The following is a 55975-nucleotide window of genomic DNA, read 5'->3' on the forward strand; positions in this document are numbered from 1 at the left end:
AGCGGGTCATCGGCGGCTACTTCCTCGACATCACGCCGAACCGCGAGGCGCTCGGGCGCTACGGTCTGATGGTCGGCGACGTGCAGGACGTCATCGCCACGGCGCTCGGTGGACAGAGCGTGACCAACACCGTCGAGGGCCGCGAGCGCTACACCGTCAACGTGCGCTATCCCCGCGCCTTCCGCTCGAATCCCCAGGCCATCGCGGACGAGGTGCAGGTGCCGCTTCCGGCCGGGGGCACGGTGCCGCTGCGCGAAGTCGCCAAGGTCGAGCTCACCCGCGGGCCGACCTCGATCCGGACGGAGAACGGCCAGCTCGCGGTCTACATCTTCGTCGACATCGCGGGGCGCGACCTCGGCGGCTACGTCGCCGATGCACGTGCCGCGGTCGACAGCGAGGTCAGGCTGCCCCCTGGCACAACGCTGCAGTGGAGCGGGCAGTACGAGTACCTGGAGCGCGCCGAGGCGCGGATGCGCATCGTAGTGCCGCTGACGCTGCTGGTCGTGTTCCTGCTGCTCTACCTCAACTTCCGCCGCCTCACCGAGACGCTGATCGTCATGCTGTCGCTGCCGTTCGCGCTCGTCGGCGGCGTCTGGCTGATGTGGTGGATGGGCTTCAACATGTCGGTGGCGGTGGCGGTCGGCTTCATCGCGCTCGCCGGGGTCGCCGCGGAGACCGGCGTGATCATGCTGGTCTATCTCGACCACGCCCTCGACGAGGTCCGTGCCCAGTGCGGGCGCGAGGGACGCCCGCTCACGAGCGAGGACCTGCGTCGCGCCATCATGGTCGGGGCGGTCGAGCGGGTGCGCCCGAAGATGATGACCGTGACTGCCATCATGGCGGGCCTCATCCCGATCCTGTGGAGCACGGGCGCCGGCTCCGAGGTCATGCAGCGCATCGCCGTGCCGATGATCGGCGGGATGGTCTCCTCGACCGTGCTGACCCTCGTCGTGATTCCGGCCGTCTACGCCCTGGTGAAAGGGCGCGGACTGCCGCAGGCCGCTGCGGAGGCCGGGGAGAGCGCCCTCATGCCTCTGGCAGCCGAGTGAGAGCGAACGGAGATGAGGATGAGGAGCGATACGATACCATCTCGGCGTGCCGTGCTTGCGGGCCTGGCGGTCGGGCTAACGCTCGGACGGGCTGCCCTGGCGAAGGGTCTGCCCACGGTCGCCGTGACCAAGGATCCGAGTTGCGGCTGCTGCGGGAAGTGGGTCGCCCACATGCGCGAGGCGGGCTTCGCCGTGACGGTCACCGAGGCGCCGGTGAACCCGCTCAAGATCCGTCTCGGGGTGCCTCGCGAGCTTGCCTCCTGCCATACCGCTCAGGTCGGCGGCTATGTGGTCGAGGGGCACGTCCCGGCCGGCGCGATCAAGCGCCTGCTCGCGGAGAGGCCCGAGGGCACGGGATTGGCGGTCCCGGGCATGCCGCTCGGCTCGCCCGGCATGGAGGTTGGGGGCATGGAGCCCGACACATACGAGGTCGTCCTATTCGGGAAGGATGGGCGGTCGCCGTTCGCGCGGTACCGGGGCGGGCAGCCGGCCTGAGGCGGCGGGTTCAGCGTTCAGGCATCGCCGCCGGCGGGGCTGCCTTCGCGCCGACTTGGACGCGGCCTTCGGACGGCCGACGAGGACCGCCCGCGCCCGGCGGCCACGGCCCGGGACTGTGACGAGGAGGGACGGAGTGGGACGCTTCTTGATGCTGGTCGCCCTCGCGGTCGCGGCGGCGGCGCCGGCCCTGACCTTGCGGCTAACCGGCCTTCGGGTGGGGCCCATCGGCGAGACGGCGGCCTTCGGGGCCGCCATCCTCGCGGCCGGCTTCCTGCTGTCCTGGGGGGCGGAAGCCGCCGAGCGGCACGTCTCGCAGGGGCTGATCATCGCCATCGTCGCCCTCGTGACCGTGCTGCCCGAATATGCGGTCGACCTCTACTACGCCTACCAGGCCGGCAAGGCGGGGCCGGGGTCCCAGTACGTGCACTACGCCGCCGCCAACATGACGGGGGCCAACCGGCTGCTCGTCGGCTTGGCCTGGCCGCTTCTGGTCGCCATCCATTGGGCGCGGGGCGGCGGCCGTGCGGTGGAGTTGACCCGAGCCAACGCGGTCGAGGTCGCCTTCCTGCTCCTGGCAAGCCTGTACGCCTTCGTCATCGTGCTCAAGGACGGCATCGGACCGCTCGATTTCGCGATCCTGGCGGCGTTCTTCGGCGCCTACGTCTGGCGCACCCGCGGCGCGCCTGAGCACGAGGATGAGGACGAGGGCGAGGAGCCCGGCCCTGCCGCCGCCCTGAACGCGTTGCCCGTGGCTAGGCAGTGGGCCGCGATGGCGGCTCTGACGCTGGTCGCCTGCGGCATCATCCTGGTCTCGGCCGAGCCGTTCGCCGAGGCGCTGGTCGGAGCCGGCCGGGTTCTCGGCCTTGATGAGTTCCTCCTCATCCAGTGGCTCGCGCCGCTGGCGAGCGAGGCCCCGGCCATGACCGTCGCGGTCCTGTTCGTGCTGGCGGGCCGGGCCGCCAGCGGGCTCGGCGCCTTGGTCAGCGACAAGATCAGCCAGTGGACGCTGCTGGTCGGCATGCTGCCGCTCGCGATGAGCGTCGGCGCGGGCTCGCTGACGAACCTGCCGCTCGACGCCCGCCAAGCGGAGGAGTTCTTCCTGACCGCCGCGCAATCGCTGTTCGCGTTAGGCCTGCTGCTGCGGCTACGTCTCGGCCTCGTCTCGGCATTCGCCCTGGCAAGCCTCTTCGGCCTGCAGGTGGGGCTGGCCTTCGCCTACCGGGACGACGCGGCACGCACGGTGGCGACGCTGACCGCGCTCGCCTGGGTCTATCTCGGGCTCGCCGCCACCCTGTTCCTCGTGAACCGTCGCCGCCTCGTCGAACTCCTGCGCGTCGCCCTCCTGCCGCCCGCGAAGGCCGCGCCGGGCCGGCCGGAGCGACCGGATTGAACGCTCGGCCGCTCGGGCCTACCGGGGTGGATGGTCGGGCGGAGCGGGGCGGAGCGCCGTCGTGACCTCCTCGAACCGGGCGTTCGCGTCGGACCGGCTCTGGACGAAATCGAACACCTCGCGCATCGCCGGCGCAATCTCCCTGTAGGCCGCCAGCGCGGCGACGAGCGCGCCGAGCGAGAGCCGCTCCTGCACGACCAGGTAGCCGCCGATCGCGAAGAAGAAGAACGGCGTCAGGTTGGAGGTGTAGTTATACAGGCCTTTGAGACGGCCCTTGAGATCATTGATCTCGATGCGCACGCGCTCAAGGTCCTCGGCCAAGCGCATCTGCCGCGACCCGGTCGGCGTTCGTGCGGCCCGGTCGCGAGGCGGCGTGGCCCCCCGACCGTCCGGCGCCGCGGTCAGGAGACCTCCTAGGGCCCGCGTCGCGTGCACCCGTTCGCGCACCTTCGCGTTCAGGCGCCGCTGCAGGCGCGGCAGCAGCGTGAGCTGGACCGGCAGCATCATCAGCGCCGCCAGCGCGAGGGCGGCGTTCTGGAGGAGCAGGAAGACGATGCTGGTCGCGAGCGTGCCACCCTGCACGAGCGGCACGACAACGAGGCTCCCGCCGAAGTAGCCGATCGGCTCGACTTCCTGCATGGCCACGGCCGCCAGCGTGGCCCGTCGCTCGGGCGAGGGCTCGTCGCGCGCGCGACGGAGGATGGCGAGGCGCAGGCGGCGCACGAGACGCTCGTTGACGCGCCCGCGCGACCGGTTGACCGCATACTTTGCGAGCCCGCCGAGCGTGAGCACGGCCAGGTAGCTCCCGCACAGGGCGAACAGCAGCTCCACCTGGCTTAGGGTGAAGCCGAGGACGACCATCTCCGGATGCCCGTCCCCATCCGCGTCGGTGATGGCGCGGTTGATGATGTGCTTGGGGATTTCGAGGAGGAGCCACGCCGCGGGCAGCGTCAGCAGCGAGAGCAGCACGAGACGCAGCTGGAAGCGCAGCGTCGCACGGACGACGAAATGCTCCAGGCACCAGCCATCGAGGCCCTGATGGGCGCCGCCCGACGTCGGCGGCACCGATCCGGTCCGGGGCTCGCGCGACGGAACGGCAACCGGGTGGACCCGTCGACGTCCTTCCGACCCCATCCATCGCAGGCCGAGCCGGACCATCAGCCATCCTGTCCAGGCCGGCGCGACCACGAAGGCGAGCAGGGCCAGGAGGTCGAACCACCAGTGGCTGTGGGGGTAATCGACCCCCGCGATCCGGTGGGCCAAGGCATGAATCAGGGAGGGCGTGACCAAGAAGGGCTCCGACGTCGTGTCCGGCCCTCTCTCGTGAGGGCCTTGGGGCTTCCCGCCGCTCCGCGTCGGCAGGCTCGGAAGCCGGGTTGGGGCAGGGCGGCCGAGCCGCGGGCGGGCGGCCCCGGGTGGCGGCCGCGTTGAGGCCGCCCGGATGGTGCGGCGTCCCGCGGGCCGGGCGTCAGCGACCGTCGGGCGTGCGCAGGCCCGCCCAGAGATCCTCGACCTGGTCGTAGTGGGCCTTGGCGCCGTAGGGGACCACGGGCAGCTCCGCGAGGCGCGCGGTAAGGCGGCCGAGCGCTTGGACCACGCCGTAGGAGAACACGACGCGGTCGCGCTGCGCCACGACCAGGCCCACCCGGGCGTTGAGCAGTTCCTGCTGGGCGTTCAGGACGTCGAGGGTGGTGCGCTGGCCGGCGCGCGCCTCGTCCCGCACGCCGGCCAGCGCCACCTCGTTGGCCTGGACCTGGGCCTGCGAGGCGGCGACCTGCGCTTTCGAGGCCTCAAGCTGTGCCCAGGCGGCGACGATGCCGGCGCGGACGGCGTCGCGCACCTGCTCCGCCTCGATGCGCGCCTGCCCGGCCTGCTCCTTGGCCTGCCGGACCTGCGCGTAGACCTGCCCGCCCTCGTAGACGGGGATCGTCACCTGCCCGACGAGCCCGGCCGCGAGGACATCGTCCCCCGGCTCCTCCTCGTCGCGGCGCCTTTGGACGACGCCCGAGGCGCCGGCCCGAGGGTAGAGCCGCCCCTCGAAGACCTTCGCCTGCGCCTCCGCGGCATCGACCGCGTGGAGCGCGGCGAGGATCCGTGGATGTTCGGCCAGCCCTATGCCGAGCGCGAGGTCGAGACGTGGCGGGACCAGGTGGTCGAGCGGGCGCCCGGGGGCAAGCCGGCGCGGGTCCACGCCGATGACTTGGCGGAAGACGCCGGTGCGGGCACGGAGCTGCGCCTCCGCCGCGCTCAGCTGCGAGCGGGCTCCGGCCAAACGGGCGTCAGCCTGCGCGGCATCCGTCCGGGTCAACTCGCCGAGCCGGAAGCGCAGGGTCGTCTGGCGGCGCTGCTCCTCCAGAACCGCGATGTTGTTGCGGTTGAGCTCCACGGTCGCGGTGTCGCGCAGGACATCCATGTAGGCCTGCGCCGCGTTGAACAGGATCGTGTTCTCGGTGGAGCGCAAGGCCTCGCGCTGGCCGAGCACGTTCGATTCCGCGCGACGGGTGTCGTTGTCCGTCTGGAAGCCGTTGAACAGGGTCTGTTCGACGGTCAGCCCCAGGCCGCGCGGGAACGAGGTTCGCGCCAGGCGCTCGCCGCCTGCGGTCCCCTGCACGTTCTGTACCCCGATGTCCGCGTCCGCGGCCACGGTCGGGCGGTAGCCGGCCCGCGCCAGCGCGACCTCCTCGTCCGTCGCTCGCAAGCCCGCCCGCGTCGCGTTCAGCTCCGGGTTCGCACGGTAGGCGCGCCCCAGCGAGCCCTCCAGCGTCTCGGCCCGTAGGCTACCGACCGAGCTCGCCGCGAAGGTCGCGAGCGCCACAGCGAGGGAGCGCCGGCTGAGCCGACGCGGCCCGAGCCTCGCTTGGGGCGGGCAGACCGCTTTCGGGGTGTCCGACGGCAGTGGGCGCCCTCGCACCGAGGAGCCCGAGACGTCCGACGAGCGTGATCGGGCTGGCCGGAGGCCATCGGCTCCCGGGTCGACGGTCGGCAGTGCCGGGTTGGTCAAGGGGGGACTGGGAACGCGCATCGCTCCACCCGATCTCGTAGGCGGTTCCGACCTGCGGCTCCGTCACGGCGACGGGCCGCGCGCTCACGCGAGGCAAGCGCACTCAACATCCGGGTCACGGGACTGGGCTTTTCGACCCGGGGCGCCGCCGCGGTCGCGGCAGCCGAGCGGTCAGGCGCGTGGCGGCTCGTTGGGCGGGGCGGCCGTCAGGGACCGGAAACCGTCGCCGAACAGCGGGAATTCCAGAGCCCGCGCGACGCGAGCGGGCACCGCGAGGCCGTCGTCGGGCCTAAGGGCCGCATGACAGGGGCAGTAGCCGTTGCACCGGGTCGGTCCGGGGCGCTCTCGGTCCGAGGGGTCATCCGCAGCCGACACGGTCGAACCCGGCTCGAAGAGGGACAACGTGCCGGGCCCTTTCCAATGGTCGGGTCCGACCCGGGGCGATGTCAGGGCCGGGTCCACGAGGGCGATGATCAGGACGAAGGCGAGCAGACACGCCAATGCACGGCGCCAGGCGCCGTAGGTGCGCCGGTCCCGAAGCCGCCGAAGCCCGATCACGGACGCGGCCATGAACCGAGGCGTTCCGGTCACCGTCGGGCAAGCCAGGGTGGACGGTGCCGACCGCCCGCCCGGTGCAGGCTGCCGGCTCGGGATCGATCCCCCGCTATCGAGCAGGCGAGCCCTGACCGTCCGACCCTGCACGTGGCTCCTCTCGGCACGGGGATTCATCCCGACCTCGTCACTTCGCCCGGCCCGCCGTGCCGTACCGGAACGCTGCAAGGCCGACGCCGGCATGCTCATCGTCCCGGCGGCACCGAACGAGCTTCCGCCTTCGAGCGATCCGCTCCCGCGCATGCCATTCGAGCCTTCCGCGAAAATCACGGCCGGGGCGCCCGGTTTCGGCGCGTTGAATGACCCGCTGCAGGTCACCCGCGCATTCGTCGCCTGGAATTCGCGTCTCAGCAGGCGTGTGGTGATGCTGCCGTCCAGGTGCTCGCCGAACGGGAGTTGAAGCGTGAACGGCACGGCCGCGAAGCCGGGAAGGTCGGGAAAGCGTGCGCAGCCGCCCGTCGCGGCGGCCAGGGCGAGTACCGCCACGTGCCGTGCCCGCCATGTACCCACCGGCCTCGCGGGGAGCAGGCTGGCGGCTCTTCGGCCCACTCCCCAGGGGCTGACGCTCCTCGACCTCGGAGGATGACGAGCCGTCCCGGCCCCCGCGAGACAGGGAGCCCCTCGAACCCGATCCACGCTCCGCGGCGAGTTTCTCCCGGGGAACGCAGCCGCGCAGGATCGGGCGATCGCAGGGCGATGAGCTCAGGAGGCGGCACAATCCCGCCGTGGTCGACCTTTCCGCCTCCGGTTCGTCCAGGAACGTCGGTTGGACGAGGGCCATGGCCTACTCCGCCGCCTGCCGGAGCGCCGGCGGACGCTCCACCTCGGAGCGCTGCCGGGACGCCTCCCTCCCGCCGAAGCGGGCGAAGAGGGCCGGGAGGACCACGAGCGTCAGGAGGGTGGCGCTGATCAGGCCGCCGATCACCACGGTGGCGAGCGGCCGCTGCACCTCGGCACCGGTCTCGGTCGCGAGCGCCATCGGCACGAACCCCAGGGAGGCGACGAGCGCCGTCATCGCCACGGGCCGGAGCCGGGTCATGGCTCCCTCCAAGATGGCTTCCCGCTTCGGGCGTCCCTCGGCCATGAGCTGCTTGATGAAGGTCAGCATCACGAGGCCGTTCAGGACCGCCACGCCCGAGAGGGCGATGAAGCCGACCGCGGCCGGTACCGACAGCGGCATGCCGCGCAGCCACAGAGCCGCGATGCCGCCGGTCAGCGCCAGGGGCACGGCGCTGAACACCAGGAGCGCGTCCCGGGCGCTTCCCAGGGCCGAGTAGAGCAGCAGGAAGATCAGGAAGAAGCAGACCGGCACCACCACGGTCAGGCGTCGGCGGGCCGAGGCGAGGTTCTCGAACTGCCCGCCCCAGGTCACGTAGTAGCCCGGCGGTAGTTGTACCTGGCTGGCCACCCTGGCCTGGGCCTCGGCGACGAGCGAGCCGATGTCGCGTCCGCGGACGTTGGCGGTGACGACGACCCGGCGCCGGCCGTTCTCGCGGCTGACCTGGTTCGGTCCCTCAGTCACGGTGAAGCTCGCCACCTGCTTCAGGAGCACGGAGGCGGCCCGGCCGTTCGGCCCGGGGGGCAGGGACACCGGGATGTTCTCTAGGGCCTCGCGGTCCTCGCGGACCTTGTCGGTCAGGCGCACCACGATGGGGAAGCGCCGGTCGCCCTCGAAGACGACGCCCGCATCCTTGCCGCCGATGGCCGCGCCGATGACCTCCTGGATTGCCCCGGTGCTCAGCCCCAGGCGTGCGGCCTCGGTCTTGTCGATCTTGATCTCAAGGATCGGGAGGCCGGCGGTCTGCTCGACCTTGACGTCCTCCGCGCCGTGCGTGGCCCGCAGGATCTCGGCGACCCGGTTCGCGGCCTGCGTCATCGCCCCGAATTCGTCGCCGAACACCTTCACGGCGAGGTCGCCCCGGGTCCCGGCCAGCAGTTCGTTGAAGCGCAACTGGATCGGCTGTGAGAACTCGTAGACGTTGCCGGCGAGCGCGCCGACGGCCTTCTCGATCTGCTCCTGCAACTCGGCCTTGGGCAGCTCCGGATCCGGCCATTCCGCCTGCGGCTTGAGGATTACAAAGGTATCGGAGGAGTTCTGCGGCATCGGGTCGGTGGCGACCTCGGCGGTGCCGGTCTTCGAGAACACGTAGGCGACCTGCGGGAATTTTGAGACGGCCTGCTCGACCTTGAGCTGCATTGCCTGCGACTGGCTCAGCGAGGTCGAGGGGATGCGCAGCGCGTTCAGCGCGATGCTCTTCTCGTCCAGGGTCGGGATGAACTCGGTCCCGAGCCTCGCGGCGAGCAAGCCGGCGCCCACCAGCAGCAGCAGGGCGGCGCCGATGAAGGCGAACGGTGCCCGGACCGCTACGGCGAGGACCGGCCGATACGCCGCCTTCAGCGCCCGGATGATGAGGTTGTCCTTCTCCGTGACGCGGCCGGTGATCATGATGGCGATCAGGGCCGGCACGAAGGTCAGCGACAGCACGAAGGCCGCGGCCAGCGCGATGATGACGGTCAGCGCCATCGGCTCGAACATCTTGCCCTCGACGCCCGTGAAGGTCAGGAGCGGGACGTAGACCAGGATGATGATCGCCTGACCGTAGAGGGACGGCTTGATCATCTCCTCGGCCGAGGCGCGAACGGTCTGGAGACGCTCCTCGGTGTCGAGGGGGCGCCCGAGCGCGTGCTGCCGCTCGGCGAGGTGGCGAAGCGCGTTCTCGGTGATGATCACCGCCCCGTCGACGATGAGCCCGAAATCCAGCGCCCCGAGGCTCATCAGGTTGGCCGAGATCCGAGCCTCGACCATGCCGGTCACGGTCATCAGCATGGCGACCGGGATGACCAGCGCCGTGATCAGCGCCGCCCGGATGTTGCCGAGCAGCAGGAACAGGATGACGATGACGAGACCCGCGCCCTCCGCGAGGTTCCTGCCCACCGTGCGGATCGTGGCCTCGACCAGCAGCGTCCGGTCGAGCACCGTCTGGACCTCGACGCCCGGCGGCAGGGAACGCCGGATCTGGGCCATGCGGGAATCGACGGCGGCCGCTACCGTGCGGCTGTTCTCCCCGATCAGCATCAAGGCGGTCCCGACAACCGCCTCCCGCCCGTTCTCGCTGCCCGAGCCGGTGCGCAGGTCGCGGCCGATGCGCACCTCGGCGATATCCTTGATCCGAACCGGCACGCCGCCGCGGGTCGTGACGACGACGTTGCCGATCTCGTCCATGCTCTCCAGGCGGCCCGAGGACCTGACGACGTAGCCCTCGCCGTTGTCCTCCAGGTATCGGGCGCCCTGGTTGGCGTTGTTGGCCTGGAGCGCCCGGGCGACGTCCGCGAAGGACAGGTCGAGGGCGGTGAGCTTCGTCGGGTCCGGCTGGACGTGGTACTGCTTCTCGAACCCGCCGATCCCGTCGACGCCGGCGACCCCCGGGACGGTCCTCACCTGGGGCCGGATGACCCAGTCCTGGACGGTCCTCAGGTAGGCCGCCCGTTCGAGATCGTTCGTCAGCCGTTGGCCCTCAGGGGTCAGGTAGGTGCCGTCGGGCTGCCAGCCCGGCTTGCCGGGGGCCGCAACCTTGCGTTCCGCGGGCTCGGCGTACCGGACCGTCCACATGTAGATCTCACCCAGGCCCGTGGTGATGGGCCCCATATGCGGTTCGACCTCGGAGGGCAGCGCCTCGCGGGCCTCGCTGAGGCGCTCCACCACCTGCTGGCGAGCGAAGTAGACGTCGACCTTGTCGCTGAAGACCGCCGTGACCTGCGAGAAGCCGTTGCGCGAGAGGGATCGGGTGTAATCGAGCCCCTTGATCCCGGCGAGCGCGGTCTCGACCGGGTAGGTCACCTGCCGCTCGATGTCGAAGGGCGAGAGCGCGGGCGCGACCGTGTTGATCTGCACCTGGTTGTTGGTGATGTCGGGCACCGCATCGATGGGCAGCCTCGTCAACGCGTAGCCGCCGAAACCCGCGGCGAGCAGCGACAGGAGCAGCACCAGCCAGCGCTGGCGGACCGAGACGTCGAGGATGCGGCTGATCATGGTCGGCGTGCCCCTCAGTCGTTGTCGCCGGCTTCGGCCTTGCCGAGCTCGGCCTTCAGCAGGAAGGAGTTGCCGACCGCGATCTCCTCGCCGGCCTTGAGGCCCGCCGTGACCTCGTAGGCCTCGTCGTCGGAGTGCCCGAGCTCGACCTCGCGCTTCTCGAAACCCGCCTCGGTGCGCACGAAGACCACGCGCTTGCCCTCGAAGGTCTGCAGAGCGGCCTTGGGGATGCGCACGGCGACCGCGTCCCGGGCGATCTCCACCTCGGCGGTGACGAAGGTGCCGGGCCGCCAGGTGAGGTCCGGATTGGGCAGGGCGACGATGACCCGGGCCGAGCGCGTCTCCTGGTTGAGGAGCGGGCTGACGAAGACAACCTTGCCCTCCGCGTGGCGGCCGCCCGCCTGACCCGAGGCGATCGCGACGCGCGCGCCATCCCGAACCTTGACCAGATCAAGGGTCGATACGGAGAGCTCGATCCACACGGACGAGAGGTCGGCCACCGTGTAGAGGTCGGCGGGATCGCTCTCGCCGCCGACCTTGGTGCCCACGTCCACCTTGCGCTCGACGATGCGTCCGGACAGGGACGAGCGCAGCTCGAACAGGCGCAGGCTCGACCGGTTCGGGGTGGCCTCGTCGCGCTTCTGGGCAGCCGCGACCTCGGTGGCGTTCAGCCCCAACGCGGACAGCTTCTGGCGGGCGAGGTCGACGCGAAGCTGGTTTTCCAGGAACGTCGCACGGGCGTTCTGGAACGCGGCCTCGGACGCGGCCTGGGACGCGAGCAGCTTTTGCTGGCGCTCGTAATTGATCTTCTGCAGTTCGGCTTGGACCAGGGCGGTGAGGTACTCGCTCTTGGCGTCGGCGACCTCACGGCTATCGAGGACCGCGACGATCTCGTCCTTCTGGACGGCGTCGCCGAGGCGCTTGCGTAACTCGGCCACGGTGCCGACCACCCGAGCCGGGACGCGGGCGACCCGGTCGGTGTCGGGCGTGATGGTGCCGGACACCAGCAGGTGCCTGGCGAGCGTGCCGCCCTCGACCTTCAGGACCTTAATGTCCTGCCCGGTGACCTGCTCGGGCCGCATCCTGACAATGCCTTCCCGGGCATGCGCCTCGCCGGCACCGTTCGGCTCCAGCGGTGCCGGCTCCGGCCCATGGGCGTCAGCGTCCTCGTGAGGCTTCTCGTCGGTCGCCGGCGCGGAGGCCATGCCAGGGGTTGCTTGCAGGAACGGGATGTTCCGGGCGCCCACGGCGTCAAGGATTTCGTGGATGCGTGAGGACACGCCGGGAACGGCACCGCCGATGGCGATGCCGGCGACCAAGAAGGCCGCGGACAGGAGAATGCGCATTGAAGCCGGACTCGACCGGGACGCCACGCGTCGCCCGGATTGCGGGCGAGCGTCGGCTCCGAGATTTCACGTGTGGGGTTTCCGGGTGCCCAGCGTTCGGCTGGGCGGACGCGCCGCTTGGGGCGCGCTCACCTCAAGCGCGAGGCGGCCTCGACAGGCGATCGGACCATACGGGCGCCAGCGGTCCAGCCACCGCGGACGCGATGCGGCGGCCAGTGTCGGGACGTGTCACGAAGGCGCCGCCCTCAGTCCGTATGACCGGGTGGCAGCCACAATGCACGTGGCAGGCGGGGCCGAGGTCGGTGGATCCCGAGGCGGGATGCTCTGCGTCGACGGTCAGTACCGGAGCGTCCGCGACCGATGCATGCCGACCCGGGGTGCCGGTCATGTCGGCGGCGAGGCCAAGATCGGGTGCCGCGAGCACCAGCGCCAGCACGAACGCGAGCAGGCGCGCGGCGGTTGTCCACCAGCCGCGCGTCGCGCCGACGCCCCAATGCCACCGCCCTACGGTCATGCCGCTCTTATGCGCGAGAGGAGGGGCCCTGCACAAGTCGCATTTCCCGCGGTCAGGGCTTCGGCCGCCAAGGGCTTCGTTCCGGCGTGGTCAGTGCTTCTCGCTCAGGCACTCTCCGTGATTAGCCAGCACCTCGATGACCCTGCACTCGCGGACTTGGCCGCCGGTGCACTGGTCGAGCATCGCTTGGACCTCTGCCCTGAGACCCGTCAGCCGCTCGATCCGGTCGTCGATGTCGGCGAGGTGACGCCGGGCGACGACGTCTGCCTCCGCGCAGGGCCGCTCGGGATGGGCGGCGAGATCGAGCAACGTCCGGATGGCGTCGACCTCGAACCCGAGTTCCCGCGCGTGTCGGATGAAGCGCAGGCGCCTGACCGTATCCTCGTCGTAGGTCCGGCGATTGGTTTGCGTCCGTTCCGGCGCGGGCAGCAATCCGATGGATTCATAGAACCGGATGGTCGGGACCTTGACCCCGGTCCGCTCCGACAGCACGCCGATGGCGAATGGTCGCATCGAATCACCTTGAAGACCTCTAGCTACTAGAGGCTTGTCTTATTGCCATTGAGAAAGGAAGCGCCCGTTGAGGCAGAACTAAAGGCAGCGCAGCAAGTCACACAATCGGGCGAACGGGCGGCAGAGGGCTCACGCGGGCAAAGGCATACTTCATCAGTCGGCCCACGGACGCGTCTGCGGGAACGCGGCCTGCGCGCGGCCCGTCAGGACCGCATCCGCGACTTCGAACCCGTGCCGCGCGATCCGGTCGAACATGTCCACCGACGGGGCCTTGAGGTCGGTCGGGTGGTTCAAGGCGAGGCGGCTCTCATAATCCGGGAGGAACCGGTCATACTCTTGTGGCTCGCGGAGCCGGTTGAGCTTCACGTCAATATCGCGAACCGAGTTTCCCATCTTGAGTAGCACGCCTCGGATGGTGCCGCTTTCGAAGTCGCGAGCGATCATGCGCGACCTCAAAGCCCGGATCTGGTCGCTGGTCACATCGAAGAGGCGGGGAGACCACAATTCCCCTCTCAACAATGAGCCGACTGGCCCTCGACCCGGCGGCATAAGAGGTCCGGACGCGTCACTGCAGATGATGAAGTCACAGCCCCTCAGGGGCTCGCCCGGCTTGTAGAGGGCTTCGAGACCAAGGTTCTCGTACGCGCCCCCGTCCCAGAGGCGGACGCGTGAGGCTGACAGTGCCGTCCTGCCAAGCGGCTGTCGGGTCGCGGGATCGGTCCTGTGCCAGCCATCCTTCGGAAGCACGAAGGTGAGGGCGCCGATGCCGTAGGGAACGGCGGCCGAGGCCGCCGCAGCCTTGGCGATACCGAAGGGCGGATTGTAGTGCCGCCCGAACTGCCAATCTCCCATCTCCCGCTTGCTGAACCGCCAATTCTTGCCGGTCTCAATAGACGTCGTATTGATCCACCAATTCGGCTCGTCCGGCAGATCGGTAAGCCTCCCGACGATTTTCCATTTTTCCTCTAGGAAATCGGCAAGCAGACCCGCGCGATCCGAGAGGACACGGACATTATGGCGCAGAACCCCGCGCCATCCGATGGCACGGAAGCTGAGGAGGTCCCGTGACGTGATCAGATCTCGGAGAAGGGGGTAAACTTCGGAGCGATATTGCTCGGATCGCGGCCAGCTCATGCCGGAGTGCGCGAACACCGCGGCAGTGACAAGGCTTCCGCCGGAGACCGTCGAGAGGCTCGACACCTGCTCCAGCAACCTATCGTGGGCTAGGCGACGGAGAACACCCAAGTGGAAGACGGCCGCGCGGATACCGCCTCCCGAGAGGGTCAGGCCAACCCGCAAGGGAGGTAGACCGGATATGATGTTCACGAGAGGGTTGCCGCGAATGTGATGATGGTGACCGGCGGCTCGGCGCGGAGGCTCGCCGCGTGGATGCGAATGCCCTCGTCGCCGGCGATGGCCATGATCCCCGGCACGCCGTTCGCGTCGAAGAACATCGCCAGCTCTGTCATCTGCGCAACGTCCACGCGGCTTGCGCTCGTCGGCGCACCGGCGGGGTGCGAGTGCCATTCTCCCACGTAGGTGAGCTGGCCCGCGGTCTCAGCGCCGCTGCCCGCGATTGCCTCGCGAAGGCCGGCGATGCCCCGTTCAAAGCTCGTTGGCGTCGCACTGCTGTCAAACGGAGCATCAAGCGCGGCGCAGATGTGGAGGCTGCGAGCTTCCATGTCGGCGACCCCGAGCAGAACGCCGCCGGTCTCACAAGGAAGCGCGCGCTGGCGACGTCCTGTTAGCTCGGCGATGACCGTGTGCGCGAAGGACAAGCTCCAGTCCTCAAGACGGAAGCGCTCCCACTGGTCGGCCGGTGCGCGGGTGCGAACGAGGCCGCCCTGGTCGAGTCGCCAGACAGACACGGCCCCATCCGCCACACCGACGGCGTCCTTTATCCCTATTGCGATGGCGGCCGACAGCATGGCCACGCGGGTCTCGGGCATGCGGTTCGTCGCTTGGCGGCACGCCCCCGAATATGCGATGCGGCCCTCGTTCATTCGCAGGTGGCCTCGAAGCGCGGGATCCTGGAGGATCATCGCGTAATGTTGTGCTTCGAGGTCGCGCAAGGTGCTCCGGCGATCCTCCGGTTCGACGAGCAGCACGGCATCAGTCCCGTCTGGGTTGAAGAAGAACGACATCCGGCGCAGCCGAGATGGTTCCTCGTCGGCAAGCCGCCGCGCGACCGTGATCGATGCGGAGGCATCGAGCAGAAGGTCGCAGGCGGCGAATGCCGCCCGCAGGCCCTCGGCAGCCTCACCGGGGTTGAGGGCGTCGGCGATGACGGGCGTCGCGTCACCGTCCCTCAGCAGTCTGCTGATGCTCGACGCAAGTGCGCGGGCTTTAAACATGCCCACCGCGCCGGGGGGGAGGACGTGACGCGGCACGTTGTGCGGCAAGTAATGGTCGTCATCGACGATCGTCCAAGAGAAGAAGCCCTCCCGCGCGAGGAAGGCCGAGACGTGCGATCCAACGGCGCCGGCGCCGATCATGACGACCTTCCGCGCATCGATCCTGTCCGTGCCGGAGACCAGGGCAGCCAACTCACGGTCGTGCCCGATATGCATCTCGCCGGAGATCAGCACGTCGTCCGAAGCGGTCGGCCGGCCGAACAGGACGCGACCGTAAGCGCCGTCAGGGGTCCTTTCGAGGCAGCCGACGTTTCGGCCGATCTCCGCGACAGTCGCTAACGAGAAGAACCCGCGCAGATCTATACCCGCTGTCGTCGTCCCTCCCTCATCCTGCATCGGGAAGGCCACGATGACGCCGAGCCTCGCTTCGAGCGCTTCACTGCGCGGTCCGCTCCCGGTCGCCGTAACGTCCTGTTCGAGAGCGGCGTTGATGCGGGACTGGATCGCAGCGAGCAGGTCGATCCCCTGAGCCGAAAGAAGGTCGGTCAACTCCCGAAGGGTCTGTGGCGGAAACCGAATTTGACCCTGCTCCTGTGGTGGCATTGATAGCGCCAGCACGAGCATGGGCATTTGCGCGCTGCCCTTCGGCACGTTTCCGGAGGTCGCGAGCAGCACCTCCCGGCGTGCCTCGTCCTCGACCCGGTAGAGCGTGATCGCGACCGGCTCGCTGGACATCCGTGAGAGCGCATCCCGAGGGAGGATGACGACCGGTCCCAGTGTGGCGAAAAGGGGATATGGAGCGCGGTCGTTGCCGTGGAGCTCCCCGCGGGCGGTCTTTGCGAGCCACCGCTGGATGCGGATGAGAAAATCCGTTGGCGTCCAACTCAGGCGCGCCTCGTGCCAAGGCCGGTCGTCGATGCACAGGTAGACGGGCAGATCGAGCGAGATGGCGGTCGAATGGGGAACCGGCGGGAAATTCCCCCTGAGGGAGAACACCCCTGGGAGGCCATCGCTCTTGAACTGGAACGCCAACGGCTCGACAGCTTTCAGCGGATGGACGAAATCCTGCGGACGGTCGACATGAACGCGGACGATCAGCGTCTCGTCACCTTTCGTGCCGCGACGCGTCTCGACGAGGCGGTAGCCTTGCGTGTTTCCATCAATCACAAGGCGCAAGACCGACCGCGCCCGCGCGTGTGCAAGCTCGTCCGGATCGCACGGCGCCCCGAAGAGAGCGTCGAGCGCCGCCCCAAGCATCAGCCGGCCCTCGCGGGGGCCGCGGCGGCGTAGTCGCTCGGCAGCGACGCGATGGCGACGAACGACGCACCGGCGGAGGTGATGGAGACCTGACACGGCTTCGGATTGCGCCGCGGCGAGTGTTCCATGGTGACCTCAAATTGCCCGTCCTTTAGGTCGGCCACGTCCTCATAATAGGCGGCGGCCTGGCGGTGGGGTGGCTGCACGTTTAGGTCGCGCAACGACCCCTTCCCGGGAATGATCTCGCTTGTGGAGACCAAGATAGCGCAGTCCTCGGCTTGGTCCTCGTACAGCCAGCGCACGTCCTCGATGGGTGTCGTCTTGTCTGCGCCTTTATCGTGGTGATTGATCGACTTGTAGCTGCAGTGGTGCGGGATTTTGAAAACGTGCCAACGGAGCCGGTCCTCGTTCCGGTGGCGCTTGGAGGTCTGCACGATGTGACTGATGGTGTCAGCGTTCACGTCAGACGCGAAGAGCACTTTGGTGTCTCTGAAGGCTTCCCGGAACGTGGCCTGGAAGACCACGGCATCTTCGTTGCGTTCCTCGATCTCGCGATCGTTGAGCCGCCAAGCCATCGGGTTGTGAATGAAGAGCTCGACGCCTCCGGCGGCATTCAGGTCATCGAAGCCGGGCACGAGTTGGCCGGCGTCGGTGATGAGGTGTAAGCGATCCTCCAGACGAATGCCGTTGTCCTCGCAGAAGGACCGTAGGCGTCCGGGTCGGGAGAAGACCCGCACGCCGGAGCCCTTGATGAAGCGGTGGCGGGCCTCCTGGCGGATGATCCTTGCATCACCTTCGCACCCTTCCTCGGTGAGAGCCGCCGCCGGCACCCAAAGCGAGTTCATCTTGATGCGGCCATTGCCCTGACGGCTCAACGATCGCTCAAAATGGAAGAAGTCACCGGCGCCGCGGGTGTGATCGTCGTCGAGATGGGTGAAAAGGACGACGTCGAAGTAGTCCCGCCCAGCAGCCCGAAGATCGTTGCGTAGCGAGGTCGAGAGATCGATGCGCGGGTCCGCCGCGTCGCCGTTGCAGCGCATCTCAGCGTAGTCGACGAGCAGCTTGCGCCCGTCCTTCAAGTCGATGCGGGTCGAGTCCGCGTTGTCCAGTGGGTGAAAGGTCAAGGTCACTGTCATAGGCAGTATCCACGAGCAGGTCAGCTCGCCGCTACGGCCAAGCTGATTCACGGTTTGTTCGATGCGCCCATCAGCTCCACTCGCGCGGCACCCATTGCTAGCCACTGAAGAGACGTATTGGGTGCAGCTTCGCCCGGCGCGACGGGTCCAAAACCGAGGCGGAAGGTTGGCGGCGGCACCGCCAACCTAGGTCGTTTCAGGAAAGATCGCGGGAGGCGAAACTCGACTACGGAAAAACTTCGCCCGCCGTTTCACTCAGCATTCCAGCCCGCTTCGTTGGGCAGGCTGGAAGCACATCAAAGAAGTTAGCTTCTGATTGAGGTAGTCGAAGCTCAATCGAGGCGAACTTCGCCCTCATTTACATAGAGGTTTGATTACTGTGTTATGAACAACCGGTCGTCGAACCGCAGGTGTCGCACTTCAGGCATGTCCCGTTGCGGACGAGGGTGAAGTTCGCACATTCGGGGCAGGCTTCGCCGACGTAGCCCTTCATCTTGGCCTCGGCCCGGCGGTCCTCCACCGAGCGCGTCGGCGCGGCGAAGGGCAGGGTCTCGATCAACGCTTGTTCCAGGGGCTCGGCCTTGAGAGCCGTCGCCCCGCGGACCGCGTGGACGGTGCCGCCTGCCGGGGTGCTCTGCCCTGTCGAGGCTGAGGCCACGCCCAGGGTGGCGCCGGCCGGGCCGCCCTGGATCACGGTTAGCCGGTCGGCCGAACCGCGGAGCAGGCCGCGGGAGACGATCGAGGCTGCGGAGGTCGACTTCGGCCCCTCGCGGGTGGTGTCACCTGCCTCGCCTCCGCCAAGCACCGTGTTGCCGATCTCGTTGGGGTTGACGTGGGCGAGGTCGGTGCGGCCGAGATACGAGATCGCCAGCTCCCGGAATACGTAGTCCAGCAGCGAGGTCGCGTTCTTGATCGCGTCGTTGCCCTGCACGAAGCCCGACGGCTCGAAGCGCGTGAAGGTGAAGGCCTCCACGAACTCCTCCAGCGGCACGCCGTACTGAAGGCCCAGCGAGATCGCGATGGCGAAGTTGTTCATCAGGCTTCGGAAGGCGGCGCCTTCCTTGTGCATGTCGATGAAGATCTCGCCGAGACGACCGTCATCGTACTCGCCGGTGCGCAGGTATACCTTGTGTCCGCCGACCACGGCCTTTTGTGTGTAGCCCTTGCGCCGGCCGGGCAGCTTCTCCCGGGAGCGGATCCGCTCCACGCGCTCGATCACCCGCTCGACGATCCGCTCCGCCGCCGCCGCGGCCTTGGCCGCCGCCGGGGCCTGGACCAGGGCCTCGACCACCTCGTCGGCATCCTCGTCCTCGTCGGCGATGAGGGCCGAGTTCAGGGGCTGAGACAGCTTCGAGCCGTCGCGGTAGAGGGCGTTCGCCTTGAGGGCGAGGCGCCAGGACAGCAGGTAGGCCGCCTTGCAATCCTCGACCGTGGCGTCGTTGGGCATGTTGATCGTCTTGGAGATCGCCCCCGAGATGAACGGCTGGGCCGCCGCCATCATGTGGATGTGGCTCTCCACCGACAGGTAGCGCTTGCCGATCCGCCCGCAGGGGTTGGCGCAATCGAAGACCGCGTAGTGCTCGGGCTTCAGGAAGGGCGCGCCCTCCAGCGTCATGGCTCCGCAGACATGGGTGTTGGCGGCTTCCAGATCCTTCCGGCTGAAGCCGAGGAACGGCAGCAGTTCGAAGGTCGGGTCGGCGAGCTTCTCCGCCGGGACCTTGAGGGTCTCGGTGAGGAAGTCGTCGCCCAGGGTCCACCGGTTGAACACAAACTTGATGTCGAAGGCCGACTTGAGGCCCTTCTCCACGGCGGCGATCTTCTCGTCCGTGAAGCCCTTGGCGCGCAGGCTCGCCGGGTTCACCGCCGGGGCCTGACCCATGGAACCGTGGCCCACGGCATAGGCCTCGATCTCGGCGATCTCGCTCTCCCGGTAGCCCAGCGCCCGCAGGGCATCCGGCACGGCGCGGTTGATGATCTTGAAGTAGCCGCCGCCCGCAAGCTTCTTGAACTTCACCAGGGCAAAGTCCGGCTCGATGCCGGTGGTGTCGCAATCCATCACGAGGCCGATCGTGCCGGTGGGTGCGATCACCGTCGCCTGGGCGTTGCGGTAGCCGTGCTCCTCGCCGAGCGCCAGCGCCCGGTCCCAGGCGGTCCGGGCGTGCCGGCCCAGGTCGTCCTGAGGGATGTTGGCGTGGTCCAGGGGCACCGGGGCCATGTTGAGGAACTCGTAGCCCTCCGCCTCGCCGTAGGCCGCCCGGCGGTGGTTGCGGATCACCCGCAGCATCGCGTCGGCGTTCTCGTCATAGGCCGGGAAGGCGCCCAGTTCCGCGGCCATCTCGGCCGAGGTGGCATAGGCGACGCCGGTCATGATCGCGGTCAGCGCGCCGGCCATCGCCCGGCCGGCATCCGAGTCGTAGGGCAGGCCCATCGTCATCAGCAGGCCGCCGATGTTGGCGTAGCCGAGCCCGAGGGTGCGGTAGCGGTAGGACAGCTCCGCGATCTCCCGCGAGGGGAACTGAGCCATCAGCACCGAGATCTCGAGCACCACCGTCCAGAGGCGGTTGACGTGCTCGTAGCCCTCGACGTCGAAGCGCTTCGCTGCGCGGTCATAGAGGGTCAGCAGGTTCGTGGAGGCGAGGTTGCAGGCCGTGTCGTCCAGGAACATGTACTCGGAGCACGGGTTCGACGCCCGGATCCGCCCGCCCGCCGGGCAGGTATGCCAATCGTTCATCGTCGTGTTGAAGTGCAGGCCCGGATCCGCCGAGGCCCAGGCGGCCTCGCCGATCTTCTCCCACAGCTCCCGGGCCTTCAGGGTCTTCGTCACCTTGCCGGTCACCCGGGCGGTCAGGTTCCAGTCGCCATCGGCCTCGACGGCGCGGAGGAAGTTGTCGGTGAGCGAGACCGAGTTGTTGGAGTTCTGGCCGGCGACCGTGAGGTAGGCCTCCGAATCCCAGTCGGTGTCGTAGACGGGGAACTCGATCTTGGTGAAGCCCTGCTTGGCGAACTGCACGACGCGCTTGATGTAGGCGTCCGGCACCATCGCCTTGCGGGCGGCCTTGATCTCCCGCTTCAGGGCCGGGTTGCGCTCGGCATCGAAGCAGGCGTCGCCCTCGGCCTCGCACTGGGTGCAGGCCTTCATGACGGCGGTGAGGTGCTTCGAGACGACCTTGGAACCGGTCACCAGGGCGGCGACCTTCTGCTCCTCCTTCACCTTCCAGTCGATGAAGGATTCGATATCCGGGTGGTCGATGTCGACGATCACCATCTTCGCGGCGCGCCGGGTGGTACCGCCGGACTTGATCGCCCCCGCTGCCCGGTCACCGATCTTGAGGAACGACATCAGGCCGGAGGACTTGCCGCCGCCGCCGAGCTTCTCGTTCTCCGAGCGGAGCAGGGAGAAGTTCGAGCCTGTGCCGGAGCCGTACTTGAACAGACGGGCCTCGCGGACCCACAGGTCCATGATGCCGCCCTCGTTCACGAGGTCGTCCTGCACGGACTGGATGAAGCAGGCATGCGGCTGCGGGTGCTCGTAGGCGCTGCTCGACCGCGTCAGTTCACCCGTGCGGTAGTCGCAGTAGAAGTGCCCCTGGCCGGGTCCATCGATGCCATAGGCCCAGTGCAGGCCGGTGTTGAACCATTGCGGCGAGTTCGGCGCCACCATCTGGCGCGCGAGCATCACGCGCAACTCGTCCATGAATGCGGACGCGTCCTCCTCCGACGTGAAGTAGCCGCCCTTCCAGCCCCAGTAGGTCCAGCAGCCGGCGAGCCGGTCGAACACTTGTGTCGCCGAATTCTCGGAGCCGAAGCGCTCCTCCTCCGGGAGTTCGGCGAGTGCCGCATCGTCCGGCACGGAGCGCCACAGGAAGGAGGGGACGTCGTTCTCTTCCACCTTCTTCAGGCGGGCCGGAACACCGGCCTTGCGAAAATACTTCTGTGCCAGGACGTCACTCGCGACCTGGCTCCAGCTCTCCGGCACATCGATGCCATCGAGGCGGAACACCACCGAGCCATCCGGATTGCGAATCTCGCTCAGCGCCTTGCGGAACGTGATGTCCGCGTAGGGCGACTGGCCGGCCGTGGTGTAGCGTCGCTCGAACCGCATGAGTCACACCTCTCCCAGCGGGGCACACAGCCCCGATCCCGCCGAACGCGGGGTTGGCCCCTCACACGGGGGCAGCGAACCCGGCCCTGTCCGCCCTGGACATGGTCCGGTCCCGCGACGACGATTTCAGAAGCGGAGGACGCCCTTGAACGCTGCTACGAGGGGGGCGCCACCATGTCCGAAGATTACCGTCGACAGGCCGTTTCCGTCAACAAGTGGTGTGCGGGCATAAGGTTTCCCGCTACATGTTGTGGTGTGCAGGAAAAGCCTGTGGATATCCGCATCGGAGCGCTTAAGTGCCCTTCCGGCGTCGAGGATTTCCATCGGGAAAATTTTACGTCCACATGGCCCCTCGGAGGCCGAGTCCCGAAAGGAGACGGCCTGCGTGTCCTTCCTGCGACAGGTGGGCTCGCGGCGGCGCGGCACTGGACTCGCGGGCCCGGTCTGCCCATAACCGCGTCCGACGCGCCCGCGGCGCGATCGTGAGCGGATCGGGTGATGGCACTCAAGGATACCCTGCTGCGCATCTTCACGTGGTGGAACGGCCAGACCGTCTCGGTCGCCGTCGACACCGCGCGCTCGGGAATCTTCGTCGGCGAGGACGAGCTCGGCAACAAGTACTACAAGGCGCAGGGCGCGCTGATCGACCGTTCGGTGGGCAGTGAGCGCCGCTGGGTGGTCTACAACGGCTACGCCGACGCCTCGAAGGTGCCCCCCGGCTGGCGCGGCTGGCTCTGCCACAACGTCGATGTGGCGCCGAGCGAAGAGCAGTACGTGCCGCGCCCGTGGCAGAAGCCCCATGTCGAGAACCAGACCGGCACGGCCAACGCCTACCGGCCGCAGGGCTCCCAGCTGTCCTGGGGCTCACGTCCGGCGGCGACCGGCGACTACGCGCCCTGGTCGCCGGAATAGGGTTGGGCCAGCCGCCGAAAGCGCGGCATGGCGCCCTTTTGCCGCCACCGTTGCGGTGTTGAACCGGGGGCAACCCGCTTGCCGCCAGACCGCCGAGAGGCAAACGCCTTGAGCCGCACCACTTCCCGCGCCGTCCGGGCGCTCTGCTTTGGCGCCGCGATTCTCGCGGCCGTGCCGGCTCTGGCCGACAAGATCAAGAACCCCACGGCGGTGTTCTCCGGCCTCGACAAGATCACCGGGCGCATCGTCTCGTTCGAGGTCGCGGTGGATGAGACCGTCCAGTTCGGCGCCCTGCAACTGACCCCCAGGGTCTGCTACTCGCGTCCGCCGACGGAGCCGGCCAAGACGACTGCCTTCCTTGAGGTGGACGAGGTCACCCTCGACAACAAGTACCGGCGGATCTTCACGGGCTGGATGTTCGCGTCGAGCCCTGGCCTGCACGCCATCGAGCACCCGATCTACGACGTGTGGCTAGTGGATTGTAAGGGAGGCAGCGACGTCATCGCCGAGGCGAAGGAGCAGGAGGATGTTCCCGCCCTCGCCGCCAAGCCCGAGAAGACCAAGCGCAAGGACGCCACCAAGACCGCCCAGCAGGTGAACTCCGCTGGGCAGGTGGATGTGGAAGCGCCGCGCGGCGTACCGGTCCAGCCCCGTCAGAAACCCTCGCGAAAGTTCTTCCCGTCGAACGAAGGCCCGGCCCCGGCTCCGCCGCCTCCGCCGCAGCCGCAATCGATCTTCGACGCGATCTTCCGGTAGCAGACATCCGGCGACCCGGGCGGACCGGCTAGGACTCCCACGCCCGACCTCATCCTGAGGTGCCCGCCTCAGGCGGGCCTCGAAGGATGTCTCCAACGCACGGTGATCCCTGGAGCCCTCCTTCGAGGCCGCCGCTTTGCGGCGGCACCTCAGGATGCGGCCTTCGGGACGGCTTCGCCGCACCTCAGGATGAGAGGGAGGGTGGGATCGCCCTTGGCTTCCGCGGTCAGACTTTCGCAAGTCCGGACCCGACTGCGAGTCTCACCCCTCCGCCCCTGCGAGAGCGAGCAGCGCCTGCTCTCCCGTCACGCTCCCGTCCCCCGGCCAGATTTCCCACTCCGCCTCTCCCTCCAGGGCGGCGGCCAGCCGGCGCTTGTAGGCATGGCGGGGGATCTCCTCCGCCCCGAACTGGGCGAGATGGTCCGTGACGAATTGCGTGTCGGCGAGGCGGTAGCCACCGGTCCGCAGGCGGGCCATCAGGTGAACGAGGGCGACCTTGGACGCATCGCGTTCAAGATGGAACATGCTCTCGCCGAAGAAAGCCGCCCCAAGGGACACACCGTAGAGCCCGCCGACGAGCCGCCGCGGCTCGCGGGCGTAGACTTCCACCGTGTGGACATAGCCGCGGTCGAACAGGGCGCCGTAGAGGTCGCGAATCCGGCCGTTAATCCAGGTGCGTTCGCTGTCCCGGCGGGGGCCGGCGCAGCCCTCGATCACCCCGTCGAAATCCGTGTCGGTGCGGACCTCGAACAGGTCCGACCGCACGGTCCGGGCAAGCCGCCGGGGTATACGAAAACCGTCGAGCGGAAGGATTCCCCTTGCGCGGGGCTCGACCCAGTAGAGTGTCGGGTCGTCCGCATCCTCGGCCATCGGGAAGATCCCGGCGGCGTAGGCTTTCAGAAGGATCTCGGGCGTGATGTCGATACGGGCACCGTCATGCATGTCGGAAATGTCGCCCGGCGGCGGCAGAAACGCCAGAGGGCGAGGAACCGCACGCCGTCAGGTCTTGAGGCCGCCCGACGCCAAGGCAGTTTCCAGCCAGTGAATGTCGTACATGCCGTTCTGAACGTCCTGATTGCGAACCAGGGCGCGGAACAGGGGCAGGGTGGTATCGACGCCGTCGATGACGAACTCGTCGAGAGCCCGGCGAAGGCGCATCAGGCATTCGTTGCGCGTACGGCCGTGAACGATGAGCTTCCCGATCAGAGAATCGTAGTTCGGCGGGATGCGGTAACCCTGGAACGCTGCGGAATCGACACGCACGCCGAGGCCGCCGGGCGGGTGATAATAGGTGATCAGGCCGGGCGAGGGCCGGAAGGTCTCCGGATCCTCCGCATTGATGCGGCATTCGATGGCGTGGCCCTCGACGCGGATGTCGCTCTGCGACACCGACAAGGGCGCACCCGCCGCGACCCGGATCTGCTCGATGACGAGGTCGATGCCGGTGATCATCTCGGTGACCGGATGTTCGACCTGGATCCGGGTGTTCATCTCGATGAAGTAGAAGCGCCCCTCCTCGTAGAGGAACTCCACGGTCCCGGCGCCGAGATAGCCGAGTTCCTTCATGGCGTTGGCGCAGATGCCGCCGATCTCGGCTCTCATCGCCTCGTTGAGGGCGGGGGAGCCGCCTTCTTCCCAGACCTTCTGGTGACGGCGCTGGAGGGAGCAATCCCGCTCGGCGAGGTGCACCGCGCCGCCCTGGCCATCGCCCAGCACCTGCACCTCGATGTGCCGCGGCTTTTCCAGATACTTTTCCAGATACACGGCGTCGTCGCCGAAGGCGGCCTTGGCCTCGGACCGGGCCATGCCGATGGCCTGATCCAGATCGGCCTCCGTCCGGGCCACCTTCATGCCCCGGCCACCGCCGCCGGACGCCGCCTTGACCAGGACCGGATAGCCGATCTCCGCCGCGACGCGCTTGGCTTCGTCGCCGGTTTCGACCCCGCCCTCGGAACCCGGAACGCAGGGGATGCCGAGGCGCAAAGCCGTGCGCTTCGCCTCGATTTTGTCGCCCATGATCCGGATGTGTTCGGCCTTGGGGCCGATGAAGCCGATCTGATGGTGGGCCAATACCTCCGCGAAGCGGGCATTCTCGGAGAGGAAGCCGTAACCGGGGTGCACCGCGTCGGCCCCGGTGATCTCGCAGGCGGCGATGATCGAGGGGATGTTGAGGTAGCTGTCCCGGGCCGCGGGCGGCCCGATGCACACGCTCTCGTCGGCAAGCCGCACATGCATCGCGTCCGCATCGGCGGTGGAATGCACGGCGACCGTGGCGATCCCGAGCTCTTTCGCCGCCCGCAGGATCCGGAGTGCGATCTCGCCGCGGTTGGCGATCAGGATCTTATCGAACATGGCGGCAGCTTCTTCGGGCGACGGAGCGTCAGGCGATGACGAGGAGCGCTTCGCCGAATTCGACGGGCTGGCCATCCTCGACGAAGATCGCCGTGACGGTACCGGCCCGCGGGGCGACGATCTCGTTGAAGGTCTTCATCGCCTCGATGAGCAGGAGCTTGTCGCCTACCTCCACCCGCGACCCGATGTCGATGAAGGCTTTCGCCTCCGGCGACGGGCGAAGGTAGGCGGTGCCGACCATGGGCGAGGGGACGGTGCCGGGCTCGGTCCTGGCCGGCTCGGCCGGGGCCAAGGCCGCGGGAAGCTGCATGGGAGCGTGCGCCGCTGCCATGACGGGGGCGGGTGCCGCGACCTGAACGGACACGGGTTCGATGCGGCGCACCACGCGGATGCGAAGGTCGCCCTTCTCCACCTCGATCTCCGACAATCCGGTCTCGGTGACGAGGTGGGCGAGCTCGCGGACAAGCTCGGGATCGATGGAGTCGTGCTTGGGCATCCGGCCTTCTTCGTCTGGCATCGTTCGTCCGGCGGGCGGGGGCTAAGCTCGACCGGGCGCCGGGAGCAACCGCGGTTCGTCGCGGGCGCTCGCGGTCTTAAACGAAGGCGCCATGCCGCGACAAGGCCGCGATGCGACAGCTTGTTCCGTCAGGCTCAGCAGGAGGCGTGTCCGCACTGCCGAACGTCGCCGATGGTCTTGCGCATGGGCTCAAGTCCCACGGCGCCGGGAATCACCTCGTCGCCCACGATGAAGGCCGGCGTGCCCGACAGGCCCAGACGGTCGCCCAGGCCGCGGTTCTCGGCGATCGCCGCCTTCACCTCGGGGGACGCCATGTCCTTCTGCAGCTTGGCGGTGTCGACACCCATCGACTTGGCCACTTCGATGGCCTTGGCGCCGTTCACCCGGCCCTTCGACTCAAGCAGCTTCTGATGAAATTCGAACAGCTTGTCGCCCTTCAGCTGCTGAGCGACCGCCATCGCCACCTGGCTCGCTTCCAGCGATTCCGGGCCGAGTACCGGGAAGTCCTTGATCACGACCCGCAGCTTCGGATCCGACTTGATCAGGGCCTGCACGTCGCCCAACGCCTTACGGCAATAGCCGCAGTTGTAGTCGAAGAACTCGACCAGGGTGATGTCCCCCGCCGCGTTACCGCCGACCACGTCATGCTTGCCGTTGACGAGGAGATCGCGAGCCTCCTTCAGCGCTGATGCCTGAGCAAGGCGCTGGGTCTCGACCTGACGCTTCTCGGCCTCGGCCAGGGCGTCCTGAAGGACCTCCGGGTTCTTGATCAGGTAGTCCTTGATAATTCCCTCGATGGCCGAACGCTGTGCGTCGGTGAAGGGCGCGGACGCGGTCTGTGCAAGCGCCGGCGCGGCTACGCCCAGGCTAAGGACGAGCGCAAGGGTGGTGAGGGAACGGGGGAAAGGCATGGATCCTCGCGGAACGCGGGCGTCTGACAAGCCAGGGGCTATCCAGCAGGGGTTTGGCGTTTTCGCGGCGCGCGGTCAAATAGCCTCTCCGCGCCACTCCGGCGCCCGAAGCCGATGAGACCCATGCCGTTCCCCTCCCGCCGGGCATCGACCGTCGCGCCATTCATGGTGATGGACGTGATGAGTGCCGCCGCCGCCAGGGAACGGTCGGGCCTCGACGTGGTGCATATGGAGGTCGGTCAGCCCTCGGCCGGGGCGCCGAGGCCGGTGATCGAGGCGACGCGGCAGGCACTGACGCTCGGCCGCGTGCCCTACACGGAAGCCCTCGGGCTCCCGGCCCTGCGGGAGCGCATCGCCAGGGATTACCGTGACCGGTACGGTGTGTCGGTGGCGCCCGAGCGCGTCGTGGTGACCACGGGTTCCTCGGCGGGGTTCCTGCTCTCGTTCATGGCCCTGTTCGATGCCGGCGACCGGGTCGGCGTGCCGCAGCCGGGCTACCCGGCCTACCGCAACATCCTGAACTCTCTCGGCGTCGAACCAGTCCCCATGGTCCTGCGCGACGAGGATCGGTACGCGCCGACCGCGGATCTGATCGCAGCCGTCCACGGCACGCAAGCTCTCGATGGCGTGCTGGTGATGAGCCCGGCCAATCCGTCCGGGACGGTCATCGTGCCGGACGCCCTCGCCGCCCTCTGCGCGAAGGTGCGCGCCCTTGGATTGCCGCTGATCTCCGACGAGATCTACCACGGCCTCACCTATGGCGCCCCGGCCGCGACGGCCCTTCAGTTCGAGCCCGACGCGGTCATTATCAACTCGTTCTCAAAATACCATTGCATGACCGGATGGCGCATCGGCTGGATGGTGGTGCCAGAGGGTCTGGTGCGCGCGGTCGAGCGGCTCGCGCAGAACCTCTACATCTCCGCGCCTTACCTCTCGCAGGTCGGCGCCCTGGCAGCCTTCGACGCCACTGAGGAGCTCGAAGTCGTCCGCGCGGGGTATGCCCGCAACAGGGCGATCCTCCTCGACGCCTTTCCCGGCCTCGGCCTCGGCAAGGTGCACCCGGCTGACGGGGCGTTCTACATCTACGCCGACGTGTCTAACCTCACGGCGGACGCGGCGGCTTTCTGCAGGCGGATGCTCGACGAGACCGGTATCGCGGCGACGCCCGGTCTCGATTTCGATCCGGAGGCGGGCGGCCACCACATCCGCTTCTCCTTCGCCGGCTCGGAGGCAGATTGCCGCGATACGGTGGCCCGGCTCAGGACCTGGCTGGGCTAACTGCCCTCAGCCCGCCGGAACCAGCGCCACGACCGCTTCGTGCAACTCTGAAAAGTGCTCGATCACCCGGTCCGGCGCGAGATCGGCGACGGGGGTGTCGGTGTAGCCGAAGGTCACCGCCACCACCGGGATGCCGGCCGCCTTCGCGGTGTCGATGTCGGTGCGAGAATCACCCACCATCACCGCCCGCGCCGGATCACCGCCCGCCTGGGCGATGGTCCCCGTGAGGTGCCGGGGATCGGGCTTCGCCTGCGGGAACGTGTCCCGGCCGCAGATCGCCGCGAAGCGGTCGGCGATGCCGAGCAAGTTCAGGAGCTTGACCGACTGGCCCTCGTACTTGTTCGTGCAGACGGCGAGACGGAAGCCTGATTGCTCCAGGCGGTCCAAGGCCTCGACGACGCCGTCGAACAGGTGGCTCGAATCGGCGAGGTGCTCGCCGTAATGCGCGATGAACGCGTCGAACAGGCGCTCGTGCTCGGCGTCGCCGATGGAGCGTCCCTCGGCCTCGAAGCCCCGCCGGATGAGGGCCTTCGCGCCGGCACCGATCAACTCGCGGGCCTGTGACAGGGGAAGCTCCGCGAGACCTTCCCGCCTCAACAGGACATTGAGGGTCCCAATCAGGTCGCCCGCCGTCTCGGCGAGGGTGCCGTCGAGATCGAAGACGGCGATGGGCGGGGCGGCCATGTAGACTCCAGGTGGGATGACGACGGATGGGGTAACGGAGCCTCGCTATCCGTCGCTCCACCGGTGGGCAAGGGGCCGCCCGTGCCTAAGACTTGCCTGAAACCTCCGCGACACCGGCACTCTCCTTCAACGGAAGTCCCATGCGCCCGATCCTGCCAACGCTCCTCGTCTGCGCCACGCTGCACGCCTTGCCCGCGTTTGCGACGTCCTACGAATTCGTCCCCGCACCCCAGACCGATCTGAACCGCATGTACCGGATCGACAAGGTGACCGGCGAGGTCATTTCCTGCCAATACGGGCTTCAGGAATCGGGCGGCGGCATCGGGCAGACCGTGTGCTTCGGCGCGGGCGAGGGGGCCGGCCCTCAGGCACCGTCGGAATACGGCCTCGTTGCGAGCCGCCATGCCCGTGAGGCGGGCGTCTTCCGGGTTAACTACCGCACCGGTGAGATGAGCATCTGCTTCGTGCTCGTGAAGAAGGAGCAGGTGGTTTGCACCCAGCAAGCCAAGCCGGGGGCCGACGGCACCGAGGGCTCTCCCATCGCCGGCACCGCGACCACGCGGCCCGGACCGGGGGCCACGCCCTCCCAAGGCGGTCGTCCTTGACGGGGAAGAAGCCCGATGGCCGTTCCGGTCCGGCATTCGGCATGGTAGGGGCGCGGCGGACGTCCTTCGCAGCCCAACGGACCATGTATCCTTCACACCATCATCAGACCGACGGGAAGTGTTCGCGATGAGCGGATTGGATCTCCGCCGGGCCGCTGCTGCCAGGGCCCTCGACCTCGTCGAGCCGGGCATGCGGCTGGGGCTCGGCACGGGCTCCACCGCCGCCGCCTTCGTCGATCTCCTCGGCGAGCGGGTCCGGGGCGGCCTCGACGTCGTCGGCGTTCCAACCTCCGAGGCGACACGACGACAGGCAGAGGGCCTCGGCATCCGCCTCACCACCCTCGATTCGCTGCCCCATCTCGACCTGACGATCGACGGGGCGGACGAGGTGGACGACCGTCTCCGTCTCATCAAGGGCGGCGGCGCGGCTCTGCTGCGGGAGAAGATCGTCGCCTGCGCCAGCGACCGCATGGTGGTGATTGCCGATGCGGCCAAGCGCGTCGCCAGGCTCGGGGCCTTCCCCCTCCCGATCGAGGTCAACCTGTTCGGCCTCGCCGCCACCCAGATCGCCATCGACGAGGCCATCGCCGAATCGGGCTGCACCGGCCCCGCCACCCTGCGGCTGGCACCGGACGGCAACCCGGTGATGACGGATGGGGGGCATGTGATCCTCGACGCCCGGCTCGGATCGATCCCAGATCCCGAGCGGCTCGGCGCCGCCCTCTGGTCCGTGCCCGGCGTCGTCGAGCACGGCCTCTTTCTCGGTATCGCCACCGCCGCGATCCTCGCTGCCGACGTCGGCGGACGGGCCGAGGTCACCGTGCTCGGCCGTCTCGCGTGAAACGCATCTCCAACCGACAGGACCTCCGAATGTCCCGCCTCCTCGCCGCTGTGCTCGGCCTCGCGCTCGCGGTTCCCTGCCTTCCGGCCCTCGCACAGGCGAGGAAGCCCGCCCCATCGACACCGGCGGCCAACACGAACACCGGCCCGACCTATTCGGCCAATCACCTCGCCCTCGCGCGGGAGGTCATGTTGAGTTCGGGCATCGCCCGCTCCTTCGACGCCATCATCCCGTCCTTCGCCGACCAGATCCGCAAGCAGGCCGTGACCCGTCCGGAAATTCAGAAGGATCTCGATCAGGTGCTGGTCGCCCTCCAGCCGGAGATGGAACTCCAGAAGCAGCGGATGATCGACATCGCCGCGAAGACCTACGCGGCGAAGTTCTCCGAGGCCGAACTGACCGACATCGCCAACTTCTTCCGCTCGCCGGCCGGCAAGCGCTACGTTGAGATGCAACCGGCGCTGCTGGATGAGATGGTCCGCGCCATGCAGGGTTGGACCGAAGAAGTCTCGGAATACATCATGATCCGCGTCCGGGCGGAGATGGGCAAGCGCGGCATCCAGCTTCAATAAGCGGCGATGCGCCGGGCGCCTCCTCTCTACGCGGCAGGCGGCGCGGCGCTGGCGCTCTTGCCGGTCGCGATGGTGCTGGCCAACCGGTCGAGCCCCATCCTGGTCGCCGTCGCCGCCCTGGCCTTCCTCGGTGGCCGCTGGCGGGAGGAGCCGCGGGCCTTGCCGGGCCTGCTTGTCGCGCCCCTGCGGACGCCCCTCGGGCTGGCGTGCCTTGCGTTCCTGGGGTGGAGCGTCCTGTCGATCGCGTGGAGCCCGTTTCCGGCCCTCTCGCTCCGGGTGCTCGGTGAGTTCCTCCCGACGCTGATCTCAGCCTATTTCCTCGTGATCCTTGCGCCCGGGCGGATCCCGGCCTTTGCCGCTCCCATGGCCGCCCTCGCGGTGGTCGTAGCCGGCGTCATTATCGCCATCGATCTCGCCCTGGACCTACCCCTGGAGAGGCTGCTCGGGCATCGCGTCGCGGCCTTCGTCTTCAACCGGCCAGCCCTGACCCTCGATCTGATCGCGGGGCCCCTCGCCCTGCTGTTGTGGCGGTCGAACCGAAAGCTCGCCGCCGGCGCGACGTTGGCGTTCGCCGGCCTCGGCGTCCTGCGCTCGATCAGCGGCGCGGCGGCGATGGGTCTCATGGCCGGGCTGGCGATGGCGGCTGCGGTCTGGGTACTTCCCCGTCGGATGGGCATCGCCCTGGCCGGCCTGGGGCTCGGTCTCGCAGTGGCGCTCGCCCCGATCGAGGGCGATCTTCTGGCGCGGGTCATGCCCGAGGCCGCTCACCAGCAATTGACCCAATCCTCCTCCCGCGCGCGGGTCGCCATCGCGAGGAGCTTCGGTACGGCGGTCGCGGCATCCCCCTGGCGCGGGGCCGGCTACGGGACGAGCGCCCGCTTTGCCGAAACCCCGGTCGCGGCGCAGGTCCCGGAGGGGATGCGGGTCCTCCTCGGCGTGGGGCATCCCCACAACAGCTTCCTGCAGGTCTGGGCCGAACTCGGCCTGCCGGGAGCGTTCCTCGCTGCCCTTGCGCTCATGCTGATGCTGGCCCGGCTGAGCGTGCTCCCGCGGGCCGATCTCACCGTGGCTTTGGGGCTCGTGGCCTGCGCGGGGGCCATCGCTTTCGTCGAGCATAACGGGTGGGCCGGGTGGTGGACGGCCGGGCTCGGGGCTGCCATCACCTGGGCGCGGGCGGCTCGGGCCCGCCTTCGACCCCCCGGCACGGAGCTGCAACCATGAACGACGACGTCGATCTCTTCGTCATCGGTGGCGGCTCGGGCGGCGTGCGGGCGGCCCGCATCGCCGCGGGATACGGCGCCCGGGTGATGCTCGCGGAAGAGTACCGCGTTGGCGGGACCTGCGTGATCCGCGGCTGCGTGCCCAAGAAGCTGATGGTCTATGCCGGGCGCTTCGCCGACGAGTTCGAGGACGCGGCCGGCTTCGGCTGGAGTGTCGAGAAGCCGCGTTTCGACTGGAGCGTCCTGAAGGCCCGGCGGGATGCGGAGGTCACGCGGCTCGAAGGAATCTACGATGCGAACCTGATCCGGGCGGGGGTCGAGATCGCCCCCGAGCGGGCGGTCATCGAGGATGCACACACGGTCCGGCTTCTGAAGTCCGGCCGCAGCATCCGCGCGGAGCGGATCCTCGTGGCGGTGGGGGCTCATCCGGTGAAGGAGCCGGCGGTGCCGGGCGCCGAATTCACCATCACCTCGAACGAGGTCTTCGAGCTGGACAGGCTGCCGGAACGCATCCTCGTCGTGGGCGGCGGCTACATTGCCGTGGAGTTCGCCGGGGTCTTCGCGGCATTGGGCAGCCGCACGAGCCTGCTGCACCGGGGGGACAAGCTCCTGCGGGGCTTCGACGACGACGTCCGCGACGCCCTGGCGGAAGCCTACACCAAGCGCATGGACCTGCGCCTTGGCCGGACCTTGAGCCGGATCGAGCGGCGGCCCAGCGGGCTCTGCGCGATCCTCGATGACGGCGGGGAGGTCGAAGCCGACCAGATCCTCCTGGCTACGGGCCGCCGGCCGAATATCGCAGGGCTCGGGCTCGACAGGGTTGGCATCGTCCCCGACGCCGCAGGGGCGATCCCGGTGGATGCCTTCTCGCGCACCATCGTCCCGTCGATCTTCGCGGTGGGGGACGTGACCAATCGCGCCAACCTCACGCCGGTGGCCATCCGCGAGGGGCACGCCTTCGCCGACACGGAATACGGCGGCAAGCCAACGAGCGTCGATCACCACCTCATCCCGACCGCCGTGTTCTCGACGCCCGAGATCGGCACGGTCGGCCTGTCCGAGGCGGCGGCGCGTCAGTCCTGCGAACGGATCGATGTCTACAAGGCATCGTTCCGCCCCATGAAGGCGACGCTCTCGGGGCGCGACGAGCGGGTGCTGATGAAGATCATCGTCGATTGCGCCAGCGACCGCGTGCTCGGCGTCCACCTGTTCGGGCAGGATGCGGGCGAACTGATCCAGGCGGTGGGCATCGCGGTGACGATGGGGGCGACCAAGGCGGACTTCGACCGTACCATCGCCGTCCACCCCACCGCCGCCGAGGAATTGGTGACGATGCGGGTGCCCGCGGTGACGAAGCATCCGGTGGGAGTCGGTTGACCATTCCTGCCGGGTGCGGCCACCTGGGTGTGGTCTTACGCGGTATGGGGCCTCGACGCCGTCGGTCGCTGAGCCATATGCATCCCATGGGCAAGCACGGGTCGGGCAGCGGCAAGCGCGACGACGCCTATGCGCGGCGTCAGGCGATCATCGACGGCCTCCTGGCCGATGCCTTACGGCCGGCCTTTTCGTATCGGCTGCCGAGCCAGGATGCCCTGGCCGCGGATATCCGCCGGGCCATCGACCGGCTCCTGGCCAAGGCGGAAGCCCAGCGCAGCCGGTGCCTGACCTACGACGACCTGGAAGAGGCCCTGCCGCCGCGGGACGTGTCGGCGGAGGATCTGGAGGCGATCTTCTGGATCCTGGCCGAGCACGGGATCGAGGTCGAGGACGGCGATTCCGCCGACTGAACGGGACGCTGCGGCAACCCCTCGCGATCCGATGGGAACTTCTCTATAAGCGCCGTTCCGCGCGCAGGGCGCGGCCGCACGGAACGATGTGCGTGGAGAGGAATCATGGGCGAGCGCTGGACACCGACGACGTGGCGGAATCTGCCGATCGAGCAGGTCCCGTCCTATCCGGACGCCGCTGCCCTGGCCGCCGTCGAAGCGCAGATCGCGAGCTTTCCACCGCTTGTCTTTGCAGGCGAAGCGCGAAAGCTGAAGGCGGCGCTGGCCCGCGTCTCGACCGGTGAGGCGTTCCTCCTGCAGGGTGGTGATTGCGCCGAGAGCTTCGACGAGCATTCGGCCGACAACATCCGCGATTTCTTCCGCGTCTTCCTGCAGATGGCGATGGTCCTGACCTTCGCGGGCGGTTCGCCGGTGGTGAAGGTCGGCCGCATCGCCGGCCAGTTCGCCAAGCCGCGTTCGTCGCCCACCGAGACGCAGGGTGGCGTGTCGCTGCCGAGCTACCGGGGCGACATCGTCAACGGCCTCGGCTTCACGGAAGAGGCGCGGGTGCCCGATCCCCGGCGCCAGCTCGAAGCGTACCGGCAGTCGGCGGCGACGCTGAACCTCCTGCGCGCCTTCGCGACGGGCGGTTACGCCAACCTTGAGAACGCCCACCGCTGGATGCTGGGCTTCGTGAAGGATTCGCCGCAATCCTCGCGCTACCAGGATGTCGCCTCGCGGATGACCGATGCCCTCGGTTTCATGCGTGCCATCGGCATCAACCCGGAGACGCACCAAGAGGTGCGGACCACCGATTTCTACACGAGCCACGAGGCGCTGCTGCTCGGCTACGAGCAGGCCCTGACCCGTGTCGATTCGACGAGCGGCGACTGGTACGCCACCTCCGGCCACATGTTGTGGATCGGCGATCGGACCCGCCAGCCCGACCATGCCCATGTCGAGTATGCCCGCGGGATCAAGAACCCGATCGGCCTGAAGTGCGGGCCTTCGATGACGGGGGAGGGGCTGATCAAGCTCATCGACCTCCTGAATCCGGAGAACGAGCCCGGCCGCCTCAGCCTCATCTGTCGCTTCGGCGCGGACAAGGTTGGCGAACACCTTCCGGCCCTCGTCCGCGCGGTGCAGCGGGAAGGCAAGTCGGTCGTGTGGGTGTGCGATCCGATGCACGGCAACACGATCTCGGCCGGTGGGTACAAGACCCGCCCGTTCGACCGGGTGATGCAGGAGATCGAGGGCTTCTTCGCGGTCCACCGGGCGGAAGGCACGATTGCCGGCGGCATCCATCTGGAGATGACCGGCAAGGACGTGACCGAGTGCACGGGGGGCGCCAGGGCCCTCACGGCGGACGACCTGCGCGACCGCTACCACACCTACTGTGACCCGCGTCTCAACGCGGAGCAGGCGCTTGAAGTCGCGTTCCGGACCGCCGAACTCGTCAAGCGCGAACGGGCGGATATCGACTGCCCGCGCCTCGACGCGGCGGAATGAGCGAGCGGCCGGGCGAGATGCCCGGCCGTCCCTGATCTTATGCGATAGCCCGGGCCGCCCCGTTCCAGCGGGCAATGAGCGCGGCCACGTCCTGGATCGGCACGGGGCGGCTGAAGAGGAAGCCCTGGACCTCGTCGCACCCTTCGGCTCGCAGCCGCGCGAGTTGGGCTTCCGTTTCGACGCCCTCGGCAGTGGTCGTCATCCCGAGGCTTGCGCCCAGGCTGATGACGGCACGGACGATGAAATCCGTCCCATCCTCCTCGCAGAGATCCCGGACGAAGGACTGATCGATCTTGATCTTGTCGAAGGGGAAGCTGCGCAGGTAGCTGAGGGACGAGTATCCGGTGCCGAAATCGTCCATCGAGACCCTCAGACCCTCACACCCAGGGCCTTGAGACTGTGCAGGATCGCTGTCGTCACCCCCGGATTGGCGACGAGAACCGATTCGGTGATTTCCAGTTCGAGGCGGCGGCCGGGCAGGCCGGTGACGCGCAGGGCGTCACGGACAGCCGAGATGAGGCTCGCGGAGGTGAACTGGACCGCGGAGACGTTGACGGCGATCTTCAGCCCGTCGGGCCACCGGACCGCGTCGGCGCAGGCCTGGGCCAACACCCACTCGCCGAGGGGGACGATGAGGCCGAGTTCCTCAGCGAGGGGAATGAACTCCGCCGGCGAGACGAAGCCGCGCGTCGGGTGCTTCCAGCGCAAAAGTGCCTCGAAGCCGCAAATCCGCTCCGTGCCCAAACTGTAGATCGGCTGGTAGAAGACCTCGAACGCCTTGGTCTCGAGGGCATGGCGCAGGTCGCGCTCCAGTGCGCGGCGCTCCTGCAGGCGGGCATCCATTTCTGGCTCGAAGTAGCGGAACGCGCCCCGCGCCTCGGCCTTCGCCCGGGCGAGGGCGACGTCGGCGTTCTTCAGAAGCTTGCCGGCATTGGTCCCGTCCCCCGGCGATACGGTGATGCCGAGGGTTACGCCGACGTTGGCGATCTGGTTCGACAGGATATAGGGCGCCTTCAGCACATCGATGATCCGGCGGGCGAGGACGGCGGCATCCTCCGGCCGCTCGACGGCGCGCTGGACGACGATGAACTCATCGGCCCCGATGCGGGCGACACAGTCGATCTCGCGCACGCAGGCGCTCAACCGGTTGGCCACGGCCACGAGGAGTTCGTCCCCGACCGCATGGCCGAACGTGTCGTTGATCGGGCGGAAATCATCGAGGTCGAGGGCAAAGATCGCGAAACCCTGGTCCCGACCGACCTGGGCGATGGACGAGTTGATCTGCTGCTCCAACGCGATCCGGTTGGGCAGGCCGGTCAGGACGTCGTGATGCGCGAGGAAGGCGATCCTGGCCTCGGCGCGGCGGCGCTCGGTGACGTCCTCGAATGTCGCGACGAACCCCCCGTCGGTGGTGTTGCGCCGCTCGATGGCGATCGCCTTTCCGTTGCTGAGTTCCTGGCTCGTCGGGAAGATGGTGGCGCCCTCGAACGGCGCGGCTTCGGCTGTGGTGAGCCCGGTGGCCACGCTTGCGGCCAGGACTTCACGTGCCGTCATCCCGGGCGTGATCGCGTCGGCGGGCAGGCCGTAGATCTGTGCGTAGCGTCGGTTGACGACCATGAGACGGTCGTCGGCGTCGAACAGGCACAGACCTTGGGACATGTTGTCGAGGGCTGCATCGAGGCGCAGGTTGGTCTGGCGCAGCTGCGCCTGCTGCTCCTTCAGGACGCTGATGTCGCTGCAGACAGCCAGGAGCCCGCCGCCTTCGGTGGCATTCCGGCTGACGCGAAGCCAGCGCCCGTTGGGCATGCAGAATTCACCGTCACGGGTCAGTGCCTCCCGGCAATGATCCTCTCCCCCGCCGTTCCCGGCGGAACTCATGCCGTCGAAGAATTGCAGGGCCATGGGATTGGCGAAGGCGATCTCGCCTGCCGCATCCACCACGATCACACCCTCGCGGGAATTCTGGAACGCGTCGGCCAACAGGCGTTCGGCCGATTGGCGCTGACGGACCTCCCGCTGCATCATGGCGCGGATGTTGTCGCGCATCACCGCCATGGAGCGCAGGAGCCGACCGAGTTCGTCGCGGCCGTGCGTCGGAATGTCGTCGTCCAGGTGGCCCCCTGCGATACGCTCGGCGGCGGCCGAGGCCGCGTGGAGCGGCCCGCGAATCCGGCGATGCAGCAAGAGCGCAATCAACGCCGAACCGACGATGGCGAGGCCAGCCAACGCCATGTTCACCCTCAGTTCGCGCCCGACGGCGGTCCGGGCAGCCTGGCGGAACGTGAAGCCGTCGCCGGCTGTGTAGTTCACCAGCAGGTCGAGCTGGGCGTCGATGGCGTCAGCTTGGTGGTCGAGGGCGTCCCAGCGCTCCGGCCTCACGGAGGCAGGTTCGCCGAAGCTGCGGCGGATGTCGTCCCAGGCCGCTACTCCAGACTGGACGGCGAGGGCCGCGCGGACGGCACGGTCCGATTGCGCGCGTTCGACGGCGATGGTGAGGTCTTCCGCCAGGGTGGTGTGCAACTCGGTGATGGCGGCGTCGAGCTTGGCGGCAACAGCGCGATCCTTGGTCAGGCCCTGCCGCGCGAAGGCGGCCCGCATCTTGGCGAAGTCCGCGGCCGTCGCCCGGGCGTAATTGATCGACATCAGCGACTGATCGTACGTGCGCCCGACCAGATCGCCGACATGGGCGATGGCGATGATCGCGTAATAGCCGAGGCCGCCCGTGAGCAGGCTCATCGCGATGAAGGCGATGAAAATGCGGGCTTTGATCGTCGCGGCGAAGGCGCCGAGGAACGCAGCCGGCCCGCGGGACGGTGCCTTTGCCCTCGCCTTCATCGCCGCTGCCGCTTGGGAATATTGCATATCCGCGGGGCACCCTTGGCTCAGCCGCAGTGATCCTGAGGGACACATCTTAAGGCGTGATTAGCTGAGCGTTGCCGTGATCTAAGAAAGTGCCGGATCAAGGCTGAGCTGTGAGAATTCTGTGCGTAGCTCCGGGCGCGATTAGATGCTCGACATCTTTTCTCAACCTTGCGTCACTACGAATTGGCGAGGTTCCCGGAAGGCGACATGCCCCACACCGCGACATGCCCGACCGCCAGATCTCGCCACGCGATGGCGATTTCGACGATTCTCTCGCTGGCGCTGGGGGCGGCATCGGGACTGTCCGTCGTGGACAAGCTCCAGGCATCCGGCCTGATCGTGTCGCAGAAGGGCCGGACGTTCCACCCGGATACGCTGAGCCTGGAGCGGGGGGAAACGGTCACGATCGTCAACGACGATAGCGACTTGCTCCACCACGCCTACGTCGATTCGCCAACCTTCAGCTTCGATTCCGGGGATCAGGAGCCGGGTAGCCGCACGCCCATCACCTTCAACCAGGAAGGCGTGTTTCAGGTCCTCTGCGGTATCCATCCGAAGATGAAGCTGGTGGTGAGGGTGAAATAGGCGGCTCTCAGCGGGCGGCCGAGCGCATCGGCTGATTGCCCGTCGGCCCATCATCCCGCTCGACCGGCTGGCCGTCGCGGAGGTCCGGCGGCGGGGCGAGGAGGATACGGGTCTGTGCCTCCACGCCGTCCTCAAGCTCCAGAACACGGCCGAAATCCCGGCGGAGCCGGACTTCCCGCCACGTGATCCGTCCATCGTTCTGCAAAACGGCGAGGCGCAGCTTTCCGTTGGCGAAGACGGTCGCCTCCGCCGGTACGATCACCCCCGGTTTGTCCCTGGGAATCTTGAGGGTGATATCGGCATGTAGCCCCGCCCGCAGGATGCTGTCGGGATTGGGAACGTCCACCTCGGCGGTCAGTGTCCGAGACGCCGCCTGGAGGGCCACGGAACTCCGCTCCACCGAACCTCCGAAGGCCCGCCCCGGAAGCTCGGGGACCCGAATGGTGGCTTCGAGCCCCGGCGCGACGCCCTGGGTCAGGTTCTGTGGCACGTTCACCGCGATACGGAGCGTGCTGTCCTGATCGATCGTGACCAGCGGCGTTCCCCCATTATCGGCCCGGACAAGATCGCCGACATCGACGTTGCGGGTCGTGACGACGCCGTCGAACGGGGCGACTACGCGCTCGAAGTCCGTGAGGGCACGCAGGCGCTCGACGGCGGCCTCCTGCGCCTTGATGTTGGCGGCTGCGACCTTCACCCCGGCCTCTGCGCCGGCCAGGGTCGCCGCCTGCGAGAGGACACCGGCCTGCGACGTGTCGGCGTTCTGGCGGGATGCCCAACCCTGGTCGGCCAGCGTCGTGGTCCGGTTGTTGGTGAGGTTCGCCAGGGTGACGTTGGCCTTGGCCTGTTCGACCTGCGCCTGAGCCTGAAGGAGCTGAGCCTTGAGCTGGCCGAGCTGTGCTTGAGCCTGGGCGAGCTGCTGGTCGAGATCGGGCGCGGCGATCCGGACAAGCAGATCGCCCGCTTTCACCCGCGAACCGATGTCGATGCGCCGCTCAGCGATGTAGCCCGTCGCGCGGGCGGCAATCGCCGCCGTGAGGAACGGGCGCGTCTCACCGGGGAGAGTCAGGTCGAGGGGACCGTCCGCCTTCTCCGCGAGGGCGGTGCGGACCTTGGGCACGAGGTTCTTGATCCGGTCGAGGGTGCGGGTGGCTTCCAGGTCCCGCTGCCAGTGGCCGTACGCGCCCCAGCCGACGAGGCCGATGCCGGCCAGGAGCAGGAGCACGAACGGCGCCTTCCCCGGCGGAGGCGGGGGGTCCCGGCGGTCCTCGTTCGGTTTCATGTCCGGCTTCCGCTCCGACCCGGCACGGGCCGGGATGTCTGAGGCTAGAGGGGCGCGCCCTGGAACGCCAGGGCGCCCGGTCGCCGCATCCCCTTCACCGGGGGAGGGAGACCGGGGCGCTCCGGGCGGCGAGCCGCTTGTGCATGTGCACCATCAGGGCGATGCCGAAGAGCGGCGTAACGAGGTTGACGATGGGGACGATCATCAGAGCGGCCAGGAGGCACCCGGCGAGGAGCGTCCGCAACGCATAGTGCCGGCGCATCGCGGCGGCCCCATCGATGCTGTGGAAGCGTGCGGCGGCCATCTCGAAATATTCCCGCGAAAGCAGGTAGGCATTGGCGCCGAAGAAGGCCGCGACGCCGATGACCGGTACGAAAAAGATCACCAGGGCGGCGAGGTTGACCAGCAAAGTCACCCCGGCAAAACGCAGGGCGTAGAGCATCGACAGGCCGAACGGCATCGCCCGACCCGGCGGGTCCGCCGGAAAATCGGTGCGCTCGACGATGGCGGCTGCATCGTCGAGGAAGAAGCCGGCCACGATGATCGACACCGCCGGCATCAGATAGGCCAGCGCGACGAAGAGACCGAAGCCCGCGAGATAATAGGCGAGGCTGTCGAGGATCGGGTACTGCGCCGAGATATGGTGGCTAGCCTGGAACGCCTGGACGAGGCGGGTCAGCCCCAGCCACAGCAGGGCGAGGATCCCGAGGGTCAGGCCCAGGGATTTCCAGAGGATGCCGCGCAGGGCAGGAGACAGCGTCTGACGCAAGGCCGCGGCAGCGGAATCGAAGATCATCGGTTGTCGTCCGGGATGTCGAAGCGGCTGGTTTGTGGGATTGCCGCCGCCTCGGCGCAAGGGTTCACGAACCGGTCGGTGGAAGAGAAGGCGCGGTGATGGTGAGAGCGATGGCAGCCGGATCCCCGGAGACGGCCCATGCCCCCGACTATCGTCCTCCCCTGGGGCCCCTTCCCGAAACACCCGACGTCGTGGTGATCGGAGCCGGGGCGGCGGGCATCGCCGCCGCGCGGACGCTCCTGGCGGCGGGGCTCAAAGTCGCAGTGCTCGAGGCCCGGAACAGGGTCGGCGGCCGGGCCTGGACAGTGGCGTTGCGGGGTCATCCCGTCGATCTCGGGGCCCACTGGCTTCATGCAGGGCCCATCAACCCCCTCGTCGCCCTCGGTCGCGAGCGGGGGGAGCGCCTCCGCCGGGCGCCGCAGCAGGGCCACACCTGGATGGCCGGTCGCCCGGCCTTGGCCACGGAAGCCCGCGCCAGTGCCTTGGCTTTCGACCGGGCCGACCAGGCCATGACGGGGGGAGCCGGCAAAGGCGGCGAAGACCGGCCTGCCGCCAGCGCGCTCCCGGTCGGGCTCGGCCCTTGGGGCGCCCGGGTCGCGCAGGTCCACGGCCTCGTGTCCGGCCGCGCGCTGGAGGAAGTCTCCCTGCACGACTTCCCGAGCATGGAATATGGCGACAACTTCTTCATCGCCGGGGGCTACGGTAACTACCTCGCCCGCCTCGCCGCGGGATTGCCCATTCGCCTATCCGCCCCCGTGCGCCGGATCGACTGGTCGGGGCAGGGCGTGCGAGTCGAAATGGAGGACGGTACGCGCCTCCAGGCGAAAGCAGCCATCGTCACCGTACCGATGATGGTTCTGCGTGATGGGCCGGCCTTCACGCCCCCACTCCCCAATACCGTTAGGGCGGCGATCGACGGCTTCGTCACAGGAATCTACGAGCATGCCGTGCTTCATTGGCCGTCGAGCCCGTTCAAGGGACGCGACCGCCTTGCCGGATTTCACGGCCGCCGCCGCTCGCCCGCCGGCCTGCTGACGCGCATCGACGGAACGCCATTCCACTTCTACGAGCTTGATGTGAATGAAGCTGCGGCCATAGACGCGGCCGGCGGCGGTCCCGATGCGATTCGGCGACACGTCCGCGCAGTGCTGGCCGAACAGGTCGGCCGGGCGCGGGTCAGGGACCTGAGGATCCCCGCCATCAGCGCGTGGCGGCACGACCCCTACGCCCGGGGATCCTGGGCCGTCGTCCCGCCGGGCCACGCCGACGCCCGGATCACCCTGCGCGACGGTATCGGGGGGAAGATCTGGTTTGCCGGCGAAGCCTTGTCCCGGGAGCAGTGGGGCACCGTGGGCGGCGCCTACGAACAGGGCGTCCGGGCGGCGGAGGCCGCCGGGAAAGCGGTTCGGCCTGACGTCCAACCATAAAGCAGCCTTGCCCGGCGCCCCGCAGCCGGGCATTCCCCGCGCCGACGAAGCCTCCGGGGATGGCGATGAACTGGATCGAGGCCATCGGCTATCTCGGCACCGCGCTGACGATTTCGGCCTCCGCCATGAGTACGATGATCCCCCTGCGGATCATTTCCCTGTGCGCGAGCTGCGCCGTCATCACCTACGGCGTCATGATCGGCAGCATTCCTGTCGTGCTGACCGAGTGCATCCAGATCCCCTTCAACGCCTACCGGCTTTGGGAGATGATCAAGCTCGTCCGCGACACCGAGACAGCTGCCGCCGGAAACCTGTCCCTCGAATGGCTGGCGCCTTTCGGGAGCAAGCGTCGGTTCGGGACCGGCGAGACCGTATTCCGCAAGGGCGATCCCGCCGACGAACTCTATTACGTCGAAAGCGGCGTGTTTCTCATCCCCGAGGTGGGCATCGAGATCAAACGAGGCGGCATCGTCGGCGAGTTGGGCCTGCTGTCGCCGGGCAATACGCGCACAGCCTCCCTGGTCTGCATGCAAGCGGGGAGGGCGCTGCGGATCTCTTACTCGGAGGTCAAGCAGCTCTATTACCAGAACCCCGAATTCGGGTTCTACTTCCTCAAGCTCACCAGCGAGCGACTGTTCAACAGCGTCAACGGTAGCGAACGCGTCGCAGCCGGCGACGCGCTCTGAACCGCGCCTCCGCTGTCGAAGGCGCGGAGTGCCGCTTAAAGCATGCTGGGCAGGATGCGATCCGGCGGGCGGTGGCCGTCCATGAAGGTCCGGATGTTGATGATGACCTTCTCGCCCATGTCGATGCGGCTCTCATGGGTCGCCGAACCCATATGCGGCAGCAGCACGACCTTGCCCTGGCGCGCGAGCTTCACGAGGCGGGGGCTCACCGCCGGCTCCTGCTCGAAGACGTCGAGGCCCGCGGCCGACACGTCTCCGGCTTCGATCAATCGCGCGAGGGCGTTCTCGTCGATCACCTCACCGCGGGCGGTGTTCACGACGATCGCCTCCGGCTTCAGCAGCTTCAGCCGCCGGGCGGAGAGCAGGTGATACGTCGCGGGCGTGTGCGGACAATTCACGGACACGATGTCCACCCGTGCGAGCATCTGGTCGAGGGATTCCCAGTAGGTCGCCTCGAGGGCGCCCTCGATCGCCGCAGGGACCCGGCGCCGGTTGTGGTAGTGAACCTGCAAGCCGAAGGCCCGGGCGCGCTTGGCGAGCGCCTGCCCGATGCGGCCCATGCCGACGATCCCCAGGCGCTTGCCGGTGATGCGGCGGCCGAGCATCCAGGTCGGCGACCAGCCGGTCGTCCAGTCGTCGTCGGGGATGATCCGGGCCCCCTCCGCCACCCGCCGGGCGACGGCGAGAATCAGCGCCATCGTCATGTCGGCGGTGTCCTCGGTCAGGACGCCGGGGGTGTTGGTGACGGTGATGCCCCGCTCGAGGGCAACGCCGACATCGATGTGATCGACGCCGTTGCCGAAATTCGCGATGAGCCGAAGGTTCGGACCCGCCTGGGCGAGGAGGGCGGAATCGATCTCGTCCGTCACTGTCGGGACGAGCACGTCGGCTTCCCGCAGGGCGGCGGCCATGGCCTCCGCGCTGAGCGGCGCATCGGTGTCATTGAGGCGGACGTCGAACAATTCGCGCATCCGCGTTTCGACGGCGTCCGGAAGACGTCGCGTCACCACCACGAGCGGCTTGCGCTTCGACACGTCTCACTCCCCCTGGGCCCGCGGGCCGCAAGCATCCATTAACCGGGTTCGGCCAAACAGGATCGGCTTCCGCAACCCGATCCCCGGCTTGTGCCAGCTTCAACGGCCTGTCTAGCAGAGGCCCGGCGGAACACAATCGGAGCCCGGATCCACCGTGGGAGATCCGGCCCGCACGTCATCACCGGAGGGACGATGCTCGCGCTACGCCCGACTCTCATCGCTGCCCTGTTCGCAGCCGCGGCAGCCTGGACCGCGCCGGCTCGCGCCCAGGAGAACGGCGTCGGACCGGTCACGAAACTGCCACTCCCTCGCTATGCCAGCCTGAAGACCGACCGGGTGAACCTCCGCGAGGGCCCTTCCAAGGACCACCGCACCTTGTGGGTCTTCCAGCGGGCTGGGCTGCCCGTGGAGATCATCGGCGAGTTCGAGACCTGGCGCCGCATCCGCGATTCCGAGGGCACCGAAGGTTGGGTGCTGCACTCGCTCCTGTCGGGAAGGCGCACCGCCATCGTCAATGCCGGTGCAGACAAGGATGGGGTGAAGGCCGCGATCCCCCTCCGGGCGAGCGCCGACGATACATCCTCCGACGAAGCCCGCCTCCAGAGCGGGGTCATCGGCAACGTGAAGAAATGTGACGGCACGTGGTGCCGGCTTGTCGTCACCCTGCCGTCGAAGCGGGATGTCGACGGCTACATCCGCCAGAACCGGCTCTGGGGGGTCTACCCGAACGAGAAGGTGGATTAGCACCGCATTCGACGGATGTTCCGCCGTGCGGGAAGGAAACGGGGGGAGCACGATCGTGCCCGACCAACTCCACTCCCATTCTCCCACTCGCTTCCTCATCCTGAGGTGCCGCGAAGCGGCCTCGAAGGAGGGCTCCAGGGATCGGAGAGCTATCTGGAGGCCTCCTACGAGGCCACCGCTTTGCGCCGGCACCTCAGGATGAGGGGGCGGATGAGATTTCTCATTGGCAACGCCGGGCGGGGCGGCCCGCAACTTGCGCTACAAAAAACCCGGCCGAAGCCGGGTTCCGTTCGACGTCCCGCCGTTGAGGCTCGAACTCAGCCCTGCTGCCGGCGGCCGGCGGGACGGCTGCGGCGCAGGCGGACGATCACCTCCACGCCGGCAATTTCCATCCCCTCGGGAGCCTCGGGAAGCGAATCGACCGTGATGCCGCAATCCGGCATGTCGATCACCGCACCCTCTTCCTCAAGGTAGAAGTGGTGATGCTCGGACGGGTTCGTGTCGAAATAGGCCTTCGAGCCATCCAGTGCGAGCTGACGCAGCAGGCCCGCTTCCGTGAACTGGTGAAGGGTGTTGTAGACGGTCGCCAGGGACACCGGCACCTTCGCCCGCATCGCCTCGTCGTAGAGCATTTCGGCCGTCAGATGGCGATCGCCTCGCCCGAAGAGCAGCCAGCCCAGGGACAGGCGCTGCCGGGTCGGGCGCAGGCCCGCACGGCGAAGACGCTCGCGAAGGTCCGAAAGCGGGCAGCCGCGACGACCGGCCCCGTTCGCCTCCGTTTGGAAGGACGGGATGCGACCGCTCAGGACAGCCTGCAGTGGCACAATCTCTGACATTTCGGACTGAACGCTCAACAGGGGGGCAGATAACAAACGCCAGTATACGGAAGGCGACCCGGCGTCGCAACCCGGCGCAGCTTCGCCGTCGAGGCGCTTTGAACGAGACCTCGCCCGTGTTAACCCGCGGCCGGACGTGTCGGCGGTGGGCGCCGGCCCGTCGCTACAGAACGGGAATTGCTGCGCTTTCATGCCGCCTGACGCCGACACCGCGCAATCGCCGGCTCCGAGCCGCCGCTCGAGCTACTCCTACGAGGATCTGTTGGCCTGCGGGCGCGGCGAGCTGTTCGGACCGGGCAACGCGCAATTGCCCCTGCCGCCCATGCTGATGTTCGACCGCATCTCCTCCATCGGTGAAGATGGCGGCGCCCACGGCAAGGGCCATGTCCTGGCCGAGTTCGACATCCGGCCCGATCTCTGGTTCTTCCCCTGCCATTTCCAGGGCGATCCGGTGATGCCGGGCTGCCTCGGGCTCGATGCCCTCTGGCAGCTCGTCGGTTTCCACCTCGGCTGGCTCGGGGCGGCGGGCCGCGGGCGGGCGCTGGGCGTGGGCGAGGTGAAGTTCGCCGATCAGGTCCTGCCGACCATGAAGAAGGTCGTCTACGGCATCGATATCAAGCGCGTGCGCCAGGGCCGGCTTGTCCTCGGTATCGCCGATGGCTGGCTGGAGGCGGACGGCAACCGCATCTACGAGGCGAGCGATCTGCGCGTCGCCCTTTTCCGGGCCTAGGCGGCCTGATATCCGCTGGTCCTTCAGGAAGCGTCACCGGGCCGGATCTGGCCCGGTCCGGTCGAAGTTTCGGGTGGTTCGCGCAACGCCTTGGCATTCGGGCTGTTGAGATTGGACCGGCTACCCCTTAGCTGACCGCAACGCGGCGCGGGAGACCGATGCCGCGACGGAGGTTTGGTCGTTCCATGCGCCGCGTCGTCATCACGGGGATGGGCATCGTCTCGTCCATCGGCAATAACACCCAGGAGGTGCTGGCCTCCCTGCGCGAAGCGCGGTCGGGCATCACCCGGTCCGTGTCATTCGCCGAACACGGTTTCCGCTGCCAGGTCCAGGGCGCGCCGACCCTCGATCCCGAGGCAGTCGTCGACCGCCGTGCCATGCGCTTCCACGGCGGCGGCACGGCCTGGAACCAGGTCGCGATGGAGCAGGCGATCCGCGATGCCGGCCTCGACGAGGGCGACGTCTCCAACGAGCGTACGGGCATCATCATGGGGTCCGGCGGCCCCTCCACCCGTGCCATCGTGGAAGCCGCCGATGTGGCCCGCAGCAAGGGGCCGAAGCGCGTCGGCCCCTTCGCCGTGCCGAAGGCGATGTCGTCGACCGCATCGGCCACGCTCGCCACGTGGTTCAAGATCAAGGGCGTGAATTATTCGATTTCTTCCGCCTGCGCGACGTCGAACCACTGCATCGGCAACGCCGCCGAGATCATCCAGGGCGGTCGGCAGGACATTATCTTCGCCGGCGGCTGCGAGGAGTTGGACTGGACCCTCTCGGTCCTGTTCGACGCCATGGGCGCCATGTCGTCGAAGTTCAACGACGCCCCGGCGCGGGCGTCGCGGGCCTACGATGCGGGCCGCGATGGGTTCGTGATCGCCGGCGGCGCGGGCGTGGTGGTGCTCGAGGAATACGAGCATGCCAAGGCGCGCGGCGCGCGGATCTACGGTGAAGTCGTCGGATACGGCGCCACCTCGGACGGGTACGACATGGTCGCGCCGTCGGGGGAGGGCGCCGTCCGCTGCATGCGGCAGGCCATCGCCGGGCTGAAGGGCGCGACCATCGACTACATCAACCCGCACGCGACCTCGACCCCCGTCGGCGACGACAAGGAAATCGAGGCGATCCGCGAAGTGTTCGGCCGGGGCGATGCTTGCCCGCCGATCGCGGCGACCAAGTCGCTGACCGGTCACTCTCTCGGGGCGACCGGCGTTCAGGAGGCGATCTACAGCCTGCTGATGATGACCAACGGTTTCATCTGCGAGAGTGCGCATATCGATGAGATCGACCCCGCCTTCGCAGACATGCCGATCCTCCGGGCACGGCGGGACAATGCCAAGCTCGGATACGTGCTGTCCAATTCCTTCGGATTCGGCGGCACCAATGCGACGCTCGTCCTGAAGCATATCGACGCCTGACGTCACCGGACACGCCGCCGCGGATTGGACAGGGCTGCGAGCGGCGGGCTAAGGCAAGGACTTGGAGCGGCCCCCGTCACCGGGGGCCGCCTGCCTTCGGAAGACGGTTTCGCATGACGGGTTTGATGGCGGGCCGGCGCGGCCTGATCATGGGCGTAGCCAACGACCATTCGATCGCGTGGGGCATCGCCCAGACGCTTCACGCCCACGGCGCAAGGCTGGCGTTCACCTATCAGGGCGAAGCCCTCGGCCGCCGGGTCACGCCCTTGGCAGCCAAGCTCGACTCCGACGTGGTGCTTCCCTGCGACGTGGAGGATCTGGCCTCCGTCGATGCCACCTTCGCCGCCCTCGACGAGCGCTTCGACGGCCGCCTGGATTTCGTGGTCCACGCCATCGGCTTCTCCGACAAGGCGCAGCTGAAGGGCCGCTACGTCGACGTCACGACCCGCGAAAATTTCGCGCGTACAATGACGATCTCGTGCTTCTCCTTCACGGAGATCGCCCAGCGGGCCGCCAAGCGCATGCCGGAAGGCGGGTCTCTCCTGACCCTCACCTACGGTGGCTCGACACGGGTCATGCCGAATTACAACGTGATGGGCGTGGCCAAGGCGGCTCTCGAAGCCTCCGTGCGCTACCTCGCCTCGGATCTCGGGCCAGATGGGATCCGCGTCAACGCTCTGTCCGCCGGCCCGATGCGGACGCTGGCCGGGGCGGGCATCGCCGACGCACGGCTGATGTTCAACCACCAACGTGCCCATGCTCCCCTGCGCCGTACGGTGACGCTGGAGGATGTCGGCGGCTCGGCCCTCTACCTGCTGTCACCGCTTTCGGGCGGTGTGACCGGCGAGGTCCACTTCGTGGATTCGGGCTACAACATCATTTCGATGCCGCGGCCCGACGTGCTCCAGGCCCAGGACGAAGCGGGCGTGGTCGGCGACCTCTGAGGGACTTATCCCCTCATTCCTGCGGGATGCGTCCGGGCGGCACCGGGCCCTCATCGCGCTCGCGGGACCGCCGTACAGCCCGGTCCGTCCGGGCAGCCCTGACCTGCGCGGGGGAGGGTGGAGCGGAGGGATAGTTGGACGCGAACGGGTTGGCGGGAGCGCCACCCGGCGTTCCACCCAGCAACCGGTCGAAAAAGCCTTCCTCCGCGGTGGCGGGGACGGCGGCGCCGAGCGTCGCGGTGCATGCGATCACAATGAGACAGAGGCAGCGAGGCGGCATGGGCGAGACCTGAACAATCGGACGGCGCTCTTCTTGTGCCTCAATCCGGCGGATCGGAGGCTGCGGAACCGGGCCCGGTCCCCACGGGTTCGGGCAGCGAAGACAGGTTCAGAGTTTCGGAGGCGTCATGTCGGAAGTCACCTATCACATCGTCGAGCACGACGGCGGTTACGCCTACAAGGTTGGCGACGTCTTTTCCGAAACCTTCCCGAGCCGGGAGGAGGCCCTTCAGGCCGCCCAGGCCGCCGCCGCAGAGCAGCAGGTTCCGGGCTCCACCGAGGGGATCCGCTATCAGGATCAGGCCGGCGCGTGGCACGACGAGACGGCGCAAGGCAACGATCGGCCCGTGGCGAAGGTCGAAGAGAACTAGGGTCCCGTCACCTAGTGGGAGTGCTGCCGGGACGCCAATCGCGGTTTCACACCCTCGGCGTCGTAGCGAGCATCGCGAAGCAATCCAGGACAGCGGGACGCCTCAAAAACATGGCGAGTACCTGGATTGCTTCGCTTCGCTCGCAATGACGGGGGCGGCGAGTAAAGACGACCGCTAGGTGCTTTCACCCTTGAGTTCGACTGTCCCGAGGGCGTCGGCTAGGCGCGTCTTGGCGCTGCCGGGTCGGAGCGGCTTCTGTTGGCTCTCGTGGGGCGCCCAGCCCGAGAGCCAGACGATTTCGAAGCTCGCGCGGATGCGGCCATCCGAGTCAGCGAAGCGCTCGCTATAGATCTGGGCCGCCCGCAGCAGGGTGGTCCGACGCGTCGGTGACTTCCGGCGGTCGCTGAGGGCGTTGGTCATGCCCATGGCCCGCAGATCTCGCATCAGCGCGAAGGCGTCGGAGTAACGCACGGTCAGAAGATCCGAATCCACCACGGGCAGGGCGAAGCCCGCCCGCTGGAGCAAGCCCCCGGCCTCGCGGATGGCGACGAAGGGGGCCACGCGGGGGCTTAACCCGCCCTCCAACTCACTCTCTGCCTGCGTCAGGCACTGGCGAAGTTCCGTCAGGGTCGCCCCGCCAAGCAGGCAACCCACGAAGAGCCCATCCGGCCTTAGCGAACGGCGGACCTGCACCAGAACGCCCGGCAGGTCGTTCACCGCCTGAAGCGCCAGGAGTGAGACGACGAGGTCTATGCTGGCCTGCCGGATCGGCACCCATTCGGCATCGCCGACCACCCGATTCTCCCCCCCTTCGACTTGGGGCGACAGGCGGAATCGCTCGGACTCGGGAAAGCGTCGCGCCAGGACCGGTTCGGCTGCCGCAATCGGACTAGAGAGATCGAGGATCCGGCGGAAGTCGCGGAGGACGGCCGCGAGCCGGTCGTTGAGATCCTCCGCGGCGCGTTCGAGCAGAAACCCCGCATAACCGCGTGCTACCGCGCGTGCGAGGTGCCGACGGACCAGAGAGGTGTCGAAAAGCGGATCTGGGGTGCTCATCGCCCGCTGAAATGGCGTATGCAGGCGCCGGATACCACCCGCGAAGACGTGATGGTCGCAGTCCCGTGCCGATGGAACCGGAGGAGGGCGACACGGTTCCTGCCGCGACAGCCAGCTGGCTTACCATAACGTTCGGGAGAAACCTGATGAAGCGTCTGATCCTCGGCTCCGTCATCGCCCTCGCCGCCCTCTCCGCGTCCAGCGCCGCCGACGCGAAGGGGTGCATCAAGGGAGCGATCGTGGGCGGCATCGCCGGTCACTATGCGGGCCACCATGGTTTCGCCGGGGCCGCCGCCGGCTGCGCCATCGGCCGTGCTCGCGCCAACGCCAAGGCCCGTGCCGCCGACCAGCAGGCGATGCAGCCTGCCATGGCGCGCTGAGCGCCTTCGTAGAAAAAACGGGCGGCGCCCTCCGGGGTGTTGCCTCTTTCGGGCGCCGGCTCAAGGGTGCGGCGCTCGCCCTGGTCTATCCGCCGACCTGCGCCGGGTGCGGAACTGCGACCGCCGATGCAGGAGCCCTCTGCCCTGTCTGTTGGTCGGCGCTTCGCCTCATCGAAGAGCCCTTGTGCGAACGCCTCGGCGTTCCGTTCGCTGTGGATCTCGGCGTCGGGCACCTCATCTCGCCAGAGGCCTTTGCCCGGCCCCCGGTCTTCACCCGTTCGCGTGCCGTTGCACTTTATGACGATGTCGCCCGCCGCCTCGTCCACCGTCTGAAATACGAGGATCGGCACGATCTGGCCCTGCCGATGGCGCGTATGATGAGTGCCGCCGGTCGGACCCTGATCGCCGACGCCGATTGCGTCGTCCCCGTGCCACTCCATCGCTGGCGCCTCTGGCGAAGGCGCTTCAATCAGGCAGCCTTGCTGGCCCGGCCCATCGCCGCCACGGCCGCGCTTCCGTTCCTGCCGCAGACACTGGTGCGCCGCCGGCCCACGCGATCACAGGTCGGGTTAAGCCGTACGGGAAGGGCGGAGAACCTGACCGGAGCATTCACGGTGCCGCCGGACTACGCCCATCTACTCGCCGGCCGGCGCGTGCTTCTCGTGGACGACGTCAGGACGACGGGGGCCACGGGCAACGCTGCCGCCCGGGCCCTGATCCGCGGCGGGGCAGCGTCCGTGGACCTGCTCACCTTCGCCCTCGTCGGCGATCCCGTAGGGTAAGGCGTCAGGCGGCGTCCTGCTTGTCCGATTGCGGCAATGTCACCGACAACGTGAAATCGAAGGCTTCGGCGATGCTCTCGTACCAGAGCGACAGGGGAGTCGCCCGGTCGAGGTGGAGCGACCCGTCGGCTTCGAGCCCGTCCCGGCTGAGGGAGGCACCCTGTCGGGCGGCGAGCCGGATCATGGGTCCGTTCCGGGCGAAGCAGCGGACGTGCAGATCGCTGACACCGCGGTTGCGCGCGGCCTGGGTGATGCGGGCGAAGAGCGCCGCACCGAGGCCCTTGCGCCGGAACGGCCGTTCCACGGCGAAGGCGGCCTCGGCGACCGGACCGAGGAAGTAGCTCGAAGACCCGGGCCCACCCGGCCGCAACTCGCCGAGCCCGCGTAGGCTTCCATCGAGGAAGGCGCCGAACATCACACCGCGGGCCGCCATCGCCTGGTCCGCATAGGTGCGGATGCCGGCCTCGCTGACTTGGCCCATGAAACGGTTGGCACGGGTTTCCGCATCGAGGCGGCCGAAATAGTCGAGCACCGCCTGCCGATCGCTCAACCAGAGGCGGCGAACGAATGGCGATGGATCAGATTGCCGAGAATCGGCCATGAACGTCTCCGGTCAGCCGGCGCTTCAGCGCCACGGGATCCGGACGTTCCTCCCGAGAGGCCAGCGATATGGCAGACCGGGGGCTTTTGTGCAATGCAGCACAAACGACGCAGGGCGTGCAAGAACAGACGCTCTCGGGTGAGTGGAACTGCCCCGGGAGACCCCCTTGATTCCGTAGGGCGGCCCGCGGCACACGGGGTTCACGCCCGACACCGCAGGGCGCGGGAAAGGTAAGGGACCGCCTTCGTGAACCAGACATCCGGCGTGACCCGCGGCCCCTCCGCCGAGGCCCGGCGCAGCGCCGTATCACCCGGTCCCGTCCACGACCGATACGAGGCCCTCATCGCGACCGGCGCCATCGAACGCGATTCCGCGCAGGTCGCCGTGGTGCGCGCCCTGGACGGGATCGTCGTTTCGCTGGAGCGGCGCAAGCGGGCGAGCAAGAGCAGCGCCCTGGGTTGGCTTTTCAAACGCAAGGACGAGCCCGAGGTGGTCCGCGGCCTCTACATCTGGGGGTCGGTCGGGCGCGGCAAGACCATGCTGATGGATCTGTTCTACGACGCTGCGACCGGGCCCAAGCGACGTGTGCACTTCCACGGCTTCCTGGCGGATGCGCACGAGCGCATCCACGCCTACCGGCAGGCGCTGAAGCGTGGAGAGGTGAAGGGCGACGACCCGATCGGGCCCGTAGCCGACCAGCTGGCGGATCAGGCGACGCTGCTGTGCTTTGACGAGTTCACCGTCACGGACATCGCCGATGCGATGATCCTGGGGCGGTTGTTCGATCACCTGTTCCGCCGGGGTGTCACGGTGGTGGCGACATCGAATGTCGAGCCGGACAGCCTCTACGAAGGCGGTCTGAACCGGGCGCTGTTCCTCCCCTTCATCGCGGTGCTGAAGGAACGGGTCTCGGTGCTGCGCCTCGACTCACGCACCGATTTCCGACTCGAAAAGCTCGGCGGAGCCGCCGTGTGGCATGTGCCGGCCGATGACACCGCCCGTGCGGCCCTCGATGCGGCCTTCAAAGGACTGACCGGGAGGGCCCGGGGCAGCGAGGGCAGCGTCATGGTTCACGGCCGCGCGGTAGCGGTTCCACAGGAGGCGGGAGGCGTAGCGCGCTTTGCCTTCGACGATCTTTGCCGCCAGCCGCTCGGCGCATCCGATTACATGGCGATCGCGAGGGCCTACCATACCCTGTTGATCGACGGCATCCCGGTGATGGGGGAGGCCGAGCGCAACGAGGCCAAGCGCTTCATCACCCTGATCGACACGCTCTACGACCGCAACGTGAAGCTCGTGGCATCGGCCGAAGCCGAAGCGCAGGATCTCTACAAGGCGACGTCGGGGCGCGAGGCCTTCGAGTTCGATCGGACAGTGTCACGCCTGACCGAGATGCGATCGACAGAGTACATCGGCAAGCCGCACGGCCGGCCGACATCCGAGGCCAGTGGATCGAGCACCGGACTAGTCGAGACGTAAGGGGCGAGGGGTCGGGGGGCAGCCTTAGCGGGTTTTCCAGGAATTAGGGATTGCGTCCTCGCCACGGTCATTGCGAGCGAAGCTAAGCAACCCCGGAGCAAGCGCCACGATGATTGATGTTCCGCGTCCCTGGATTGCTTCGCTTCGCTCGCAATGACGGCGAGGAGGCGACGGTGACGGGGTGATCCACCAGTCCCCATAAGACGCGCTAAAAACCCCGGAACGCGAGGGTCAGCGCTCCGATGGCGATCCCCCACAGGGCGAGGGTCGACCACACCGCCCGGAGGCGCTCATTCCGGGCGAAGCGTTCGAGGCGCTTGGCATCCCCAGTGCCGGCCTCGTCCAGACGGACCAGCACGCGCCTCAGCCGCTGGGCAAGGTCCGGAATGTCGGCGACGACGTCGGAGACGACCCGCAGCGCCTCCGCCCCGCTCTGAAACCGTCCGATGGGCCCGAGATTGTGGGCGATCCACGACCGCACCACCGGCTCCGCTGTCGTCCACATGTCGAGCTGCGGATCGAGCGAGCGGGCGACCCCTTCGACCACGACCATGGTCTTTTGCAGCATCACCAGTTCGGTGCGGGTGCTCATGTCGAACAGGGCGGTGATGTCGAAGAGCAGGGTCAGGACCTTGGCCATCGAGATCTCGTCGGCCCGGCGCTGGTGGATCGGCTCGCCGATGGCGCGGATGGCCTGGGCGAAGTCGTCCACCGAATGGTGGGCCGGCACGTAGCCGGCCTCGAAATGGACCTTGGCCACCCGCCGGTAGTCCCGGGTGATGAAGCCGAGGAGGATTTCCGCGAGGAATCGCCGTTCGTTGGACCCGAGCCGGCCCATGATGCCGAAATCGACCGCGACGAGGCGGCCCTGCGCGTCCACGAACAGGTTCCCCTGGTGCATGTCGGCGTGAAAGAACCCGTCGCGGATCGCCTGCCGCAGGAAGCTCTGGATCACCGCGCGGCCCACGGCACGCGGGTCGTGTCCGGCGGCGATGATGGCGGCCGGTCCGTGCAGCTTGATGCCGTCGATCCACTCCGACGAGAGCACATCCCGGGCGGTCAGCTCCCATTCCGGACGCGGCACCCGGAAGTCCTCGTCGCCTGCGGTGTTCTGCGCCAGTTCCGAGGCGGCGGCGGCCTCCAGCCGGAAGTCCATCTCCATGAGAACAGACCGGGCGAGGATCTCCACGACCTCCCGGGGCCGCAGCCTCTCCGCCTGTGGCGACAGGGCGTGGACCACCCCGGCCATGAAGCGCATGACCTCCAAATCGCGTTTGAAGCCATCGCGGACGCCCGGCCGCATCACCTTCACGGCCAGCGTCCGCTGCGTTCCGTCGGCATCCTGGACCACGGCCTTGTGGACCTGGGCAATGGAGGCTGCGGCGATCGGTTCGCTGAAAGACACGAACAGCGATCCGATGGGCTTGCCGAAGGCCGCCTCCACCACCCGCACCGCCGTGGCCTGCGGGAAGGGCGGGACGCGGTCCTGAAGTTTTTCCAGATCGGCGGCGGCGGCCATCCCGACGATGTCGGGGCGGGTCGCCAGGAATTGGCCAAACTTCACGTAGGACGGGCCGAGCCGGGTCAACGCCGCGGACAGACGCCCGGCCCCATCCCCGAGGCCGGGGCGCTCGAAGGAGCGGCCGATCCGCAGGGCGAGGCGCAGATGCGCCGGCAGTTCGGAGGGGTCCGCGAAGGCCAGCGCGCCCTCGCGGGCGAGCACGAAGCCGACGCGGACGCCGCGGACGAGATTGATGGCGGCGCCGATCACGGGTGGGTCACGCTCAAGAGACCTTCCAGCCGGAATGGATCGCGACGATGCCGCCGGAGAGGGGCCGGTCGGTGACGTGGCGGAAGCCGGCGGATTCGATCATCCCGGCGAAGGCCCCGCGGGTGGGGAACTTGCGGATCGACTCGACGAGGTAGCGATACGAATCGGCGCCCGGGTGGCGGGGGACGCCGAT

Annotated in this window: 47 protein-coding genes and 1 pseudogene; 24 read left to right on the forward strand and 24 right to left on the reverse strand. The window is 68.2% G+C overall.

What is annotated here, in order from left to right; genetic code table 11:
- The 3 genes from MFF22_RS15825 to MFF22_RS15835 form a co-directional block, all read left to right on the forward strand.
- Positions 1–1049: efflux RND transporter permease subunit (locus MFF22_RS15825; protein WP_238249944.1), on the forward strand; the 1049-nt coding region annotated here is incomplete at its 5' end.
- Positions 1050–1067: 18 nt separating this feature from the next.
- The gene (locus MFF22_RS15830; RefSeq protein ID WP_238249945.1) at positions 1068–1544 is read left to right on the forward strand and encodes a DUF411 domain-containing protein; all 477 of its coding nucleotides are present in this window, start codon (positions 1068–1070) and stop codon (positions 1542–1544) included.
- A gap of 136 nt (positions 1545–1680) precedes the next feature.
- Positions 1681–2937, forward strand: a complete 1257-nt coding sequence (locus MFF22_RS15835; RefSeq protein WP_238249946.1) for a calcium:cation antiporter family protein — start codon at positions 1681–1683, stop codon at positions 2935–2937.
- A gap of 18 nt (positions 2938–2955) precedes the next feature.
- On the opposite strand, the gene MFF22_RS15840 is transcribed toward MFF22_RS15835, so the two are convergent.
- The 10 genes from MFF22_RS15840 to MFF22_RS15885 form a co-directional block, all read right to left on the reverse strand.
- Positions 2956–4227, reverse strand: coding sequence for a multidrug ABC transporter ATPase (locus tag MFF22_RS15840; RefSeq protein WP_238249947.1), 1272 nt, complete (start codon positions 4225–4227; stop codon positions 2956–2958).
- Positions 4228–4405: 178 nt separating this feature from the next.
- On the reverse strand, positions 4406–5959 hold the full coding sequence (locus MFF22_RS15845) for a TolC family outer membrane protein (protein ID WP_238249948.1): 1554 nt from the start codon (positions 5957–5959) through the stop codon (positions 4406–4408).
- Between the two features lie 150 nt (positions 5960–6109).
- A complete protein-coding gene (locus MFF22_RS15850; protein WP_238249949.1) occupies positions 6110–7036 on the reverse strand; it encodes a hypothetical protein in 927 nt (308 codons plus the stop codon).
- A 298-nt stretch (positions 7037–7334) separates the two neighbouring features.
- Positions 7335–10580 carry an efflux RND transporter permease subunit gene (locus tag MFF22_RS15855; RefSeq protein WP_238249950.1) on the reverse strand — a complete coding sequence of 1082 codons (3246 nt, stop codon included), beginning with the start codon at positions 10578–10580 and terminating at the stop codon, positions 7335–7337.
- A gap of 14 nt (positions 10581–10594) precedes the next feature.
- Complete coding sequence (locus tag MFF22_RS15860; protein WP_238249951.1) at positions 10595–11926, reverse strand: efflux RND transporter periplasmic adaptor subunit; 1332 nt, start codon at positions 11924–11926, stop codon at positions 10595–10597.
- 604 nt (positions 11927–12530) lie between these two features.
- On the reverse strand, positions 12531–12953 hold the full coding sequence (locus MFF22_RS15865; protein ID WP_238249952.1) for a MerR family transcriptional regulator: 423 nt from the start codon (positions 12951–12953) through the stop codon (positions 12531–12533).
- A gap of 153 nt (positions 12954–13106) precedes the next feature.
- Positions 13107–14279 carry a patatin-like phospholipase family protein gene (locus MFF22_RS15870; protein WP_238249953.1) on the reverse strand — a complete coding sequence of 391 codons (1173 nt, stop codon included), beginning with the start codon at positions 14277–14279 and terminating at the stop codon, positions 13107–13109.
- Entirely contained in the window at positions 14276–16564 is a 2289-nt protein-coding gene (gene cap2-3, locus MFF22_RS15875) for an anti-phage 6A-MBL system cap2_3 protein (RefSeq protein WP_238249954.1), read from the reverse strand. Before cap2-3 ends, MFF22_RS15870 begins: the two co-directional genes overlap by 4 nt.
- Entirely contained in the window at positions 16564–17700 is a 1137-nt protein-coding gene (mblB, locus tag MFF22_RS15880) for an anti-phage 6A-MBL system MBL-fold protein (protein ID WP_238249955.1), read from the reverse strand. The genes cap2-3 and mblB overlap by 1 nt, the downstream gene beginning before the upstream one ends.
- A gap of 382 nt (positions 17701–18082) precedes the next feature.
- On the reverse strand, positions 18083–21802 hold the full coding sequence (locus MFF22_RS15885) for a vitamin B12-dependent ribonucleotide reductase (protein ID WP_238249956.1): 3720 nt from the start codon (positions 21800–21802) through the stop codon (positions 18083–18085).
- A 498-nt stretch (positions 21803–22300) separates the two neighbouring features.
- On the opposite strand from MFF22_RS15885, the gene MFF22_RS15890 reads away from it, so the two are divergent.
- Positions 22301–22714 (forward strand): NADH:ubiquinone oxidoreductase subunit NDUFA12, encoded by a 414-nt coding sequence (locus tag MFF22_RS15890; RefSeq protein ID WP_238249957.1) that lies wholly within the window; start codon positions 22301–22303, stop codon positions 22712–22714.
- Positions 22715–22822: 108 nt separating this feature from the next.
- The gene (locus tag MFF22_RS15895; protein WP_238249958.1) at positions 22823–23470 is read left to right on the forward strand and encodes a DUF2155 domain-containing protein; all 648 of its coding nucleotides are present in this window, start codon (positions 22823–22825) and stop codon (positions 23468–23470) included.
- A 261-nt stretch (positions 23471–23731) separates the two neighbouring features.
- Here MFF22_RS15895 and aat read toward each other — a convergent pair whose 3' ends face one another.
- The 4 genes from aat to MFF22_RS15915 all read right to left on the reverse strand — a co-directional run bounded on the left by aat (position 23732) and on the right by MFF22_RS15915 (position 27250).
- Positions 23732–24412 carry a leucyl/phenylalanyl-tRNA--protein transferase gene (gene aat / locus MFF22_RS15900; RefSeq protein WP_238249959.1) on the reverse strand — a complete coding sequence of 227 codons (681 nt, stop codon included), beginning with the start codon at positions 24410–24412 and terminating at the stop codon, positions 23732–23734.
- 57 nt (positions 24413–24469) lie between these two features.
- Positions 24470–25822 carry an acetyl-CoA carboxylase biotin carboxylase subunit gene (gene accC / locus MFF22_RS15905; RefSeq protein WP_238249960.1) on the reverse strand — a complete coding sequence of 451 codons (1353 nt, stop codon included), beginning with the start codon at positions 25820–25822 and terminating at the stop codon, positions 24470–24472.
- A gap of 28 nt (positions 25823–25850) precedes the next feature.
- Complete coding sequence (gene accB / locus MFF22_RS15910) at positions 25851–26318, reverse strand: acetyl-CoA carboxylase biotin carboxyl carrier protein (protein ID WP_238249987.1); 468 nt, start codon at positions 26316–26318, stop codon at positions 25851–25853.
- A gap of 155 nt (positions 26319–26473) precedes the next feature.
- On the reverse strand, positions 26474–27250 hold the full coding sequence (locus MFF22_RS15915; protein WP_238249961.1) for a DsbA family protein: 777 nt from the start codon (positions 27248–27250) through the stop codon (positions 26474–26476).
- A gap of 114 nt (positions 27251–27364) precedes the next feature.
- On the opposite strand from MFF22_RS15915, the gene MFF22_RS15920 reads away from it, so the two are divergent.
- Positions 27365–28528, forward strand: coding sequence for an aminotransferase class I/II-fold pyridoxal phosphate-dependent enzyme (locus MFF22_RS15920; RefSeq protein ID WP_238249962.1), 1164 nt, complete (start codon positions 27365–27367; stop codon positions 28526–28528).
- 6 nt (positions 28529–28534) lie between these two features.
- Here the strand turns inward: MFF22_RS15920 and MFF22_RS15925 are convergent, their stop codons facing one another.
- Positions 28535–29212 (reverse strand): phosphoglycolate phosphatase, encoded by a 678-nt coding sequence (locus MFF22_RS15925; RefSeq protein ID WP_238249963.1) that lies wholly within the window; start codon positions 29210–29212, stop codon positions 28535–28537.
- 140 nt (positions 29213–29352) lie between these two features.
- Between MFF22_RS15925 and MFF22_RS15930 the strand changes: the two genes are divergently transcribed.
- The 7 genes from MFF22_RS15930 (at position 29353) to MFF22_RS15960 (ending at position 35725) form a co-directional block, all read left to right on the forward strand.
- Entirely contained in the window at positions 29353–29817 is a 465-nt protein-coding gene (locus MFF22_RS15930) for a hypothetical protein (protein ID WP_238249964.1), read from the forward strand.
- A gap of 127 nt (positions 29818–29944) precedes the next feature.
- Positions 29945–30658, forward strand: coding sequence for a ribose-5-phosphate isomerase RpiA (gene rpiA, locus MFF22_RS15935; RefSeq protein ID WP_238249965.1), 714 nt, complete (start codon positions 29945–29947; stop codon positions 30656–30658).
- A 29-nt stretch (positions 30659–30687) separates the two neighbouring features.
- On the forward strand, positions 30688–31230 hold the full coding sequence (locus tag MFF22_RS15940) for a DUF2059 domain-containing protein (RefSeq protein ID WP_238249966.1): 543 nt from the start codon (positions 30688–30690) through the stop codon (positions 31228–31230).
- Between the two features lie 6 nt (positions 31231–31236).
- Complete coding sequence (locus MFF22_RS15945; protein ID WP_238249967.1) at positions 31237–32451, forward strand: O-antigen ligase family protein; 1215 nt, start codon at positions 31237–31239, stop codon at positions 32449–32451.
- On the forward strand, positions 32448–33827 hold the full coding sequence (gene gor / locus MFF22_RS15950) for a glutathione-disulfide reductase (RefSeq protein WP_238249968.1): 1380 nt from the start codon (positions 32448–32450) through the stop codon (positions 33825–33827). The genes MFF22_RS15945 and gor overlap by 4 nt, the downstream gene beginning before the upstream one ends.
- 86 nt (positions 33828–33913) lie before the next feature.
- Positions 33914–34237 carry an RNA polymerase sigma factor region1.1 domain-containing protein gene (locus MFF22_RS15955; protein ID WP_238249969.1) on the forward strand — a complete coding sequence of 108 codons (324 nt, stop codon included), beginning with the start codon at positions 33914–33916 and terminating at the stop codon, positions 34235–34237.
- Between the two features lie 105 nt (positions 34238–34342).
- Complete coding sequence (locus MFF22_RS15960; protein ID WP_238249970.1) at positions 34343–35725, forward strand: class II 3-deoxy-7-phosphoheptulonate synthase; 1383 nt, start codon at positions 34343–34345, stop codon at positions 35723–35725.
- Between the two features lie 37 nt (positions 35726–35762).
- Here the strand turns inward: MFF22_RS15960 and MFF22_RS15965 are convergent.
- Positions 35763–38587, reverse strand: a pseudogene (locus MFF22_RS15965) (EAL domain-containing protein).
- Between the two features lie 207 nt (positions 38588–38794).
- Between MFF22_RS15965 and MFF22_RS15970 the strand changes: the two are divergent.
- Positions 38795–39172, forward strand: a complete 378-nt coding sequence (locus MFF22_RS15970) for a cupredoxin domain-containing protein (protein WP_238249971.1) — start codon at positions 38795–38797, stop codon at positions 39170–39172.
- Positions 39173–39179: 7 nt separating this feature from the next.
- Here the strand turns inward: MFF22_RS15970 and MFF22_RS15975 are convergent, their stop codons facing one another.
- A complete protein-coding gene (locus tag MFF22_RS15975; RefSeq protein ID WP_238249972.1) occupies positions 39180–40454 on the reverse strand; it encodes an efflux RND transporter periplasmic adaptor subunit in 1275 nt (424 codons plus the stop codon).
- A 94-nt stretch (positions 40455–40548) separates the two neighbouring features.
- Positions 40549–41250, reverse strand: a complete 702-nt coding sequence (locus MFF22_RS15980) for a sulfate transporter family protein (RefSeq protein WP_238249973.1) — start codon at positions 41248–41250, stop codon at positions 40549–40551.
- 110 nt (positions 41251–41360) lie between these two features.
- On the opposite strand from MFF22_RS15980, the gene MFF22_RS15985 reads away from it, so the two are divergent.
- Positions 41361–42677: a flavin monoamine oxidase family protein gene (locus MFF22_RS15985; protein ID WP_238249974.1), complete on the forward strand. Its 1317-nt coding sequence runs from the start codon at positions 41361–41363 to the stop codon at positions 42675–42677.
- 65 nt (positions 42678–42742) lie between these two features.
- Positions 42743–43363 carry a cyclic nucleotide-binding domain-containing protein gene (locus MFF22_RS15990; RefSeq protein WP_238249988.1) on the forward strand — a complete coding sequence of 207 codons (621 nt, stop codon included), beginning with the start codon at positions 42743–42745 and terminating at the stop codon, positions 43361–43363.
- Positions 43364–43398: 35 nt separating this feature from the next.
- Here the strand turns inward: MFF22_RS15990 and MFF22_RS15995 are convergent, their stop codons facing one another.
- Positions 43399–44397 carry a 2-hydroxyacid dehydrogenase gene (locus MFF22_RS15995; RefSeq protein WP_238249975.1) on the reverse strand — a complete coding sequence of 333 codons (999 nt, stop codon included), beginning with the start codon at positions 44395–44397 and terminating at the stop codon, positions 43399–43401.
- Positions 44398–44589: 192 nt separating this feature from the next.
- On the opposite strand from MFF22_RS15995, the gene MFF22_RS16000 reads away from it, so the two are divergent.
- Complete coding sequence (locus tag MFF22_RS16000; RefSeq protein ID WP_238249976.1) at positions 44590–45141, forward strand: SH3 domain-containing protein; 552 nt, start codon at positions 44590–44592, stop codon at positions 45139–45141.
- A 317-nt stretch (positions 45142–45458) separates the two neighbouring features.
- On the opposite strand, the gene irr is transcribed toward MFF22_RS16000, so the two are convergent.
- The gene (irr, locus tag MFF22_RS16005) at positions 45459–45977 is read right to left on the reverse strand and encodes a Fur family transcriptional regulator Irr (RefSeq protein WP_238249977.1); all 519 of its coding nucleotides are present in this window, start codon (positions 45975–45977) and stop codon (positions 45459–45461) included.
- A 190-nt stretch (positions 45978–46167) separates the two neighbouring features.
- Here irr and fabA point away from each other — a divergent pair, with 190 nt between their 5' ends.
- From fabA to MFF22_RS16025, 4 genes are all read left to right on the forward strand, one after another.
- Positions 46168–46707, forward strand: coding sequence for a 3-hydroxyacyl-[acyl-carrier-protein] dehydratase FabA (gene fabA / locus MFF22_RS16010; protein ID WP_238249978.1), 540 nt, complete (start codon positions 46168–46170; stop codon positions 46705–46707).
- 185 nt (positions 46708–46892) lie between these two features.
- Entirely contained in the window at positions 46893–48119 is a 1227-nt protein-coding gene (gene fabB, locus MFF22_RS16015) for a beta-ketoacyl-ACP synthase I (RefSeq protein WP_238249979.1), read from the forward strand.
- Positions 48120–48232: 113 nt separating this feature from the next.
- A complete protein-coding gene (fabI, locus tag MFF22_RS16020; protein ID WP_238249980.1) occupies positions 48233–49063 on the forward strand; it encodes an enoyl-ACP reductase FabI in 831 nt (276 codons plus the stop codon).
- 407 nt (positions 49064–49470) lie between these two features.
- Positions 49471–49713: a DUF2188 domain-containing protein gene (locus MFF22_RS16025; protein WP_238249981.1), complete on the forward strand. Its 243-nt coding sequence runs from the start codon at positions 49471–49473 to the stop codon at positions 49711–49713.
- Positions 49714–49887: 174 nt separating this feature from the next.
- On the opposite strand, the gene MFF22_RS16030 is transcribed toward MFF22_RS16025, so the two are convergent.
- Positions 49888–50769: a methyltransferase domain-containing protein gene (locus tag MFF22_RS16030; RefSeq protein ID WP_238249982.1), complete on the reverse strand. Its 882-nt coding sequence runs from the start codon at positions 50767–50769 to the stop codon at positions 49888–49890.
- A 146-nt stretch (positions 50770–50915) separates the two neighbouring features.
- Between MFF22_RS16030 and MFF22_RS16035 the strand changes: the two genes are divergently transcribed.
- Positions 50916–51149, forward strand: a complete 234-nt coding sequence (locus tag MFF22_RS16035; protein WP_238249983.1) for a hypothetical protein — start codon at positions 50916–50918, stop codon at positions 51147–51149.
- An 80-nt stretch (positions 51150–51229) separates the two neighbouring features.
- Positions 51230–51931: a ComF family protein gene (locus MFF22_RS16040; RefSeq protein WP_238249989.1), complete on the forward strand. Its 702-nt coding sequence runs from the start codon at positions 51230–51232 to the stop codon at positions 51929–51931.
- A 4-nt stretch (positions 51932–51935) separates the two neighbouring features.
- On the opposite strand, the gene MFF22_RS16045 is transcribed toward MFF22_RS16040, so the two are convergent.
- Positions 51936–52532 carry a GNAT family N-acetyltransferase gene (locus MFF22_RS16045; protein WP_238249984.1) on the reverse strand — a complete coding sequence of 199 codons (597 nt, stop codon included), beginning with the start codon at positions 52530–52532 and terminating at the stop codon, positions 51936–51938.
- A gap of 246 nt (positions 52533–52778) precedes the next feature.
- Here MFF22_RS16045 and zapE point away from each other — a divergent pair, with 246 nt between their 5' ends.
- Positions 52779–54011: a cell division protein ZapE gene (zapE, locus tag MFF22_RS16050; RefSeq protein WP_370877517.1), complete on the forward strand. Its 1233-nt coding sequence runs from the start codon at positions 52779–52781 to the stop codon at positions 54009–54011.
- Positions 54012–54219: 208 nt separating this feature from the next.
- Here the strand turns inward: zapE and ubiB are convergent, their stop codons facing one another.
- On the reverse strand, positions 54220–55782 hold the full coding sequence (gene ubiB, locus MFF22_RS16055; RefSeq protein WP_238249985.1) for a 2-polyprenylphenol 6-hydroxylase: 1563 nt from the start codon (positions 55780–55782) through the stop codon (positions 54220–54222).
- A gap of 13 nt (positions 55783–55795) precedes the next feature.
- Positions 55796–55975, reverse strand: a 180-nt coding sequence (locus MFF22_RS16060; RefSeq protein ID WP_238249986.1) for a class I SAM-dependent methyltransferase, incomplete at its 5' end; no start/stop codon positions are given.

The organism is Methylobacterium persicinum (assembly GCF_022179525.1).
Lineage (GTDB): Bacteria > Pseudomonadota > Alphaproteobacteria > Rhizobiales > Beijerinckiaceae > Methylobacterium > Methylobacterium persicinum.

Excerpts from the sequence above, each read along its gene's own strand:
- MFF22_RS15830 (WP_238249945.1), top strand. The coding sequence starts at position 1,068 with ATGAGGAGCGATACGATACCATCTCGGCGTGCCGTGCTTGCGGGCCTG.
- MFF22_RS15845 (WP_238249948.1), bottom strand. The coding sequence starts at position 5,959 with ATGCGCGTTCCCAGTCCCCCCTTGACCAACCCGGCACTGCCGACCGTC.
- MFF22_RS15855 (WP_238249950.1), bottom strand. The coding sequence starts at position 10,580 with ATGATCAGCCGCATCCTCGACGTCTCGGTCCGCCAGCGCTGGCTGGTG.
- MFF22_RS15860 (WP_238249951.1), bottom strand. The coding sequence starts at position 11,926 with ATGCGCATTCTCCTGTCCGCGGCCTTCTTGGTCGCCGGCATCGCCATC.
- MFF22_RS15865 (WP_238249952.1), bottom strand. The coding sequence starts at position 12,953 with ATGCGACCATTCGCCATCGGCGTGCTGTCGGAGCGGACCGGGGTCAAG.
- cap2-3 (WP_238249954.1), bottom strand. The coding sequence starts at position 16,564 with ATGCTTGGGGCGGCGCTCGACGCTCTCTTCGGGGCGCCGTGCGATCCG.
- mblB (WP_238249955.1), bottom strand. The coding sequence starts at position 17,700 with ATGACAGTGACCTTGACCTTTCACCCACTGGACAACGCGGACTCGACC.
- MFF22_RS15885 (WP_238249956.1), bottom strand. The coding sequence starts at position 21,802 with ATGCGGTTCGAGCGACGCTACACCACGGCCGGCCAGTCGCCCTACGCG.
- MFF22_RS15890 (WP_238249957.1), top strand. The coding sequence starts at position 22,301 with ATGGCACTCAAGGATACCCTGCTGCGCATCTTCACGTGGTGGAACGGC.
- aat (WP_238249959.1), bottom strand. The coding sequence starts at position 24,412 with ATGCATGACGGTGCCCGTATCGACATCACGCCCGAGATCCTTCTGAAA.
- accC (WP_238249960.1), bottom strand. The coding sequence starts at position 25,822 with ATGTTCGATAAGATCCTGATCGCCAACCGCGGCGAGATCGCACTCCGG.
- accB (WP_238249987.1), bottom strand. The coding sequence starts at position 26,318 with ATGCCCAAGCACGACTCCATCGATCCCGAGCTTGTCCGCGAGCTCGCC.
- MFF22_RS15915 (WP_238249961.1), bottom strand. The coding sequence starts at position 27,250 with ATGCCTTTCCCCCGTTCCCTCACCACCCTTGCGCTCGTCCTTAGCCTG.
- MFF22_RS15920 (WP_238249962.1), top strand. The coding sequence starts at position 27,365 with ATGAGACCCATGCCGTTCCCCTCCCGCCGGGCATCGACCGTCGCGCCA.
- MFF22_RS15925 (WP_238249963.1), bottom strand. The coding sequence starts at position 29,212 with ATGGCCGCCCCGCCCATCGCCGTCTTCGATCTCGACGGCACCCTCGCC.
- MFF22_RS15930 (WP_238249964.1), top strand. The coding sequence starts at position 29,353 with ATGCGCCCGATCCTGCCAACGCTCCTCGTCTGCGCCACGCTGCACGCC.
- rpiA (WP_238249965.1), top strand. The coding sequence starts at position 29,945 with ATGAGCGGATTGGATCTCCGCCGGGCCGCTGCTGCCAGGGCCCTCGAC.
- MFF22_RS15940 (WP_238249966.1), top strand. The coding sequence starts at position 30,688 with ATGTCCCGCCTCCTCGCCGCTGTGCTCGGCCTCGCGCTCGCGGTTCCC.
- MFF22_RS15945 (WP_238249967.1), top strand. The coding sequence starts at position 31,237 with ATGCGCCGGGCGCCTCCTCTCTACGCGGCAGGCGGCGCGGCGCTGGCG.
- gor (WP_238249968.1), top strand. The coding sequence starts at position 32,448 with ATGAACGACGACGTCGATCTCTTCGTCATCGGTGGCGGCTCGGGCGGC.
- MFF22_RS15955 (WP_238249969.1), top strand. The coding sequence starts at position 33,914 with ATGGGCAAGCACGGGTCGGGCAGCGGCAAGCGCGACGACGCCTATGCG.
- MFF22_RS15960 (WP_238249970.1), top strand. The coding sequence starts at position 34,343 with ATGGGCGAGCGCTGGACACCGACGACGTGGCGGAATCTGCCGATCGAG.
- MFF22_RS15970 (WP_238249971.1), top strand. The coding sequence starts at position 38,795 with ATGCCCCACACCGCGACATGCCCGACCGCCAGATCTCGCCACGCGATG.
- MFF22_RS15975 (WP_238249972.1), bottom strand. The coding sequence starts at position 40,454 with ATGAAACCGAACGAGGACCGCCGGGACCCCCCGCCTCCGCCGGGGAAG.
- MFF22_RS15980 (WP_238249973.1), bottom strand. The coding sequence starts at position 41,250 with ATGATCTTCGATTCCGCTGCCGCGGCCTTGCGTCAGACGCTGTCTCCT.
- MFF22_RS15985 (WP_238249974.1), top strand. The coding sequence starts at position 41,361 with ATGGCAGCCGGATCCCCGGAGACGGCCCATGCCCCCGACTATCGTCCT.
- MFF22_RS15990 (WP_238249988.1), top strand. The coding sequence starts at position 42,743 with ATGAACTGGATCGAGGCCATCGGCTATCTCGGCACCGCGCTGACGATT.
- MFF22_RS16000 (WP_238249976.1), top strand. The coding sequence starts at position 44,590 with ATGCTCGCGCTACGCCCGACTCTCATCGCTGCCCTGTTCGCAGCCGCG.
- irr (WP_238249977.1), bottom strand. The coding sequence starts at position 45,977 with ATGTCAGAGATTGTGCCACTGCAGGCTGTCCTGAGCGGTCGCATCCCG.
- fabA (WP_238249978.1), top strand. The coding sequence starts at position 46,168 with ATGCCGCCTGACGCCGACACCGCGCAATCGCCGGCTCCGAGCCGCCGC.
- fabB (WP_238249979.1), top strand. The coding sequence starts at position 46,893 with ATGCGCCGCGTCGTCATCACGGGGATGGGCATCGTCTCGTCCATCGGC.
- fabI (WP_238249980.1), top strand. The coding sequence starts at position 48,233 with ATGACGGGTTTGATGGCGGGCCGGCGCGGCCTGATCATGGGCGTAGCC.
- MFF22_RS16025 (WP_238249981.1), top strand. The coding sequence starts at position 49,471 with ATGTCGGAAGTCACCTATCACATCGTCGAGCACGACGGCGGTTACGCC.
- MFF22_RS16030 (WP_238249982.1), bottom strand. The coding sequence starts at position 50,769 with ATGAGCACCCCAGATCCGCTTTTCGACACCTCTCTGGTCCGTCGGCAC.
- MFF22_RS16035 (WP_238249983.1), top strand. The coding sequence starts at position 50,916 with ATGAAGCGTCTGATCCTCGGCTCCGTCATCGCCCTCGCCGCCCTCTCC.
- MFF22_RS16045 (WP_238249984.1), bottom strand. The coding sequence starts at position 52,532 with ATGGCCGATTCTCGGCAATCTGATCCATCGCCATTCGTTCGCCGCCTC.